At 66.9% G+C, this 56697-nt stretch carries 48 protein-coding genes and 1 pseudogene (2 of these 49 running past the window's edge); 22 read left to right on the forward strand and 27 right to left on the reverse strand.

Going from position 1 to position 56697, the window contains the following annotated elements; translation table 11 throughout:
* The 3 genes from JHD77_RS19855 to JHD77_RS19865 all read left to right on the forward strand — a co-directional run.
* Window positions 1-477: the 3' portion of a YdcF family protein gene (locus JHD77_RS19855; RefSeq protein ID WP_003088740.1), read on the forward strand. 162 nt of this gene lie to the left of the window's left edge; only the last 477 of its 639 coding nucleotides appear in the window; the start codon falls outside the window, past its left edge; the stop codon is at window positions 475-477.
* A gap of 148 nt (window positions 478-625) precedes the next feature.
* The gene (locus JHD77_RS19860) at window positions 626-2470 is read left to right on the forward strand and encodes a copper resistance system multicopper oxidase (RefSeq protein ID WP_031756582.1); all 1845 of its coding nucleotides are present in this window, start codon (window positions 626-628) and stop codon (window positions 2468-2470) included.
* Window positions 2467-3444, forward strand: coding sequence for a copper resistance protein B (locus JHD77_RS19865; protein WP_074231232.1), 978 nt, complete (start codon window positions 2467-2469; stop codon window positions 3442-3444). Before JHD77_RS19860 ends, JHD77_RS19865 begins: the two co-directional genes overlap by 4 nt.
* A 19-nt stretch (window positions 3445-3463) precedes the next feature.
* Here the strand turns inward: JHD77_RS19865 and JHD77_RS19870 are convergent, their stop codons facing one another.
* The 8 genes from JHD77_RS19870 to JHD77_RS19905 all read right to left on the reverse strand — a co-directional run bounded on the left by JHD77_RS19870 (window position 3464) and on the right by JHD77_RS19905 (window position 15856).
* On the reverse strand, window positions 3464-4687 hold the full coding sequence (locus JHD77_RS19870; RefSeq protein WP_003088736.1) for a DUF2235 domain-containing protein: 1224 nt from the start codon (window positions 4685-4687) through the stop codon (window positions 3464-3466).
* Window positions 4688-4889: 202 nt separating this feature from the next.
* The gene (locus JHD77_RS19875; protein WP_017002107.1) at window positions 4890-6071 is read right to left on the reverse strand and encodes an aminotransferase class V-fold PLP-dependent enzyme; all 1182 of its coding nucleotides are present in this window, start codon (window positions 6069-6071) and stop codon (window positions 4890-4892) included.
* A 145-nt stretch (window positions 6072-6216) separates the two neighbouring features.
* The gene (locus tag JHD77_RS19880) at window positions 6217-7827 is read right to left on the reverse strand and encodes an ABC transporter ATP-binding protein (RefSeq protein WP_031756579.1); all 1611 of its coding nucleotides are present in this window, start codon (window positions 7825-7827) and stop codon (window positions 6217-6219) included.
* Between the two features lies 1 nt (window position 7828).
* Window positions 7829-8845, reverse strand: coding sequence for an ABC transporter permease (locus JHD77_RS19885; protein ID WP_191519454.1), 1017 nt, complete (start codon window positions 8843-8845; stop codon window positions 7829-7831).
* Window position 8846: 1 nt separating this feature from the next.
* The gene (locus tag JHD77_RS19890) at window positions 8847-9920 is read right to left on the reverse strand and encodes a microcin C ABC transporter permease YejB (protein WP_003103638.1); all 1074 of its coding nucleotides are present in this window, start codon (window positions 9918-9920) and stop codon (window positions 8847-8849) included.
* A 1-nt stretch (window position 9921) separates the two neighbouring features.
* Window positions 9922-11730: an extracellular solute-binding protein gene (locus JHD77_RS19895; protein WP_003118735.1), complete on the reverse strand. Its 1809-nt coding sequence runs from the start codon at window positions 11728-11730 to the stop codon at window positions 9922-9924.
* A 3-nt stretch (window positions 11731-11733) separates the two neighbouring features.
* Window positions 11734-14691: a TonB-dependent receptor gene (locus JHD77_RS19900; protein WP_031689007.1), complete on the reverse strand. Its 2958-nt coding sequence runs from the start codon at window positions 14689-14691 to the stop codon at window positions 11734-11736.
* A gap of 262 nt (window positions 14692-14953) precedes the next feature.
* Entirely contained in the window at window positions 14954-15856 is a 903-nt protein-coding gene (locus JHD77_RS19905) for a LysR family transcriptional regulator (protein ID WP_003107805.1), read from the reverse strand.
* A gap of 140 nt (window positions 15857-15996) precedes the next feature.
* Between JHD77_RS19905 and JHD77_RS19910 the strand changes: the two genes are divergently transcribed.
* On the forward strand, window positions 15997-17382 hold the full coding sequence (locus JHD77_RS19910; protein ID WP_049876875.1) for an MFS transporter: 1386 nt from the start codon (window positions 15997-15999) through the stop codon (window positions 17380-17382).
* Window positions 17383-17388: 6 nt separating this feature from the next.
* On the opposite strand, the gene cynR is transcribed toward JHD77_RS19910, so the two are convergent.
* Window positions 17389-18276, reverse strand: a complete 888-nt coding sequence (gene cynR, locus JHD77_RS19915) for a transcriptional regulator CynR (RefSeq protein WP_003114874.1) — start codon at window positions 18274-18276, stop codon at window positions 17389-17391.
* Between the two features lie 114 nt (window positions 18277-18390).
* Between cynR and cynT the strand changes: the two genes are divergently transcribed.
* Window positions 18391-19053, forward strand: coding sequence for a carbonic anhydrase CynT (cynT, locus tag JHD77_RS19920; RefSeq protein WP_003107081.1), 663 nt, complete (start codon window positions 18391-18393; stop codon window positions 19051-19053).
* Window positions 19054-19092: 39 nt separating this feature from the next.
* A complete protein-coding gene (cynS, locus tag JHD77_RS19925) occupies window positions 19093-19563 on the forward strand; it encodes a cyanase (protein ID WP_003088707.1) in 471 nt (156 codons plus the stop codon).
* A gap of 37 nt (window positions 19564-19600) precedes the next feature.
* On the opposite strand, the gene JHD77_RS19930 is transcribed toward cynS, so the two are convergent.
* Complete coding sequence (locus JHD77_RS19930; RefSeq protein ID WP_003107078.1) at window positions 19601-20554, reverse strand: FecR family protein; 954 nt, start codon at window positions 20552-20554, stop codon at window positions 19601-19603.
* Window positions 20551-21057: a sigma-70 family RNA polymerase sigma factor gene (locus JHD77_RS19935; protein WP_003088700.1), complete on the reverse strand. Its 507-nt coding sequence runs from the start codon at window positions 21055-21057 to the stop codon at window positions 20551-20553. The genes JHD77_RS19930 and JHD77_RS19935 overlap by 4 nt, the downstream gene beginning before the upstream one ends.
* Window positions 21058-21384: 327 nt before the next feature.
* On the opposite strand from JHD77_RS19935, the gene JHD77_RS19940 reads away from it, so the two are divergent.
* Window positions 21385-23379, forward strand: a complete 1995-nt coding sequence (locus JHD77_RS19940) for an alkaline phosphatase D family protein (protein WP_003107076.1) — start codon at window positions 21385-21387, stop codon at window positions 23377-23379.
* Window positions 23380-23436: 57 nt separating this feature from the next.
* Here JHD77_RS19940 and JHD77_RS19945 read toward each other — a convergent pair whose 3' ends face one another.
* Window positions 23437-23733, reverse strand: a complete 297-nt coding sequence (locus JHD77_RS19945; protein WP_003118540.1) for an antibiotic biosynthesis monooxygenase family protein — start codon at window positions 23731-23733, stop codon at window positions 23437-23439.
* Between the two features lie 587 nt (window positions 23734-24320).
* On the opposite strand from JHD77_RS19945, the gene cmrA reads away from it, so the two are divergent.
* The 4 genes from cmrA to JHD77_RS19965 all read left to right on the forward strand — a co-directional run bounded on the left by cmrA (window position 24321) and on the right by JHD77_RS19965 (window position 29064).
* Window positions 24321-25253 carry an AraC family transcriptional regulator CmrA gene (cmrA, locus tag JHD77_RS19950; protein WP_003106506.1) on the forward strand — a complete coding sequence of 311 codons (933 nt, stop codon included), beginning with the start codon at window positions 24321-24323 and terminating at the stop codon, window positions 25251-25253.
* An 87-nt stretch (window positions 25254-25340) separates the two neighbouring features.
* Window positions 25341-26696: a hypothetical protein gene (locus JHD77_RS19955; protein WP_003106505.1), complete on the forward strand. Its 1356-nt coding sequence runs from the start codon at window positions 25341-25343 to the stop codon at window positions 26694-26696.
* 58 nt (window positions 26697-26754) lie between these two features.
* Complete coding sequence (gene yidD / locus JHD77_RS19960) at window positions 26755-27015, forward strand: membrane protein insertion efficiency factor YidD (RefSeq protein WP_003106504.1); 261 nt, start codon at window positions 26755-26757, stop codon at window positions 27013-27015.
* Between the two features lie 174 nt (window positions 27016-27189).
* Window positions 27190-29064 carry a DUF3857 domain-containing transglutaminase family protein gene (locus JHD77_RS19965; protein ID WP_003106503.1) on the forward strand — a complete coding sequence of 625 codons (1875 nt, stop codon included), beginning with the start codon at window positions 27190-27192 and terminating at the stop codon, window positions 29062-29064.
* Between the two features lie 159 nt (window positions 29065-29223).
* On the opposite strand, the gene JHD77_RS19970 is transcribed toward JHD77_RS19965, so the two are convergent.
* The 4 genes from JHD77_RS19970 to JHD77_RS19985 all read right to left on the reverse strand — a co-directional run bounded on the left by JHD77_RS19970 (window position 29224) and on the right by JHD77_RS19985 (window position 34867).
* On the reverse strand, window positions 29224-30126 hold the full coding sequence (locus tag JHD77_RS19970; RefSeq protein ID WP_003106501.1) for an RluA family pseudouridine synthase: 903 nt from the start codon (window positions 30124-30126) through the stop codon (window positions 29224-29226).
* A gap of 120 nt (window positions 30127-30246) precedes the next feature.
* Complete coding sequence (gene sstT / locus JHD77_RS19975) at window positions 30247-31476, reverse strand: serine/threonine transporter SstT (protein WP_003114881.1); 1230 nt, start codon at window positions 31474-31476, stop codon at window positions 30247-30249.
* 487 nt (window positions 31477-31963) lie between these two features.
* Window positions 31964-33334, reverse strand: coding sequence for an APC family permease (locus JHD77_RS19980; protein WP_003106497.1), 1371 nt, complete (start codon window positions 33332-33334; stop codon window positions 31964-31966).
* A 156-nt stretch (window positions 33335-33490) separates the two neighbouring features.
* The gene (locus JHD77_RS19985) at window positions 33491-34867 is read right to left on the reverse strand and encodes a glutamine synthetase family protein (protein WP_003118546.1); all 1377 of its coding nucleotides are present in this window, start codon (window positions 34865-34867) and stop codon (window positions 33491-33493) included.
* 553 nt (window positions 34868-35420) lie between these two features.
* On the opposite strand from JHD77_RS19985, the gene JHD77_RS19990 reads away from it, so the two are divergent.
* Window positions 35421-36131 (forward strand): AzlC family ABC transporter permease, encoded by a 711-nt coding sequence (locus JHD77_RS19990; protein ID WP_023102099.1) that lies wholly within the window; start codon window positions 35421-35423, stop codon window positions 36129-36131.
* Window positions 36116-36430, forward strand: coding sequence for an AzlD domain-containing protein (locus tag JHD77_RS19995; RefSeq protein WP_003088669.1), 315 nt, complete (start codon window positions 36116-36118; stop codon window positions 36428-36430). Before JHD77_RS19990 ends, JHD77_RS19995 begins: the two co-directional genes overlap by 16 nt.
* A gap of 124 nt (window positions 36431-36554) precedes the next feature.
* Here JHD77_RS19995 and JHD77_RS20000 read toward each other — a convergent pair whose 3' ends face one another.
* Both JHD77_RS20000 and JHD77_RS20005 read right to left on the reverse strand, forming a co-directional pair.
* Window positions 36555-38015: a hypothetical protein gene (locus tag JHD77_RS20000; protein WP_031756577.1), complete on the reverse strand. Its 1461-nt coding sequence runs from the start codon at window positions 38013-38015 to the stop codon at window positions 36555-36557.
* A gap of 140 nt (window positions 38016-38155) precedes the next feature.
* Window positions 38156-38677: a class I SAM-dependent methyltransferase gene (locus JHD77_RS20005; RefSeq protein ID WP_003113514.1), complete on the reverse strand. Its 522-nt coding sequence runs from the start codon at window positions 38675-38677 to the stop codon at window positions 38156-38158.
* 734 nt (window positions 38678-39411) lie between these two features.
* Here JHD77_RS20005 and JHD77_RS20010 point away from each other — a divergent pair.
* Entirely contained in the window at window positions 39412-41070 is a 1659-nt protein-coding gene (locus JHD77_RS20010) for a thiamine pyrophosphate-binding protein (RefSeq protein WP_031634576.1), read from the forward strand.
* 7 nt (window positions 41071-41077) lie between these two features.
* On the opposite strand, the gene JHD77_RS20015 is transcribed toward JHD77_RS20010, so the two are convergent.
* From JHD77_RS20015 to JHD77_RS20025, 3 genes are all read right to left on the reverse strand, one after another.
* Window positions 41078-41752, reverse strand: coding sequence for a class I SAM-dependent methyltransferase (locus JHD77_RS20015; protein ID WP_003100350.1), 675 nt, complete (start codon window positions 41750-41752; stop codon window positions 41078-41080).
* Complete coding sequence (locus JHD77_RS20020; protein WP_004349552.1) at window positions 41752-42660, reverse strand: siderophore-interacting protein; 909 nt, start codon at window positions 42658-42660, stop codon at window positions 41752-41754. The genes JHD77_RS20015 and JHD77_RS20020 overlap by 1 nt, the downstream gene beginning before the upstream one ends.
* 134 nt (window positions 42661-42794) lie before the next feature.
* A complete protein-coding gene (locus JHD77_RS20025) occupies window positions 42795-44219 on the reverse strand; it encodes an aminotransferase-like domain-containing protein (RefSeq protein WP_003100354.1) in 1425 nt (474 codons plus the stop codon).
* Window positions 44220-44398: 179 nt separating this feature from the next.
* Between JHD77_RS20025 and JHD77_RS20030 the strand changes: the two genes are divergently transcribed.
* On the forward strand, window positions 44399-44653 hold the full coding sequence (locus JHD77_RS20030) for a DUF1127 domain-containing protein (RefSeq protein WP_003100355.1): 255 nt from the start codon (window positions 44399-44401) through the stop codon (window positions 44651-44653).
* Window positions 44650-44907, forward strand: coding sequence for a hypothetical protein (locus JHD77_RS20035; RefSeq protein ID WP_003100357.1), 258 nt, complete (start codon window positions 44650-44652; stop codon window positions 44905-44907). The genes JHD77_RS20030 and JHD77_RS20035 overlap by 4 nt, the downstream gene beginning before the upstream one ends.
* Window positions 44908-44981: 74 nt before the next feature.
* Here JHD77_RS20035 and JHD77_RS20040 read toward each other — a convergent pair whose 3' ends face one another.
* Both JHD77_RS20040 and JHD77_RS20045 read right to left on the reverse strand, forming a co-directional pair.
* Window positions 44982-45281 (reverse strand): winged helix-turn-helix domain-containing protein, encoded by a 300-nt coding sequence (locus JHD77_RS20040; RefSeq protein WP_003118549.1) that lies wholly within the window; start codon window positions 45279-45281, stop codon window positions 44982-44984.
* A 23-nt stretch (window positions 45282-45304) separates the two neighbouring features.
* Window positions 45305-45778 (reverse strand): Lrp/AsnC family transcriptional regulator, encoded by a 474-nt coding sequence (locus tag JHD77_RS20045; protein WP_003100361.1) that lies wholly within the window; start codon window positions 45776-45778, stop codon window positions 45305-45307.
* A 132-nt stretch (window positions 45779-45910) separates the two neighbouring features.
* On the opposite strand from JHD77_RS20045, the gene JHD77_RS20050 reads away from it, so the two are divergent.
* Both JHD77_RS20050 and JHD77_RS20055 read left to right on the forward strand, forming a co-directional pair.
* Window positions 45911-46303, forward strand: a complete 393-nt coding sequence (locus JHD77_RS20050) for a hypothetical protein (protein WP_003088646.1) — start codon at window positions 45911-45913, stop codon at window positions 46301-46303.
* Window positions 46304-46456: 153 nt separating this feature from the next.
* Window positions 46457-47458, forward strand: a complete 1002-nt coding sequence (locus tag JHD77_RS20055; protein WP_031756576.1) for a bile acid:sodium symporter family protein — start codon at window positions 46457-46459, stop codon at window positions 47456-47458.
* Between the two features lie 54 nt (window positions 47459-47512).
* Here JHD77_RS20055 and gorA read toward each other — a convergent pair whose 3' ends face one another.
* The gene (gorA, locus tag JHD77_RS20060) at window positions 47513-48868 is read right to left on the reverse strand and encodes a glutathione-disulfide reductase (RefSeq protein WP_003100366.1); all 1356 of its coding nucleotides are present in this window, start codon (window positions 48866-48868) and stop codon (window positions 47513-47515) included.
* Between the two features lie 144 nt (window positions 48869-49012).
* Between gorA and JHD77_RS20065 the strand changes: the two genes are divergently transcribed.
* A complete protein-coding gene (locus tag JHD77_RS20065) occupies window positions 49013-49390 on the forward strand; it encodes a VOC family protein (protein ID WP_049950157.1) in 378 nt (125 codons plus the stop codon).
* 224 nt (window positions 49391-49614) lie between these two features.
* On the opposite strand, the gene galU is transcribed toward JHD77_RS20065, so the two are convergent.
* Both galU and JHD77_RS20075 read right to left on the reverse strand, forming a co-directional pair.
* Window positions 49615-50454: a UTP--glucose-1-phosphate uridylyltransferase GalU gene (galU, locus tag JHD77_RS20070; RefSeq protein ID WP_003088639.1), complete on the reverse strand. Its 840-nt coding sequence runs from the start codon at window positions 50452-50454 to the stop codon at window positions 49615-49617.
* Window positions 50455-50501: 47 nt separating this feature from the next.
* On the reverse strand, window positions 50502-51863 hold the full coding sequence (locus JHD77_RS20075; protein ID WP_003120202.1) for a UDP-glucose 6-dehydrogenase: 1362 nt from the start codon (window positions 51861-51863) through the stop codon (window positions 50502-50504).
* A 153-nt stretch (window positions 51864-52016) separates the two neighbouring features.
* Here JHD77_RS20075 and JHD77_RS20080 point away from each other — a divergent pair, with 153 nt between their 5' ends.
* On the forward strand, window positions 52017-52241 hold the full coding sequence (locus tag JHD77_RS20080; RefSeq protein WP_003120203.1) for a DUF3203 family protein: 225 nt from the start codon (window positions 52017-52019) through the stop codon (window positions 52239-52241).
* Between the two features lie 5 nt (window positions 52242-52246).
* Here the strand turns inward: JHD77_RS20080 and mexZ are convergent.
* Window positions 52247-52874, reverse strand: a pseudogene (gene mexZ / locus JHD77_RS20085) (efflux pump transcriptional repressor MexZ).
* Window positions 52875-53038: 164 nt separating this feature from the next.
* Between mexZ and mexX the strand changes: the two are divergent.
* Both mexX and mexY read left to right on the forward strand, forming a co-directional pair.
* The gene (gene mexX, locus JHD77_RS20090; protein ID WP_031756572.1) at window positions 53039-54226 is read left to right on the forward strand and encodes a multidrug efflux RND transporter periplasmic adaptor subunit MexX; all 1188 of its coding nucleotides are present in this window, start codon (window positions 53039-53041) and stop codon (window positions 54224-54226) included.
* A gap of 18 nt (window positions 54227-54244) precedes the next feature.
* Window positions 54245-56697 carry the 5' portion of a multidrug efflux RND transporter permease subunit MexY gene (gene mexY, locus JHD77_RS20095; RefSeq protein ID WP_003088621.1) on the forward strand. It continues 685 nt past the right edge of the window, so the window shows 2453 of its 3138 coding nt (coding positions 1-2453); its start codon is at window positions 54245-54247; the stop codon falls past the right edge of the window.

The following is a 56697-nucleotide window of genomic DNA, read 5'->3' on the forward strand; positions in this document are numbered from 1 at the left end:
TTCACCGGCAACACCGGGCACTGGACGCGCCATCTCTGGGTCGAGCCGGAAGCCGAGCTGTTCGCCCGCCATGCCAGGGCACGCGGGGTAAGCGACAGCCTCATCGTGATCGAGCCGCGGGCGACCAACTTCGCCGAGAACATCGCCTTCGCCCGCGAGCTGTTCCCCGACCTGCGCCGCGCGACCTTCGTCACCAAGCCCAACTCGATCCGCCGCGTGGCGCTGACCCTGCCGGTCCGCTGGCCGGGTCTGGAGGGACACGTGGATGCGCCCGACTACGCATTTCCCGACGGCATCTCGAACCTGGTCGGCGTACTCGGGGTGATCGACGAGATGGTCGGCGACCTTGACCGCATCATGCGTTACCCGGCGCTGGGCTTCCAGGTCGCCTGCCCGATCCCGGCGCAGGTCATGGACGCCTGGGAACGCCTGGTGGCGCGCGGTTTCGACCGCCACCTGGTGAACCCGCCGCGCTGAGCTGACAGCACTGTAATCTTCCCCACAGCTTGCCGACAGGCGCGCGCCGCTAGGGTGTCCGCATCGCCGCACCGCCCTGGCGGGGCCGCGACTTCCCGGCTGCGCAGGCTCGCGCAGTCCGTCCTGCCACCTGCGTGGAAACCAGCGGATGCACAGAACTTCGCGACGCACCTTCGTCAAAGGCCTCGCCGCCACCGGTCTGCTCGGCGGACTGGGTCTCTGGCGCGCCCCGGCCTGGGCCCTGGCCGGGCCGGGCCAGCAGAACCTGCTCGCCGGCGACAGTTTCGACCTGTTCATCGGCGAGACCCCGGTGAACCTCAGCGGCTCGCCGGCCACCGCCATGACCATCAACGGTTCGCTGCCCGGCCCGACCCTGCGCTGGCGCGAAGGCGACAACGTGACCCTGCGGGTGCGCAACCGCCTCGCCGAGGACACCTCGATCCACTGGCACGGCATCATCCTGCCGGCCAACATGGATGGCGTGCCGGGCCTCAGCTTCGAGGGCATCGCTCCCGGCGGTCTCTACGAATACCGCTTCAAGGTCCGGCAGAACGGCACCTACTGGTACCACAGCCACTCGGGGCTACAGGAGCAGGCCGGGGTCTACGGCGCCCTGGTGATCGACGCCCGCGAGCCGGAACCGTTCAGCTACGACCGCGACTACGTGGTGCTGCTCAGCGACTGGTCGGACGAGAAGCCGCAGCGCATCCTCGCCAAGCTGAAGAAGCAGTCCGACTACTACAACTTCCACAAGCGCACCGTCGGCGACTTCATCGACGACGTCAGCGCCAACGGCTGGGCCGCGACCCTGGCCGACCGCAAGATGTGGGCCGAGATGAAGATGAGTCCCACCGATCTCGCCGACGTCAGCGGCTACACCTATACCTACCTGCTCAACGGACAGCCGCCGGACGGCAACTGGACCGGCCTGTTCCGCCCCGGCGAAAAGCTCCGCCTGCGCTTCGTCAACGCCTCGGCGATGAGCTATTTCGACGTCCGCATTCCCGGCCTGAAGATGACCGTGGTGGCCGCCGACGGACAGCACGTCGAGCCGGTCAGCGTCGACGAGTTGCGCATCGCCGTGGCCGAGACCTACGACGTGATCGTCGAACCGGGCGGCGAGCGCGCCTATACCCTCTTCGCCCAGTCCATGGACCGCAGCGGCTACGCCCGCGGCACCCTGGCGCTGGCCGAAGGGCTTAGCGCGCCGGTGCCGACGCCCGATCCGCGCCCGCTGATCGGCATGGACGACATGGGCATGGGCGGCATGGACCACGGCGCCATGGGGCATGGCGCGGCGACGAGGCCCGCCAGCGAGATGGACCATTCGAAGATGTCGGGCATGGACATGAATGGCATGGACCATTCGAAGATGGCCGGCATGGACATGAACGGCATGGACCACTCCAAGATGGCCGACATGGACCACTCCAGGATGGGCATGGACACCATGCCGATGCAGTCCCATCCGGCTTCGGAGGACGGCAACCCGCTGGTCGACATGCAGACCATGACGCCGACACCGAAGCTCGCCGACCCCGGCCTCGGCCTGCGCGACAACGGGCGGCGGGTGCTGACCTACGCCGACCTGCGCAGCCGCTTCGCCGACCCGGACGGCCGCGAACCGGGGCGCACCATCGAGCTGCACCTGACCGGGCACATGGAGAAGTTCGCCTGGTCCTTCGACGGCATCAAGTTCTCCGACGCCGAGCCGCTGCGCCTGACCTACGGCGAGCGCCTGCGGATCGTCCTGGTCAACGACACCATGATGACCCACCCGATCCACCTGCACGGCATGTGGAGCGACCTGGAGGACGAGCAAGGCAACTTCCTGGTGCGCAAGCACACCATCGACATGCCGCCGGGCACCCGCCGCAGCTACCGGGTCACCGCCGACGCCCTGGGACGCTGGGCCTATCACTGCCACCTGCTGTTCCACATGGAGATGGGCATGTTCCGCGAAGTGCGGGTAGACGAAGGAGACAACGCATGAGCCGCCAGCCGAAACCCGCCCGCCTGGCCGGCGGTGCCCTCGCCCTGGGTCTGCTGCTGGGCCTGCCGAATCCCGTCGAGGCCGCGCAGGACAATGGCATGGACCACTCGGCCATGGACCACGGCGCGATGCCTGGCATGGACCACGGCCAGAGGACCTCCGCCCCGGCACAGCCCATGGAGCACCAGGGAATGGACCATGGCCGGATGCCGGGGATGAGCCGCGCTGCGCGGCAACCTCCGGCGCAGGCCGCGCCCAGCCAGAGCCGTACGCCGATCCCGGTGCCGACCGAGGCCGACCGCCGTGCCGCCTTTCCGCCGCTGGAGGGGCACAAGGTGCACGACAGCGCGCTGAACAGCTTCTTCCTGCTCGACCAGTTGGAATACCAGGACGCCGACGACGGCAGCGCGCTGGCCTGGGACGCCAGCGGCTGGATCGGCGGCGACATCAACCGCCTGTGGCTGCGCAGCGAAGGCGAACGGCTCGACGGCAAGACCGAGGACGCCGAGGTCCAGGCGCTGTTCGGGCACGCCATCGGTCCCTGGTGGGACCTGGTCGCCGGCGTGCGCCAGGATTTCAAGCCCGGCTCGCCGCAGACCTGGGCGGCGTTCGGCGTGCAGGGCCTGGCGCTCTACGACTTCGAGGCGGAAGTCACCGCCTTCCTCGGCGAGAACGGCCAGAGCGCGCTGCGCCTGGAGGGCGAGTACGACATCCTGTTGACCAACCGGCTGATCCTCCAGCCCAGCGCCGAGGTCAACCTGTACGGCAGGAACGATCCCGCCCGCGGCATCGGTTCGGGCCTTGCCGATAGCGAGCTGGGCCTGCGCCTGCGCTACGAGATCCGTCGCGAGTTCGCGCCCTACATCGGGGTGACCTGGAACCGCTCCTACGGCAACAGCGCCGACCTGGCCCGCGCCGAGGGCGAGGACGACGACGAGGCGCGCTTCGTCGCCGGTATCCGCATGTGGTTCTGAACGCGATCGCGGCCAGCCGCTAGCGGTAGCCGTCGAGCAACGGCGAATCGTCGATGAGGTCGCAGCGTTCCAGCGCTGGCAGGTTGCACGGCCGGTAGTCGGGGCATTCGTCCAGCCGCCGCTGCACCGAACGGTGCAGCTTGACCCGGGTTTCCTGCCCGACCGGTTCCAGCGGCCGCGAGCGCGGCCGGCCACGCGACCAGCGCCAGGCGCGGTTGCCGCTGCGGCGGTCCCAGACCAGCAGCGGCAGCCACTCGGCCAGGCGCCAGGGCCGGGTCATCACCGGCAGGATCGGCGCGGTCGGGTCCGGGCCCTGCTTCGAACGTGCGCGCAACTGGTCGCGGCTGCGCGCCGGGTCGACATGCAGGCCGGCCTCCAGCGCCTCGCCGAGCATCCAGGTAAAGGCCACCAGAGCCAGCCGCGAGTCCTTCGGCGCATAGCCACCGCCGACATCGGAGTGCATGCCGGGGAACCACACCTGCAACACGTCGGACTTGCGGTCCTTCTCGCCGAACCAGAGGTTCTGCCGGAAGAAGCAGCGGCATTCGTCGATGGCCAGGGCCTGGCGGACCACGTCGACCATTTCGTTGTTCGAGGAATACGGCACGGTCAGCGGGTCGTAGACCCAGCCCACCGAGGTCACGGTGTCGAACAGGCCGAGGAAGTGCACCTTCACCTGCCGGCCGAAGACCTTGCGGAAGCGTCCCAGCAGGCCGAAGTCCGGTCCGCGGCGACGCGTGCCGGCCCGCTTGTCTTCGTCGCGGGGCGGCATGCGGGTGGTGAGCAGGGTCCAGGCGTAGTCGAAGAGGTGCGGCTGGTGCGCATCGATCAGGCCCACCGCGCGCAGCATCGCGGCCAGCACGCGCACCGCGTAGGCCCCGCGGGAAAAGCCGAAGAGGAATATCTGGTCGCCGGGCCGGTAGTGCTCGGCGAGGAAGCGATAGGCGCCCTCGACGTTGCGCTTGAGCCCCCAGCCGAAGGCCAGGCCGGCGATCCGCGAGGGAAACTTCTGCCACTCGAACAGGGTTTCCTTCAGGCCGAAGGTGCCGACGCCTTGGTCGTAGTAGGCCAGCACCCTGCGCGGATCGCGCGACAGCGAGCGGTACAGGCGCACCACGTTGGTCGGCTGGTCGCCGAAGCGGTTCGAGGTTCCGTCGATGCAGACCACCAACTGGCGCGGCGCGTCGTTGTCCTGGGCGCTGCCGGCAGGCGGCAAGGCGGAATCGGGGGAGAGATCGTCCATTGGGCTCACGCAGGCAAAGCCTGACTTCCGTCGGCGGTGGATGGGAATGGCGACGCATGATACCCAACCTGGATGATCCGCCAAGCGCACATTGCCGGGAAATGGCGGCAAAGACGAAAAGCCCCTGGAGCCGCAGGGCGAATAACCGCTTCGCGGTTATCCGCAGCCCCTGGCTTCGGCGAGCGCGGGTCGAGCCGGCCGCTCAGCCTGCCCTGGATACCCCGAGGAACGGCTGCCACGCCGGCGCGCCACTATCCGCCGCGGCCTTGAGGGCGGCCACCGCCGCGTCGACGTCGGCCTCGCGGGTGTAGCGACCGAGGCTCAGGCGCACGCTGCGGCCAGCGCTGGCGGCATCGTGGCCGAGGGCGAGAAGCACGTGGGACGGCGCCGGCCGCGCCGAGTTGCAGGCCGAGGTGCTGGACACCGCCAGGCTGGACTCCAGTGCCTGGGGGACAAAGGCCGGGTTGTCGAAGGTCAGGTTCAGGGTATGCGCGATGCGTGCGTCGGCGCTGCCGTTCAGGCGCCAGCCGTCGATCTGCGCCAGCCCCTCCAGCAGACGCCGCTGGAGTCCGGCGATGCGCCTGCCCTCCTCCTCGAAAAGCTCGCCGGCGAGGGCGAAGGCCTCGCCCATACCGACGATCTGGTGGGTCGCCAGGGTCCCGGAACGCAGGCCCTGCTCGTGTCCGCCGCCGTGGATCTGCGCCTTCAGCCGCCGCTCGGCGCGCGGCCCGACGTACAACGCGCCGATGCCCTTGGGCCCGTAGGTCTTGTGTGCGGAGAACGACATCAGGTCCACCGCCAGGCTGCCCAGGTCGATCGCCACCTTGCCGCTGGCCTGCGCCGCGTCGACGTGGAACAGCGCGCCGCGCTCGCGCACCCGTTCGCCGATGGCGGCGATGTCGGTCAGGGTGCCGAGTTCGTTGTTGACCCGCATCAGCGACACCAGGCGGGTATCGGCGCGCCAGGCCGCCTCCACCTGTTCCGGCCGGATCAGGCCATCGGTGCCGGGCGCCAGCCAGGTCACGCTCCAGCCGTCATCGGCGAGTTGCTGCACGGTGTCCAGCACCGCCTTGTGCTCCAGGCGACTGGTGATCAGGTGGCCGGGTGCGTCCAGCGCCTGGGCCACGCCCTTGAGGGCCAGGTTGTTGGATTCGGTGGCGCCGGAAGTCCAGACGATCTGCCCGGCGCTGGCGCCGACCAGCGCGGCCACCTGCTCCCTGGCCCGCTCCACTGCCCGCCGCGCCTGGCGGCCGTAGGCATGGGAGTTCGACGCGGGATTGCCAAAACACGCCTGGTAGCCGAGACACTCCACCATGGCCCGGATCACGCGCTCGTCCACGGGCGTGGTGGCGGCGTAATCGAAGTACAACGGTAACGAACTCATCGCATTCCCCCAATCGATCGGACGGACCCGGAAGCCGACATGGCTCCTTGTCCCTGACGGGCCCGCAGGCCGATCTTAAGAAAAGCGCCGGGGCGTCTGGAAAGAACCTTTCGGAACATCCTTAGAGTCAGCATGGTTTCCCGCCTCAGATTCCCAGCCCGGCCACCCGCAGATGCTCTTCCAGGCGCAGCGCGGGTATCGCTCCGAGCAACTCGCGGGTATAGGGGTGGCGCGGCTGGCTGAACAGCGCAGCGGCGCTGCCCTGCTCCACCACCCGGCCGTCCTTGAGCACCAGGATGTCGTGGGCCAGGGCGCGTACCACGGCCAGGTCGTGGCTGATGAACAGGTAGCTCAGTCCGTGGCGACGCTGCAACCGACGCAGCAGCTCGACCACCTGGCACTGCACGCTGCGGTCGAGCGCCGAGGTCGGTTCGTCGAGCAGGATCAGCGCCGGCTTCAGCACCAGCGCGCGGGCGATGGCGATGCGCTGGCGCTGGCCGCCTGAAAACTCGTGGGGATAGCGTTCCAGGCAAGGCTCGTCGAGACCGACCTCGCGCAGTGCCTCCAGCACCCGCGCGCGGCGTTCGCCGGTATCGCCGATGCCATGGATACGCAGGCCTTCGCCGACGATCTGTTCCACGCTAAGGCGCGGGTTGAGGCTGCCGTAGGGGTCCTGGAACACCGCCTGGAACTGCCGGCGCAATGGCAACAGGCGCTTGCCGTGCAGCCGGTCGAGGCGCTCGCCCTGGAACAGGATCTGCCCTTCGGCCGGCAACAGGCGCAGCAGCGCCTGGCCGAGGGAGGACTTGCCCGAACCGCTTTCGCCGACGATCCCCAGGGTGCTGCCACGGCGCAGCCGCAGGCTGACCTCGTGCACCGCGCGCAGTCCCGCGCGCCGGCGCAGCCAGCCGCCGGGCGCGGGGTAGTCGAGGCTCAGCGCGCGCACCTCCAGGCAGGTCTCGCGGCACGCCACCGGCTCCGCCAGCCCACCCGGCTCGGCCTCGATCAGCAGGCGCGTGTAGGGATGCCGGGGCGAGCGGAACAGCGTCTCGCAGGCGTTCTCCTCGACGATCTGGCCATCGCGCATCACGCAGACCCGATCGGCGACCCGGCGCACCAGGTTGAGGTCGTGGCTGATCAGCAGGATCGCCATGCCCAGCCGTCGCTGCAAGCTTTGCAGCAGCTCCAGGAGGCGTTTCTGCACGGTGACGTCGAGAGCCGTGGTCGGTTCGTCGGCGATCAGCAGTTGCGGCTCGCAAGCCAGCGCCATGGCCAGCATCACTCGCTGTCGCTGGCCGCCGGAGAGCTGGTGCGGATAGGCCTCGAGCAGGCGTCGCGGCTGCTCGAGGCCGGCCAGTTCGAGCAGTTCCAGTACCCGCCCGCGCAGCGCGGCGCCACGCAGGCGGCGATGCAGGCGCAGGCCCTCGCCGACCTGGCGGCCGATGCGCTGCAATGGATTGAGCGAGGTCATCGGCTCCTGGAACACCATGCCGATGCGCTGCCCACGAATCGCCAGCAATGCCTGCGGCGACAGGGCGAGCAGTTCCTCGCCGTCCAGGCGCACGCTGCCGCCCAGGCGCGCCGCTCCCGGCAGCAGGCGCAGCAGGGCGTGGGCGGTCTGCGACTTGCCGGAGCCGGACTCGCCGACCAGGGCCAGGGTCTCGCCGGCGCGCAGGCTGAAGTCGATCCCCTTCACGACCTGCGTGTCGCCATAGGCGACGCTCAGGTTTTCCACTCGCAACAGTTCCCGGTTCATCTCATGTCCTCGGATCGAAGGCGTCGCGCACCGCTTCGCCGATGAACACCAGCAGGCTGAGCAAGGTCGCCAGGACCACGAACACGGTCAGCCCGAGCCAGGGCGCCTGGAGGTTGTCGCGGCCCTGCCCGACCAGTTCGCCAAGGCTCGGCGAGCCGGGCGGCAGGCCGAAACCGAGGAAGTCGAGGGCGGTCAGGGTGGTCACCGCGCCACAGAGCAGGAACGGCAGGAAGGTCAGGGTCGCGGCCATGGCGTTGGGCAGGATGTGCCGGAACATCACCCCGGCGTCGCCGAGGCCGAGGGTCCGCGCCGCCTTGACGTACTCCAGGTGACGACCGCGCAGGAACTCGGCGCGAACCACGTCGACCAGGCTGGTCCAGGAGAACAGCAGCATGATCGCCAGCAGCCAGCCGACCCCGGGCTGCACCAGGCTGGCGAGGATGATCAGCAGGTAAAGCATCGGCAGACCCGACCAGACCTCGATGAAGCGCTGGCCGAACAGGTCGATCCAGCCGCCGTAGTAGCCCTGCACCGCGCCTGCGCAGATTCCCAGCAACGACGAGGCCAGGGTCAAGCCGAGGGCGAAGAGGATCGACAGGCGCAGGCCGTAGATCACCCGCGCGAGCACGTCGCGGCCCTGGTCGTCGGTGCCCAGCCAGTTCTCCGCCGAGGGCGGCGCCGGCGCCGGGCGCGCGTAGTTGATGCTGCGCGCGTCGAAGCGGATCGGCGGCCACAGCGCCCAGCCGTCGCGGGCGATGCGTTCGCTCATGAAGCGGCCGCGGTAGTCCGGCGGGAACGGCAGCTCGCCGCCGAAGGCGGTTTCCGGATAGTCCCGCAGCACCGGCAGGAACCACTGGCCACGGTATTCCAGCAGCAGCGGGCGGTCGTTGGCGATCAGCTCGGCGAACAGGCAGGTGACGAACAGCGCGAGGAACAGCCGCAGCGCCAGGCGCCCGCGGCGGTTGGCGCGGAACGCGGCGAGGCGGCGGCGGTGCAGCGGGGAAAGGACGATGGCCATCTCACTGTTTCCTCGCGGCGAAGTCGATGCGCGGGTCGACCAGGCTGTAGGCCAGGTCGCCGGCCAGCTTCACCAGCAACCCGAGCAGGGTGAAGATGAACAGGCTGCCGAACACCACCGGGTAGTCGCGGCCGAGCGCCGCTTCGTAGCCCATCAGGCCGAGGCCGTCGAGGGAGAACAGCACCTCGATCAGCAGCGACCCGGTGAAGAACACCGAGACCAGCGCCGCCGGCAGCCCGGCCACCACCAGCAACATGGCGTTGCGGAACACATGGCCGTAGAGCACCCGGCGCTCGCTGAGCCCTTTGGCGCGAGCGGTGGCGACGTACTGCCTGGATATCTCGTCGAGGAAGCTGTTCTTGGTCAGCAGGGTCAGGCTGGCGAAACCGCCGACCACCAGCGAACCCACCGGCAGCGCCAGGTGCCAGAGGTAATCGGCGAAGCGCGCCAGCGGGCCGAGGCGCTCGGCGCCCTCGGAAGCCAGGCCGCGCAGGGGGAACCAGTCCAGGTAGCTGCCGCCGGCGAACAGCACGATCAGGACGATGGCGAAGAGGAAGCCGGGCACCGCATAGCCGATCACCACCAGCGCGCTGCTCCACAGGTCGAAGGCGCTGCCGTGGCGCACCGCCTTGGCCACCCCCAGGGGAATCGACACCAGGTAGGTGATCAGTGTCGCCCACAAGCCCAGGGACAGCGAGACCGGCAGCTTCTCGGCGATCAGGTCGATGACCCGCGCGTCGCGGTAGAAGCTCTCGCCGAAATCCAGCCGGGCGTAGCTCGACAGCATCAGCCAGAGCCGTTGCAGCGGCGGCTTGTCGAAGCCGTACTGGCGCTCCAGGGCGGCCACCAGCTGCGGATCGATGCCGGTCTCGCCGTGGCGCTGCGGTTCCAGAGCGCCATGCCCACCCTCCCCGCCACGCCCCAGCGGGCCGCCGCCGTCGACGCCCTGCAGGCGCGCGATGGCCTGATCCACCGGCCCGCCGGGTGCGGCCTGGACGATGGCGAAGTTGATCAGCAGGATGCCCAGCAGGGTCGGCAGGATCAGCGCCAGGCGGCGCAACAGGTAGCCGCCCATGTCACTGCGCCTCCCGGCTCGGCGCGGCCCGCTCGCGGACTTCCCACCAGGTGTTCAGCCCCAGGCTGTAGCGCGGCGCCTGCGGCGGTCGGCCGAAGCGATTCCAGCTGGCGATCCAGACCTCGTCGGAATACCAGGTCGGGATCAGGTAGTAGCCCCATTGCAGCACCCGGTCGAGGGCGCGCACGGCGGTTTCCAGGGCGGCCCGCGAGTCGGCCTCGACCACCGCCTGGACCAGCCGGTCGATGGCCGGGTCCTTCAGGCCGATGCGGTTGTAGCCGCCGGGATCGGCGTAGCTGGAGGAATGCCAGAAGCTGTACTGCTCGTTGCCCGGCGAATTGGACTGGGAGAAGCTCGAAACGATCATGTCGTAGTCCCGCGCACGTATGCGCTCGATGTATTGCGAAGCGTCCACCTGGCGCAGGCGCATATCGATGCCGATCCGCGCCAGGTTGCGCTGGAACGGCAGCAGCGCGCGCTCCAGGCCCTTGCCCTGGAGCAGGAGGTCGAAGCGCAGCGGCCGTCCGGCGGTATCCAGCAGGCGCCCGTCGACGGCATGCCAGCCGGCCTCGCCGAGCAGGCGGTAGGCCTGCACCAGGCGCTCGTGGATATCGCCGCTGCCGTCGTTCACCGGCGGAGCGTAGGCCTGGCCGAAGACCTCCTCGGGGATCTGCCCGCGCAGCGGCTCCAGCAAGGCCAGTTCGTCGGCGCCGGGCAGGCCGCGAGCGGCCATCTCCGAGTTGTCGAAATAGCTGCGCAGGCGCTTGTAGCGACCGCCGAAGAGCTGCCGGTTGGTCCATTCGAAGTCGAACAACAGGCTCAGCGCCTGGCGTACCCGGCGGTCCTCGAACAGCGGCCGGCGCAGGTTGAACACCAGGCCCTGGAGGCTGGCCGGGTACGGGTAGGGAAAGCTCTCCTGGCGCAACCGGCCATCGCGCAGGGCCGGCGAGTCGTAGCCGCTGCTCCAGGCCTTGACGCTGGTCTCGACATTGATGTCGGCCTGCCCGGCCTTGAACGCCTGCAAGGCCACGCCGCTGTCGCGGTAGTAGTCGAAACGGATCCGCTCGAAGTTGTACAGGCCACGCCCGACCGGCAGGTCGCGAGCCCACCAGTCGGGGTTGCGCCGGTAGCTCACCGAACGCCCCGCCTCGGCCTTCTCCAGCCGGTAAGGTCCGCTGCCCAGCGGCGGCTGCATGCTGCTGCGGTTGAAGTCGCGTCCCTGCCACCAATGCCTGGGCAGCACGTAGAGCTGGGCCAGCACCAGCGGCAGCTCGCGGTTGCCGGCATGACGGAAATCGAAGCGGATGCGCAGGCGATCCTCCACCACCGGCTCGCGGACCTCCTTGTAGTAGGCGCGCCAGAACGGGCTGCCCTGCTCGACCAGGCTATCGAAGGAAAACTTCACGTCCTCGGCGGTGACCGCCACGCCGTCGCTGAAGCGCGCCCGCGGATCGATATGGAAACGCACCCAGCTGTTGTCCGGGGCTTTCTCGATGTAGCGCGCCAGGTAGCCGTATTCGGTGAACGGCTCGTCCAGTGACTGGAAGCCGAGGGTTTCGTAGATCAGCGCGGCCTGGGTCATGCTGATCGGCGTGCCGCGGTTGGCGAAGGGGTTCAGCGTGTCGAAGCTGCCGCTTTCCATCCGCCGCAGGCTGCCGCCCTTGGGCGCCTGCGGGTCGACGAAGTCGAAGTGCTGGAAACCCGGCGGATATTTCGCCGGCTCGTCGTAGAGCGTGATGGCATGGCGCGGCTCGCTGCGGGCCAGGCTGGCGAGCAGGCAGCAGGCGAAGACCAGGATGCGTCCGGGCATGGCTCAACCACCGAAGTGATAGCTGAAGTCCAGCCACCATTGGCGGCCCATGGCGTCGTAGTTGCCGGTGGGATAGTACGGCCAGCCATCGGAGTCGTCCTCCTTGATCTGGTCGAGCAGGTTGTTCACCGTCAGGCCGACGCTGGCGCGTTCGTTGAGCCGGTAGCGGGCGCTGGCGTTGAACACCGTCCACGGGCTCAGGCGCCCGCTGCCAGCGGCGTTGGTAACGCTGCCGTAGCGCACCGCGAAGAGCGTCGAGGTGAACTGTGCGTAGTCCCAGGTCAGGCTGGCGTTGAGTTTGCTGCGCCAGTCGTGGGAGTCGAGGCTGTCGCGCTGGTTCTCGCTGGGGTAGTCGTCGGACTGCTTGTAGTCGTGGGACAACACCAGGGTGTAGCCGAGGGTCGAGGAGAAGGCGCCGTAGTCGCCGGCGCCCCAGCGGATGTTGCTGCGCAGGTCGATGCCGCTGGTGCGCTCCTTGGCCGCGTTGATGGCATTGACGTAGACCTTGTTCAGGCGATTCGGATCGACGCTGGCGTCGCCGGCGTTGCGTTCGACCCGCGCCAGGGTGTCGCGGCACTGCGCCGAGTCCGGATCGAGCCCGCCGCTGCGGCAGGCCGCCTCGTCGCGCAGCAGTTTGTCCGGATCGAGGGTGGTCAGCAGGTCATCGATCTGGATGTGGTAGTAGTCGGCGGAAAAGTCGAACCTGCTCGACGGCGACCAGACGAAGCCGTAGCTCCAGTAGCGCCCGCGCTCGGACTTCAGGTCGGGCGTGCCGCTCTGCACGTAGTCGACCCGGCCGTTCTTGCAGGCGCCGTCGACGCCTTTCTCGCAACCGTAGTAGTCCTTCTGCGCCGGGTAGTAGCCGTTGGCGTCAGCCTGGTAGATGTAGTTCAGGTCCGGCGCGCGGAAGCTGGTGCCGTAGCTGCCGCGTAGCAGCAGGCTGGTCAGCGGGCGCCACTCCAGCCCCAGGTTGTAGGTGGTCTGCTCCTCGGTGCGACCGCTGAACCTGTACTGGTCCCAGCGGCCGGCGGCGGACGCCAGCAGCGTGTCGTGCAGCGGGATGCTGAATTCGCCGCCGGCGGCGTAACGGTCGCGCGAGCCGCCGGAGCTGCTGGCCTTGGAGACGTTGTAGAGAGAGCCGTCGTTGTATTGCGAGTCGGGACGGATCCTGTAGCCCTGCTTGCCCACCTCCAGCACGCCGGCGAAGGCCACCGGGCCGGCCGGCAGGTCGAACAGCTCGCCGTTGCCGGTGAAGCTGTAGGTCTGCGAGTAGGACTCGCTGTGCTGGGTCACGTTGCGCCGCAGGCTGCGCCACTCTTCCTCGCTCAGCGGACGTCCGAGGCGCGCCGGATCGGGATCGTAGACCGGGTAGCCGTCGCGTTCGCCGAGCTTGCGGCCCAGGTACAGGTCGAGGATCCCGGCCGCCGGGGTGTAGCGGGTAGTGCGGTCGCTGCGGTACTCGGAGCGGGTCGCGGCCAGTTCGTATTCCCAGGAAGTATTGGCGACGCGGTCGCTGTAGCCGAGGGTGCCGGTCCAGGACACCTCGCGCCACTTGCTGTTGTTGCTGCTCTTGCCGCCGATCTCCTCGGGCGAGAACAGCCGGTACCAGCGCTCCAGGTCGCCGCTGGAGGCATTGATGAAGTCCGGCGAGGTGAAGGACGGCCCGCGGGTATTGTTCTGCAGGTGGTCGAAGCCGAACAGCAGGTCGGCGAACAGCTTGCCGCTGTCGCTCAGGTGCCAGGTGCCGCCGGCGTAGCCGTCGTAGTTTTCCTTCTTGGTCTGTAGGGTCCAGTAGTTGTTGTAGTACTGGTCGGTCATGCAGCGATAGCCACCCCTGGCGCCCGGCACCGGCGCCACGTTGCCGCCGAACAGGCCGCCGAGGCCGGCGCAGGAGGCGTCGCCGAGGTAGCGTCCGCTCTGCGGGTTCAGCCGGTAGCCGACGTTGTTGCCGTCCGGGTAGCTGTCCATGAAACCGCGCTGGTTGGCCCAGACCGGCTGGCGCTGCTCGACCTGCAGGCCGAACAGGCCTTCGAAGTCGCCCGTCGCGCCGCCGCCGACCAGTTGCAGGCGCTGGTTGTCGCCGCCGCCGCGCTCGGTGGTGCCGGCGCGCAGGTTGACGTCGACGCCATCGAATTTCTTCTTCAGGACGATATTGACCACCCCGGCGATGGCATCCGAGCCGTAGATCGCCGAGGCGCCGCCGCTGAGGATCTCGATGCGGTCGATCATGACCGCCGGGATGTTCGCCAGGTTGGTGAAGTTCACCGAACCGCCATAGGCGGTCGGGTAGTCGGCGACGCGCCGGCCGTTGATCAGCACCAGCGTGTGGTTGGGGCCGAGATCGCGCAGGTTGAGGGCGTTGGCCGCCGGTTGCCAGGTGTTGCCGTAGTCCTCGCCCTGGGTCATGCCGGTGTTCTGGGTCTGCGTCTGCAAGGCCTCGAAGACGTTGCGGTAGCCACGGTTCTGGATTTCCTCGCTGCTGATCACCGTGACCGGCGACGGCCCTTCCTGCTGGGCGCGGGGAATCCGCGAGCCGGTCACCACCACCCGCTCCAGGGTCTGCTCCGCTTTCGCCGCCAGCGACTGCACCTTCGCCGCCGGTACGGCCGCGCGCAGCGGCGCGGCGGAAATCACCGCGCCGCGCTCGGAACGGCGGAACTGCAGGCCGCTACCGCGCAGGGCCTGTTCCAGGGCCTGGTCGACACTCAGCGGACCGCGCACCGCCGGCGCCTGCCGGCCGCGCACCAGCGACTGCTCGAAGGAGATCAGCAAGCCGCTCTGTCGCGAGATGCCCAGCAGCACCTGGTCCAGCGGGCCGGCGGCGACGTCGAAGGTGAGCGCCTTGGCGGCGGGCGCGGGCGTCTCCGCACGTGCCTCCGGCGGCGCGGCCAGGGCCGCCGCGAGCAGCGCGGCCAGGGCCAGGCTGGAAGGCAGGCGTGTGGATGGAGCATGGTGCGGCATCGTTCGGTTCCCCCCGAAAACATGGTTTCCAGGGGATGAGCGATGAGCGCGGGAGATTTGCAGGGCAGGCTTGGAACGCTTTGTTCTGAGCTTATAAGCGCGGGCGAATAGGCATAGCGGCGGATAACGCCTCCGGCGTTATTCGCCCCACCCGACAATCTTCCCCCAGCTCCGCTACCGGCCTTGCCCCGCGTAGGGCGAATAGCCGCTTGCGGCTATCCGCCGGTCCGAACACGGCGTTATCCGCCCTGCCGCCCTCGGGTCAGTATGTCAGCGCCCCGCACCAGTGCGCGCTCTTCAGTTCCTCGTAGAGCGCGCCGATCTTCAGCGAGCACTGCCGCGACGGCGGGTAGATCAGCGACACCGGGCACAGCGGCGGTTCGAACGGCTGGAGGATGCGTACCAGTCGACGCCGGCGGATCGCCTCCTCGGCCATGAAGCCCATCACCTGGACGATGCCCTGGCCGACCAGCGCCGCGTCGACCAGCGCGTCGGCCACGTCCAGCACCAGGTCGCCGCGCACCGCCAGGCTCAGCGGCTGGCCGTCGCGCTGGAACTGCCATTCCAGCAGCTTGCCGGTATGCAGGTCGCGCACCGTCGGGCAGTTGTGCCCGGCGAGTTGCTCCAGGCGCTCCGGCGTGCCGTGGCTACGCAGGTATTCCGGCGACGCCACCGTGACCCAGCGCAACGCCGCCAATGGCCGGGCGATCAGGCGCACGTCGCCGACCCGACCGAGACGCACGGCGGCGTCGAAGCCTTCCTCGGTGAGGTCGACCAGGCGATCGGTCATCGCCGCCTCGATCTGCAATTGCGGGTAGCGCCGCGTCAGTTCGCGCAGCACCGGCATGATCACGATCCGCCCGAGCGCCTGCGGGGTGGTGATCTTCAGCGGACCGCTCGGCGCGCACTGGCGGTCCACCAGCAACTTCTCGACTTCCTCCAGTTCCGCCAGCAAGGGTGCGCAGCGCTCGTAGAACAGCTGGCCGTCCGGGGTCAGGCTAACGCTGCGGGTGGTGCGGTGCAGCAGACGCACGCCGAGTTCGGCTTCCAGCCGGCCGATGGCGCGCGACAGGCCGGACTGGGTCAGACCGAGGGAAACGGCGGCCTGGGTGAAGCTACGGGTCTCGGCCACGCGGGCGAGCAACTTGACGGCATTCAGGTCCATGGCGATCTCATCGATGATTATTTTCATCAGTGAAAGGACGGAGAGGCTATTTATCACGATTCCAGCATGAGAAACACTGGCCGCGCCCAACCCAGACCAGGAGTCCCGCCGTGACGGACCGTGCCGCCCCTTCCAACTGGATGCTCGCCCTGCTCGCCTGCGCGCAACTGATCATCGCCCTCGACGCCACCATCGTGTTCGTCGCTCTGCCGGAAATCAGCCGGGCGCTGGATTTTTCGGCGCAACGCCTGCAATGGGTGGTGAGCGCCTATACGGTGGCCTTCGGCGGCTTCCTCCTGCTCGGCGGGCGCGCCACCGACCTGCTCGGCCGGCGCCGCATGTACGTCCTCGGGCAAAGCCTGTACGCCCTCGCCTCCCTCGCGGGCGGCCTGGCCCAGAGCGAGTTGCCGTTGATCCTCGCCCGCGCCGTGCAGGGCCTGGGTGGCGCGCTGCTGTTCCCGGCGACCCTGGCGCTGATCGGCAATCACTTCGCCGAGGGCCCGGCGCGTAATCGTGCCCTGGCGATCTGGAGCATCGCCTCGGCGTTCGGCCTGGCCCTCGGCTCGGCGCTCGGCGGCGCGCTCACCGAGCTGTTCGGCTGGGCCTCGATCTTCCTGGTCAACGTGCCGCTGGCCGGCGCCGCGGCGCTGCTCGCCCTGCGCCTGATCCCGGCCGACGCCCGGCGCCAGCGCGGTCGGCGCTTCGACCTGGCCGGCGCGCTGACGGTCACCGCCGGCGCCACCCTGCTGGTCTTCGCCCTGGTCCAGGGCCCCGAGTCGGGCTGGGATGCGCCCTCGGTACGTTTCGGACTTTACCTTTCCGTCCCGCTGCTACTGGCGTTCCTCGCCATCGAACACTACAGCCGCGACCCGCTGATGCCGCTGCGCCTGCTGGGCAACCGCAACCTGCAGGTGGCGATGCTGCTGACCGCGATCTTCATGAGCAGCTACGGCGTGCAGTACTACTTCCTGGCCATCTACTTCCAGTCGGTGTACGGCTACAGCGTGTTGCAGACCGGCCTGGCGTTCCTCCCGGCGACTCTGCTCTGCACCCTCGGTATCCGCGTCGCCGAGCGCCTGCTGGCCCGCCACGGGGCACGCGCGACGCTGGTCGCCGGCCTGCTGCTGGGCGCACTCGGGCTCGGCCTGCTGGCAGCGTGCCTGCCGCTGGGGCGCGGCTTCCTGGCGCTGCTGCCGGCCATCATGATCCTCAGCGTCGGCCAGGGCATGACCTGGACCGCCATGTGGGTGAGCGCCGCCAGCGGCGTCGATCCCGCCGAACAGGGCGTCGCCTCGGGGATGGCCTCGATGACCCAGCAGATCGGCGGCGCGCTCGGCCTGGCCCTGCTGGTGGCGCTGGCCAACGCCCAGGTACGCGGCGCCGATGCCGCCAGCCTGCTGGCCAGCCAGGCGCGCGGCATCGAATGGGTGACCGCGCTCAGCGCCCTGCTCGCCCTGTTCGGCGCCGCCCTGGCCCTGCGCCTGCGCCGCGAGGAGCCCGCGGCGTTGCAGCCGAGTCGCGGCTGATCCCGCTCAGGCGTCGCCCAGCTCGGCGCCGAGCTCCAGCGCCAGGGCCTGGAAGGCCAGGCGCGCGGCACCGGGGTGGCTGCCCTGGCGCCAGAACAGCGCCACCTGACGGGTCGGCAGCGCCGGCCGCAGCGCCACACAGCGCAACCCGGCCTGCTGGCGCGCCACCGCCTCCGGCAGGATGCTGGCCAGTCTTCCGCGGCGAACCACGTCGACGATGGCGCTGATCGAGTTCGCCTCCAGCGCAACCCGCGCCGTCACCCCTTGCTGGCGCAGGTAAGCGTCGATATGCCGACGCGTGGCGAAGTCGTCGCGCAACAACGCCAACGGCAACTCCGCCAGCGCTGCGGCGGCCAGCGGCGCGTCCGCCGCCGGGTGTTCCGCCCCCAGCACCAGGCCCAGACGCTCCAGGTAGAGCGGCTGGCTGTCGATCTCCACCGAACCCGGCTCGCTGAAGGCCACGCCAAGGTCCAGGCGATCGTCGATCAGCGCCGCCTCCAGGGCGTCCTGGGGCAACTCCTCGAGGCTCAACTCGATGCCCGGATAGCGCTGATTGAACGGATCCACCAGGGCGCCCACCAGATAGCAGGTGAAGGTCGGCGTCATGCCCAGGCGCAGGCGGCCGCGACTGAGGTCGCGCACCTCGTGGATCGCCCGTTGCGCCGCTTCCAGCTCGCGCAAGGCACGCCGCGCATGAAGCAGGTACAGCTCGCCGGCATCGGTGGGACGCACGCTCCTGCCGGAGCGGTCGAGCAATTGCACGCGCAGTTGCTCTTCCAGTTGCCGCACCTGCTGCGACAGGGTCGGCTGCGAAACGTGCAGCGCCTCGGCGGCGCGGGTGAAGTTGCGATGCTCGGCAACAGCGAGCAGGTAGCGCAGGTGGCGAAGCAGCATGGAAACATCCAACTATAGACCAGACCAATGACTGGAATAATAAACCGGTCTTGGACCCTATGGCTCAATCCGCGCATCCTGGCCCCACCATTCGACGGCCAGGAGCCCAGCGCCATGCGTGACATCATCGACGGCTTTCTCCGCTTCCAGCGCGACGCCTACCCGGCGCGCTCGCAACTGTTCAAGTCCCTGGCCACCCGGCAAGCCCCCAAGGCACTGTTCATCGCCTGCTCGGACAGCCGGGTGGTCCCCGAACTGCTGACCCAGCGCGAGCCCGGCGAACTCTTCGTGATCCGTAATGCCGGCAACATCGTCCCCGGCTACGGGCCGCAGCCCGGCGGGGTCAGCGCCTCGGTGGAATACGCGGTGGCGGTGCTCGGGGTCGGCGACATCGTGGTCTGCGGCCACTCGGACTGCGGCGCGATGGGCGCCATCGCTTCCTGCGCCTGTCTCGACCAGCTGCCGGCGGTGGCCGGCTGGTTGCACCACGCCGAGGCCGCACGGGCGATGAACAGCGCCCACGAACACGCCTCCGAGGCGGCGCGGCTGGACGCCCTGGTGCGGCACAACGTGATCGCCCAACTGGCCAACCTGCGCACCCACCCCTGCGTCGCCCGCGCCCTGGAGCAGGGTCGGCTGAACCTGCACGGCTGGGTCTACGACATCGAAAGCGGCCGCATCGACGCCCTCGACGGCGCTAGCCGGCGCTTCGTCTCCCTCGCCGAGCATCCCGAAGTGCGCGCGGTAGGCGGCGAACCCGGGCAGGCGGTCGCCTGAATCCCTTCCCTCACAACCACCCGCAAGGAGAGTCATCTCATGCAACACAGCCAAGTGTCCCCCAACGCGCGCCAGCAACTGGCCGAGACCGTGGTCCTGAACAAGGCCCGCCTGGGCCTGTCCTGGCAGGACCTGGCCGACGGCACCGGTCTCGCCCTGACCTTCGTCACCGCCGCCCTGCTCGGCCAGCATGCCCTGCCAGAGGCGGCGGCGCGCAAGGTCGCCGCCCAACTCGGCCTGGACGACGACGCGGTGCTCCTGCTGCAAAGCATCCCGCTGCGCGGCAGCATTCCCGGCGGCATTCCCAGCGACCCGACCATCTATCGCTTCTACGAGATGCTGCAAGTCTACGGCAGCACCCTGAAGGCGCTGGTCCACGAACAGTTCGGCGACGGCATCATCAGCGCGATCAACTTCAAGCTGGACATCAAGAAGGTCGAGGACCCGGAAGGCGGCTCGCGGGCGGTGATCACCCTCGACGGCAAGTACCTGCCGACCAAGCCGTTCTGAAGCGTCGCGCCGCCCGGCTCGCCGCCGGGCGCGCGCCTCAGCGGCTGGCGATGCTGACCCAGTAGGGCCCGTGGTAGTCGAGCCGGATCGGTAGGCTCTGCTCCAGCAATGCCAGCGCCGCGCCGCTGTCGTCCAGCGGGTAGATGCCACTGACGCGCAGCGCCGCCGCGTCGTCGGCGACGCTGATGATGCCGCGGCGATAGGCGCGCAACGCTTCCAGCACCTCCCCCAGCGGGCGGTCGCGGACCTCCAGCCGGCCATCCAGCCAGGCGCTCTCGCCGCCTTCGGCAGGACCTCGGGCGAGAATCGCCGAGGCGTCGAAACGGGCGCTCTGGCCGCGCTCCAACAGGCATTGCCGTCCGTCGGCAGTGGTGATCCGCACCCGCGACTCGAGCACCACCACTCGCGAGCTGGCGCCGTCATCGCTGACCTGGAAGCGGGTTCCCTGCGCCTCGACCTGGCCACGCCCGGTGTCGACGACGAAAGGCCGCGCCGGATCCCGTGCCACGTCAACCAGCAGGCGGCCCTCGCGTAAGCGCAGGCGACGCCGGTAGCCATCGAATTCGGGGCGTACCCGGCTGCGCGCGTCCAGCACCAGTTGGCTGCCATCCTCCAGGCGGAAGCTCTGGCGTTGTCCGGTGCCGGTGTACAGGTCGCCGGGCCAGGGGAAGCCGACGATGCCGATCCGCCCCAGCGCCAGCGTCGCCACGCCGAACGCCGCCAGGGCGAGGCTGCGCTGGAGAAACCGGCGACGGGCGGACGGCGCCTCGAGGGCTCCGATCAATTGCTCGGCGCGCAAGCCGTGCAGGGGCTCGTCGCGAAACGACTGCAAGCCCAGGCTGAGCCGGTCGAACACCGCACCGTGCTCGGCATCGGCCTGGCGCCACTGCTGGAACGCCAGGCGCTCCTCGGCGCCGGCATGGCCGGATTGCAGCAGCGCCATCCACTGCGCCGCTTCGTCGAGGATGCGTTCTCGCCTTCCCTGGCTCATTCGGCAAGCACCTGGTAGCACTGCTTGAAGCCCTCGACCATGTACTGGTGGATGCGGCTGACGGAAACCTCCAGCAAGCCGGCGATCTCCACGTAGGTCAGTCCGCCGATCTGGCTATGGATGAAGGCGGCGCGGGCCTTCGGCGACAGCCCGGCGAGCATGCGCTCCAGGCGCAGCAGGGTTTCCACCACCTGGGCCTGCTCCTCGGCGGACGGCGCGAGGGCCTCCGGAAGCCCGGCCAGGCTTTCCAGGTAGGCGCGTTCCAGGTCCTGGCGCCGCCAGCCGTCGTACATCAGCCGGCGAGCGATGGTGGTGAGCAGCGCGCGCGGCTCGCGGATGCTTGCCGGATCCGGCAGGGCAAGGACCTTGAGGAAGGTTTCCGAGGCGATGTCCTCGGCGCTGTGGGGGCAGCCGAGGTAGCGCCGCAGGCGCCCGCTCAGCCAGGAATAGTCGTTCTGGAACATCAGGCCGACGAGGCGATTGCGTGTCTGATCCATGCCCATTCCGCACTCTCGTGCTACGGGCCTGCGCCACCGGGCGTCGGGGTGGCAGGCGAAACCTTGATCGGCGGGAGGCGGCGCCGACGTCGGATTGCACGTGTCCCTCCCGCAAACAGCGATGGCAGGCCGCCGGGCCTGCGCGGAAGGCAATATGCCGCAGAAGCTCGAACGCAAAAAAGAATATTAATTAAGGTGTACTTAACTTTTTGGCATTAGAAGATCGCCATCCCGCGACGACTGTCGTCATTCCTTACGAAATGGCAACGCCGCGATCCGCCGAAAGCGGCATACTCGTCAGCTTGTTTCGCCGCGTCGACAACGCCCGTACCAATGTCCGCCTCGCTCCCCAACGACACCCCGCCTGACGAAGCCCTGCCCCTGGTCCTGGCCGGTCCCCTGCTGCGCCGCGCAGAGCCCGGACGCCTGGTGTTCTGGCTGGCCACGTCATGCCCGACGACCATCGAACTGATCCTCGCCAGCGAAGGCGAGGCGGAGCGTCGGGTCCGCCTCGCGGAAGGAACCCACTCGGCCATCCGCATCGGCACCCATGCCTGGCTGCACCTGCTGGATGTCGCGCTCGACCCGCCGTTGCCCTGCGCCCGCCTGGTCGACTACGACCTGCGCCTCGCCGCCGACGGCCGGGAGCCTGCGGGAATCGCCGAATGGGCACCGCATCTGCTCTACCCCGGTCGCCAGCGCGCCAGCCTGGTGCTCAAGCCACGTCTCGACCAGTTGCTCCACGGCTCCTGCCGCAAGCCGCATCACCCAGCGGCCGATGGCCTACTGCAGGTCGACCGGCTGCTGGAGGAAAACCTGCTGCAGGCCGAAAGCCGCCCGGCGTTGCTGATGATGAGCGGCGACCAGGTCTACGCCGACGACGTCGCCGGGCCGATGCTGGTGGCCATCCATGGGTTGATCCACCGCCTCGGCCTGTACGGCGAACACCTGGAAGGCGCACTGGTGAACGACAGCGAGGCACTCTACGCGCACCCGGCCACCTACTACCGGCGCGAGGACTTGCTGCCCGCCTTCGAGTCCAACGAAGCCCTGCGCGAGCGCTTCTTCGGCGGGGTGAAGAAGCCGATCTTCACCTCGGCCAACGCCCACAACCATCTGGTCGGCCTGGCCGAGGTGCTGGCGATGTACCTGCTGGTCTGGTCGCCGGCGCCCTGGCGCCTGGTCAGGCTGGAACCGCCGCCGGGGCTGGATGCGCGGCACGCGCAGCGCTTCGCCGGCGAGCGCCGGCACATCGAAGCCTTCCGCGATGGCCTGCCCCGCGTGGCGCGGGCGCTGGCGCATATCTCGTCGCTGATGATCTTCGACGACCACGACATCACCGACGACTGGAACCTTTCAGCACGCTGGGAGCTGACCGCCTACGGCCATCCGTTCTCCCGGCGGATCATCGGCAACGCCCTGCTCGCCTACCTGCTCTGCCAGGGCTGGGGCAACGACCCGCAGCATTGCGGCGAATGGCTGGCGCCGGTCGCGGCCCTGATGGAGGGTGCCGCGGCAGACGGCCGGCTGCCCTGCGCCGAGCAGGACCGCCTGCTCGATGCCCTGCTCGACTTCCAGCACTGGCACTACCGGTTGCCTGGCAGCCCGACCCTGATCGTCCTCGACACGCGCACCCGCCGCTGGCGTAGCGAGCGCAACCTGGGCCGGCCCTCCGGGCTGATGGACTGGGAGGCACTGAGTGAATTCCAGCAGGACCTGCTCGGCGAAAAGGCGGCGATCATCGTGTCGCCGGCGCCGATGTTCGGGGTCAAGCTGATCGAGGGCGTACAGAAGCTCTTCAGTTGGATCGGCCAGCCGCTGCTGGTCGATGCGGAAAACTGGATGGCCCATCGCGGCGCGGCCTCGGTGATGATGAACATCTTCCGCCACTCGCGTACGCCGGGTAACTACCTGATCCTTTCCGGCGACGTGCATTACTCCTTCGTCTACGACATCCGGATTCGCCATCGCGAGCGCGGGCCCCGGCTCTGGCAGATCACCAGCAGCGGGATCAAGAACGAATTCCCGCGACGCCTGCTGGACTGGTTCGACCGCCTCAATCGCTGGCTCTATGCGCCCTGGTCGCCGCTGAACTGGCTGACCCAGCGGCGCAGTCTGGAAATCCGCCCGCGCGTTCCGCAGCACAGCCAGGCCGGCGAGCGCCTGTGGAACAGCGCCGGGATCGGCCAGGTATTCATTGGCGAGGACGGCCGTCCGCGCGCGGTGTTGCAGGTCAATGCCGATGGCTCGCCGGCGACCGCCTTCGAGCGACATCGCGACATCGAAGACGAACGAGCGGACCAGTCGCCGGTCACGCCGGGTCGCTGAGAGGCCAGAACAAGGGGGACGGGCGGACGCCGCGCCGCATCATCCGCCCGCCCGGTTTCAGAACGGCCGCTCCTGCACGTCCAGGGTCGCCGCCAGCGCTTGCCAGAGCACCTCGGCGAAGACCCGCTGGGCGTCGCCGGCCAGGTACGCCTGCATGGCCGCGTCATCGCTCCACTCGCTGTGCAACAACCACAGGTCGGAGTCCCCGTCCGCCTGGCGCAGTTCGTAGCGCAGGCAACCGGGCGCGGCCTGGCCCGCCTGCGCCAGCTCTTGCAGGCGCAGGCCGAGGCGGTGCGACTGGCCGCTGCGGGCGCGAATGCTGACCAGGTGACTGGCCCGATTGAACGCTGGCATGCTCTCTGCCTCCTCGACATGGATTCGCCGCTGCGCAAGCGGCACCAGAAGTGGAAGGGCCGGCGGCGCCAAGACGCCGGCCGGCCGCTGTGGGGTGTAAGGGTGACGCATGTGCCCTGCCTCCGATTACCAGTTGCCGGGATGGGTCCGCCGCGCCAGCGTGCCGCCCGCGGCGGGGCCGGAAGGCGAACGGGAAGGCGCCTCGGGGACCAGCGCGCCGTCGCGCACCGGCCGCGAACGGAAGGCACCCGGCGCGCGCTCCGGCGACATGCCGCCCGATGACAGTCTGGCCTGTTGATTTGACATAGGTGTGTCCCCCTGCATGTGTTTCCCATCGGCATGACGGAGATTCCGCCATGCCAGCCAGATTAGGGGGATGGCGCGGGGAATCGGTAGACGGATACTGTCGGGTTCTTGCCTGAAACTGCCGCGCTCCGGTTTTTTCTCATCCGCTTGCACCCCGTGCGACGAGCCGGCTTGCCTGTTCCTGGCGAATGCTTGCCTGATCCTGCCAACGCGCATCGCGATGAGTGCCTGCCGCCGCGGCGCGCGCTAGTCTTGGGAAGGTTTCCCCCGCGAGTCCCCGCATGAGCGAAAACACCCCGCTTCTTTCCGTCGATCTCCCCGCCGAACTGCGCCAGCGCCAGAGCGAACTGGCGCAGTTGCTGCTCGAGCACTGTCCCAGCGACGGTGTCTACGGCACCGCCGTCGACCCCCTCGCCCTGATTCGCGCCGACGGCCCCACCCTGCCGGCGCGCGGCATGCACAAACCTGCCCTGTGCATCATCGCCCAGGGCCGCAAGGAGGTGCAGTTGGCCGAGGAACGCTATATCTACGATCCGCTGCACTACCTGGTGGTCTCGGTCACCCTGCCGCTGGCCGGCCAGGTGATCGACGCCTCGCCGGACGCGCCCTACCTCTGCGTCCGGCTGGATATCGACCCTGCGGAAATCACCCAGCTGATCTCCGACGCCGGGCCCATGGAAGTGGCCAGCCGGCGCGGCGACCGTGGCCTCTACGTCGACCGTATCGACGCCAGCCTGCTGGATGCGGTGCTGCGCCTGATCCATCTGCTGGACAGCCCGCGCGACATCCCGATGCTGGCGCCGCTGATCCTCCGCGAGATTTTCTACCGGCTGCTGCGCAGCGGCCAGGGCCAGCGCCTGCACGAGATCGCCATCGCCGACAGCCAGGCCCACCGCATCACCCGCGCCATCGACTGGATCAACCAGAACTACGGCAAGCCGCTGCGCATCGAGCAACTGGCCCAGGTGGTCAACCTCAGCCCCTCGACCCTGCACCACCGCTTCAAGGCCGTGACCGCGATGAGCCCGTTGCAGTACCAGAAGCAGCTGCGCTTGCAGGAAGCGCGCCGGCTGATCTTCAGCGAGGGCCTGGAAGTGGCCGCCGCCGGCTACCGGGTCGGCTACGAAAGCCCGTCGCAGTTCAGCCGCGAGTACAGCCGGCTGTTCGGCGCCCCGCCGCTGCGCGACCTGGCGCGGGCGCGCAACACCGCCTAGGGGAACGCGGCAGCGGCCGCGACGGTCAATCGGGAAGCGGCGGCATACCTTCGTCGCCCCGACCGACCTTGCGCAACCGTACCCGCCATGACCCGAGCCCTGCCCCTGCTCCTGCTTGCCCTGTCCCTTCCCGCCGCGGCGACGGACAGCGAGTCGTTCGCCCGCCGCTACCTGGCCTATGTCCATGCCGTCGGCCAGCACAGCGAACGACTCTGGCCCGGCTGGCGGATGGCCGACAAGGCCTTCCTCTACAGCGATGGCCGCAGTACCTGGGTCGCCGATGCCGAAGGCCGCGCGCAGCGCACCACGGCGGCGGACGACAGCGACCCGGATCTCGACCTGAGCTATGCCTTTCCGCGTTACCGGGGCCGTCCGGCGGTGCTGCTGCAGATCAGCGCCGCGCACCTGCGGAGCAATACCGGCAATAGCGAGACGCTGGCCGCCATCGGCCCGCACGAAGCCTTCCATCGCTACGCCCAGGAAGACTGGCCGGGCCTGCGCAAGCCCGGTGGCTATCGCGGCGACCTGGCCACGCTCGACCCGCGCCCGCGGGAATACCGCTATGCCCTGTTCCAGTCGCTGCTCCAGGCCCTGCGCACGCCCGGGCAGCGCGACAGCTACCTGAGCGACGCCCAGGGCTGGCTGCGCCGCTGGCGCGAAGCGGCTCCCGAGGAAAGCCGGCTGGCGGCGCAGGTCGATCTCAGCGAAGGCACCGCGCGCTACATCGAGATGGCCGCCGCCGCGCGCTACCGCACCGATTTCGCCGAGGATCCGCAACGCTATCGGCAGGCGCTGCGGGAGTACGCCCTGGCCTTCTACGATGCCAACGAGATCGGCGTCGGCGTCGACAGCGAAGCCTACGAGATCGGCGCGCTGGCCGGAGTGCTGCTGGACCTGCGCGACGACGACGCGGACTGGAAGGAAGCCGCGACGGCCGGCACCTGGCCGCTGGACTACCTGCTGCGCGACCAGCCTCCGGCCTGGAGCGAACTTCCCGACGACGCGCGGGCGCGCGGCGAGCGCTACCGGCGCGAGATGGGCGCCACCCGCCAGCGCCTGGTCGAGTTGCAGGAGGCCTTCGCCGACCCACGGCGACCGCTACTGGTGATCCCGCAACCGCGACGCACCATCGGCTTCGCCACGGCGGCCAGCGAGGTGCGCGGGGGCTTCTACGTCCTTGCCGACGGGCCGTTCCGCCAGGCCTACCTCGGCGCGCGCTGGAATGTCGGCGAGCTGACCCTGGACGGCGTCGACTACCTGGAGGGCGACGCCGAGGCGTACTGCCCGGGCTACGGCCGTTCGGCGCTGATTCCGTTGCGCGGAGGCGATTGGCGCGAAGGCACGCTGGCGCCGGAAGAACCCGGCCTGCGCGGCCGCCTGGCGACTGCTCGCAGCCTCGTCGACGGGCGGACCCTTTATTGCGCGGCGGAGAATGCTCCTTGAGGACCGACAACGGCGCTACAATGCCCGCTCGCCGCCGCAACCCCGCCGAGGGCTCGCCATGAAGTTCCTGCTGATCGGGCTGATCCGCTTCTACCAGTACGCAATCAGCCCGCTGATCGGTCCCCGCTGCCGCTTCTACCCCAGTTGCTCGCACTACACCCTGGAAGCCATCCGCGTGCATGGCGCGCTGCGAGGCGGCTACCTCGGCGCGCGCCGGCTGCTGCGCTGCCACCCCTGGCACCCGGGCGGCTACGACCCGGTTCCGGAGCGCCAGGAACAGGCGTGCGCCTGCCACAGAACGGCAAAGCCCGGCAAATGAAGCCGGCGAAAAGATCGCAACGGCGACATCCCGCACATAACCGGACCCGCCGGTCGACATGCGGAATTGATAAAACATATCATTCAGGGTCCATCTCCCCGGCTATCGCCCGGCGTCCCCATGCGCCAGGCGACGCCTGGGAGCTCCGCTCAAACGTTTCATCCTGAGGCACCGATGCCCCGTCATCCCTTCTCCCCTTCCTTCCTCGCCGCCAGCGTCTTCTGCGCCGCCACCCCGGCCCTCGCCGCGCTGCAACCGATCGCCGAGGCGCCGCTGGCCGGCGAAACCGAGTTCCGCTGCCAGTTCAACGCCGACAACAGCACCGATTGCGTGAGCACCTACAGCTTCACCATCCTCAAGCCGAGCGGCCGCGAGATGCTCTCGCGCATCGATCGCAGCTACGCGGAGACCGACAGCCTGATCGTGGAGAAGGCCGAGCTGACCCAGCCCGGCGGCAAGCCGGTGCCGCTGGACCAGTCGCAGATCGATACGCGCACCGCGCCGAACCCGGACCAGGGCTTCCTGCGCGAACGTCAGACCTCCCTGGCGTTCCCCAACCTGCGCGTCGGCACCCGCATCAGCTACACCCTGCGCGAGCATTTCACCGCTAAGCCGCTGAGCACCCAGTTCCACTACATTCTCAGCCGCCCACCGATGCCGGTGCGCGACGACCGCTTCGTCGCCGAGTTCAAGGCCGAGCGGCCGATCTTCGTGCGCAGCGAGCTGATGGACGCCTATCGCATCGAACAGAGCGCCGACAAGAAGACCCTCAAGGTCAGCCTGAAAAAGCCGCAATACACCAACTACATCAACGAAGCCGGCAACGCCTACCTGCGCCATACCCCGCGCCTGGAGCTGGGCAGTTCGCTGGACCTGCAGGACAACTTCGGCCCGTTCGCCGCGCGCTACAACGAGATCCTCGCCGCGGAGCTGCCCAAGGGCGCCGCGGCGGCCGTCACCGCGGTGAAGGGCAAGCCGGCTCGCGAGCAGGTCGCCGGCCTGATGCAGTACATCAACGACACCTACCGCTACCTGGGCGACTGGCGCGCCAGCGAGCGCGGCTACGTGCCCTTCTCCCTCGCGGAGATCGAGCGCAATGGCTACGGCGACTGCAAGGACCTGGCGATCCTCCTCGGCGCCATGCTCAAGGCCGCCGGGATCAAGGCCGAACCGACCCTGGTCAGCCGCGGCGACGTGGTCTGGGACCTGCTGGTGCCCGGCATGTACGCGCCGAACCATGCCATCGTCCGCGCCGAGGTGGACGGCAAGACCTGGTGGCTGGACCCGACCAACCCGGTGTTCGCTCCCGGCCGCATCATGCCCGACATCCAGCAGCGCTGGGCGCTGGTGCTGGGCGCCGACGGCAAGGTGCGGCGCGACGAGATTCCCCTGGAAGCGCCCGGCGACACCCTGCGCGTGACCCGCAGCGAGCATTACACCCATGACGGCGAAGCCCGGGTCGAGTCGCGCGTGGAGCTTTCCAATGCGCCGCTGATGCAGCTCAGCGTCGCCGACCGCCAGCGCGGCCGCACCAGCACCGACCAGGACCTGTGCCGCAACTTCGCCAAGGAAGGCAGCGACTGCGTGCTGGAGCGCGACGACAGCCAGTTCGTGCTGCCGCCCAGCTATACGATCAGTGCCAGGCTTACCGACCGCCGCGCCCTCGACCGGCTCGGCGGAGAGTATTTCTACAACCGCCAGGACCTGGCCAGCCAGTGGGATGCCTTCGCCAAGTACCGTAGCGAAGGCCAGTTGGCCGAGCTGTACCTGGGCGAACCGCAGATCACGTCCTACGACATCAGCCTGTCCGGCGGCAAGACTGACGAGCCGGCGCACAGTTGCGAGATCCGCAGTCCCTGGTTCGACATCGACCTGCAGGCCGAACCGGCCAAGGATGGCGGCTACCACTATCGTTATCGGGAAGTGCAGAAGACCAGTTGGCTCAACCACGACGAGATCAACAGCGCCGAGTTCGGCAAGCTGATCGAGCAGAGCCGCGGTTGCGTCGAGCAACTGCGCCTGGTGGTCAAGCTGGACAAGCGTCCCTGAGCGACCCGCGCCCGCTCCGGCGGGCGCGTCCAGCCGCACCAGCGGGCGATTCTTCTACTCGCCCGCGCAGCCCCTCCAGGCCGAGCGCCTGTTCATAGAAACGCGCCATGCGCTCCGGGTCGGCGACGTACGCCAGCATTCCGCTGGCGAGCCTGTCGCCTACACCTGCCAATCGAGCCGCAGCCCGGATTCGAACGTACGCCTCTCCCCGCTCAGCGGGTCGTCGAAGCGCAGCCCCCTGGCCAGCAGCTTGAGCGGCCGCAGGTAGTCGTCGGGGCTGCCCTCGGCGTCCAGCAGCTCGGGATAGAACCCATCGTTCTGGATACCCGCGCCGAGTGCCGCAAGGTGCACGCGCAGCTGGTGCTTCTTGCCGGTCACCGGATACAGCCGGTAGCGCCACCAGCGGCCGTTGCGCTCGACGACCTCGATGCGCGTCTCGCTGTTCGGCTCGCCCTCGCCTTCGCGCATGCGGAAGAACGGCTCGCCGGGCACCAGGCGGGTCCTGCGCAGCAACGGGAAGTCCAGTTGCGGCAAGGCCGGAGCGATCGCTTCGTAGCACTTGTCGATGCGCCGCTCGCGGAACAGCGCCTGGTAGCGCCCGCGGCTGCCGGGATTGGTCGAGAACAGCACCAGCCCGGCGGTATGCCGGTCGATCCGGTGCAGCGGCACCAGGTCGCGATTGCCGGTGCTGCGGGCCAGCCGCGCCAGGAGCGTCTGCTCGACGTAGCCGCCGGCCGGCATCACCGGCAGGAAGTGCGGCTTGTCCGCCACCAGCAGATGCTCGTCGCGGTACAGGATGCGCGCCTCGAAAGGAATCGGTGCCTCCACCGGCAACTCGCGGAAGTAGTGCACACGCAGGCCTTCGCGATATGCCGCCTGCGGGCCCAGCGCACGCCCCTCGGCGTCCAGCACCCGGCCCCGCTGCATGCGCGCCAGCCAGGTGTCGCGGTCGATTGCCGGGAAACGCGCGCAGAGACAGTCGAGCACGGTGCTCCAGGGACCGGCCGGCAGATGCAGGGTGCTGGCGCGGAGACTGGCATCGGGCAAGGAAGGAGACGACATGCGGCAACTCGGGAAGGACGGGCGACCATTAGGCCGCAGCGCGGCGCACAGGTCAAAGCACGCCGGGGCGAAACGAAGAAACCGCCCGAAGGCGGTTTCTTCCGTGACCCAGGGATCGAATCAGGCGGCGCTCGCCTTGCGCTCTTCCGCCTCGCAGGCGGCTGCGGTGAACAGCACGTCGGTCGAGGAGTTCAGCGCGGTCTCCGCGGAGTCCTGGAGGATCGCGATGATGAAGCCTACCGCCACCACCTGCATCGCCACCTCGCTGGGAATCCCGAACAGGCTGCAGGCCAGCGGGATCAGCAGCAGCGAACCGCCGGCCACGCCGGACGCGCCGCAGGCGCAGATCGACGCCACCACGCTGAGCAGGATCGCGGTCGGTACGTCCACGGCGATGCCCAGGGTATGCACCGCTGCCAGGGTCAGCACGGTGATGGTGATCGCCGCGCCAGCCATGTTGATGGTCGCGCCCAGCGGGATCGATACCGAATAGGTGTCTTCGTGCAGGCCAAGGCGCTCGCAGAGCTGCAGGTTGACCGGGATATTGGCTGCCGAGCTGCGGGTGAAGAACGCGGTCATGCCGCTTTCGCGCAGGCAGGTCAGCACCAGCGGATAGGGATTGCGGCGGATCTTCAGGAACACGATCAGCGGGTTGACCACGAAGGCCACGAACAGCATGCAGCCGAGCAACACCACCAGCAGGTGGGCATAGCCTTTCAGGGCCTCGACGCCGGACTCGGCGAAGGTCGAGGCGACCAGGCCGAAGATGCCCAGCGGGGCGAAGCGAATCACCACCTTGACGATCAGCGAGACGCCGTTGGACAGCTCGGAGAGCAGGTTGCGGGTGGTGTCGCTGGCGTGGCGGAAGGCGATGCCGAGGCCGATGGCCCAGGCCAGGATGCCGATGAAGTTGGCCGAGATCAGGGCGTTGACCGGGTTGTCCACCACGCTCAGCAGCAGGGACTGGAGCACCTCGGCGATGCCGCCCGGAGGCGACATCTCGCCCGGATGGCTGGCCAGCACCAGGCTCGAGGGGAAGGCGAAGCTGGCGATCACCGCCACCACCGCGGCGCTGAAGGTGCCGACCAGGTACAGCAGCAGGATCGGCCGGATATGGGTCTGCTGGCCTTGCTTGTGGTTGGCGATGGATGCCATCACCAGGACGAACACCAGTACCGGCGCGACGGCCTTCAGCGCGGAAACGAAGACCTTGCCGATGAAGCCGACCTTGAGCGCGGCGGCCGGGAAGAAGCTGGCGAGCAGCAGGCCGGCGATCAGGCCGACGATGATCTGGCCCACCAGGCTGGTACGCGTCAGCAGATGAAGCAGGGGACGTTCAGGGTATGTCATGCAGATTTCTACTCTTATAGGTGTGTCGAAGGCCGGCCCAGGCAGCTTCCATGCCGAACGACCCTGTGCCGTTCCACCCCCGCGAAGGGATGGTTCGAGCGAGCCGGGTAGTCTAGGGAAGGACGCGCAGCACCACAGGAAACACCGACCAGCGGATACCGGGCTCCCCCGCCACGGCCATCGAACCGGATCGGGACGGCGTGGATTCTAGCCGTGTCTGCGCTTTTTGGGGGCGTCCAATTCTGTCTGGATTCGGACATGTCGTCGCAGGCGCATTGCCAGCCGGGAGGCCGGAAACCCCTGTGAAAAGGAGGGAAAACGCGAAATTCGCTGTCTGCAGATAGCCAAAGCCCGCCATGAGGCGGGCTTCAGATGGGGGGCTAGTCCGTTAGCCATGGGTCTATGATTGACCCGTCACCGTGAAAATTTCGTGAAGATTACCAATCTTTTTCCTTCACATTTCCGCTGAATCCATTCACCGCTCGCCTCACTGGGTCGGGCTCAGCTCGCTCTCCTGGAAGCGCGGCGGCGGACGGCTGAAGCTGCGAGTCAGGTAGAACAGGTAGCCGAAGCCCAGTCCGGCCCAGATCAGCCCCATCACCAGCGAGGTGCTTTCCAGGTTGAGCCAGAGCACCGCGACGATGGCCGCGCCGAGCAATGGCAGGACCAGGTAGTGGAAATGCTCCTTGAGGCTGCGGTTGCGCCCGCCGCGCACATAGAAATGCACGATCACCGAGAGATTGACGAAGGTGAAGGCCACCAGGGCGCCGAAATTGATCAGCGCGGTCGCGGTCACCAGGTCGAAGGAGATCGCCGAGAGCGCCACCATGCCCACGATGAGCACGTTGATCGACGGCGTACGCCATTTCGGATGGACGAAGCCGAAGATCCGCTCCGGCAGCACGTTGTCCCGCCCCATCACGTACAGCAGGCGCGACACGCTGGCCTGGGAGGCCAGGCCCGACGCCAGGGTATTGATGAAGGTGGCGCAGAGGAAGATCGACTGGAACAGCTTGCCGCCGACGTACAGGGCGATTTCCGGCAGCGCCGCGTCGGGTTCCTTGAAGCGTACGTTGGTCGGGAAATAGGACTGCAGGAAATACGACACGGTGATGAAGATCACCCCGCCGTACAGCGCGGTGAGGAAGATCGCCCGCGGGATCACCCTGCCGGCGTCGCGGGTTTCCTCGGACAGCGTAGTCACCGCGTCGAAACCGAGGAAGGAAAAGCAGAGGATCGTCGCCCCCGCCACCATCGCCGAGAGATGCGCGTGCTCGGAGAAGAACGGCTGGGTACTGAGCACCGTGGCGGTCCCCTCCCCGTTGTTCAGGCCGTGAATCACCAGGCCGATGAAGACCACGATGATCGCCAGTTGGACCAGCACGAAGACGGTGTTGAAATTGGCGACCAGGTTCACGCTCTTGATGTTGATGAGGGTCATGATCAGCACGAACATCACCACCCAGATCCACGGGGCGACCTCGGGGAACAATGCGGTCAGGTATATCTTCGCCAGCAGTGCGTTGATCATCGGCAGGAACAGGTAGTCCAGCAGCGACGACCAGCCGACCATGAAGCCGACATGGGGATTGATCGCTCGTTGCGCGTAGGTATAGGCCGAGCCTGCGGTGGGGAACTGGCGGACCAGCTTGCCGTAGCTGATCGCGGTGAACAGCACGCCGGCGAGGGCCAGCAGGTAGGCGGTGGGCACGTGTCCCTGGGAAATCCCGGATACGATGCCGAAGGTGTCGAAGACGGTCATCGGGGTCAGGTAGGCCAACCCGATCATGACGATCTGCCACAGCTTGAGGGACTTGCGAAGCTGGGTTCGTTCTGCGGTGGGGGGAGGATTCGACATGGGTATGCTTGCCTCGATTTCTTCTTTTTCTAATGCACAGCAAAGGAAGGCGGACGGGCGGAAACCGCAGGCTTGCCGCCGTCTACCTTCAGCAAGGGTGGGAACCTCGACGGAAGAACGGGCGGGCGGCGCCGGACCGGAGCCGCCCGCCCATGCTCACACGGTGTGCAGGTACCAGTTGTACTCGAGGTCGGAGATCGAGTACTCGAACTCCTCCAGCTCGCTTTCCTTGCAGGCGACGAAGATGTCGATGTACTTCGGATCGATGTACTTCGCCAGGATCTCGCTGTCGTCCAGTTCGCGCAGGGCGTCGCGCAGGTTGTTCGGCAGGCTCGGCTCCAACTGCTCGTAGGAGTTGCCTTCGATCGGGGCACCCGGCTCGACCTTGTTGGTCAGCCCGTGGTGCACCCCGGCAAGCACCGAGGCCAGCAGCAGGTAGGGGTTGGCGTCGGCGCCGGCGACGCGATGTTCCAGGCGTACCGCGTCCGGGCTGCCGGTGGGCACGCGCAGGGCCACGGTGCGGTTGTCCAGGCCCCAGCTCGGCGCGTTCGGCACGTAGAACTGCGAACCGAAGCGGCGGTAGGAGTTGACGTTCGGGCAGAGGAAGGCCATGGAGGCCGGCAGGGTCTCGAGCACGCCGCCGATCGCATGGCGCAATGCGGCGTTCTGCTCGGGATCCTCGCTGGTGAAGATGTTGTTGCCGTGCTTGTCGAGCAGCGAGATGTGTACGTGCAGTCCGTTCCCGGCCTGGCCCGGATAGGGCTTGGCCATGAAGGTGGTGTCCATCTCGTGGTCGTAGGCGATGTTCTTGATCAGGCGCTTGAGCAGCACCGCATAGTCGCAGGCCTTCATCGGGTCGGCGACGTGATGCAGGTTGACCTCGAACTGCGCCGGTGCGGATTCGGCGACGATGGCGTCGGCCGGGATGCCCTGGGCGCGGGCGCCGTCGATGATGTCCTGGAGGCACTCGACGTATTCGTCGAGGTCGTCGATGGAGTACACCTGCACCGACTGCGGACGCTTGCCGGAGATCGGCGAGCGCGGCGGCTGCGGCCGGCCGTTCACGTTCTCCTGGTCGATCAGGTAGAACTCCAGCTCGAAGGCGGCGACGATGGTCAGTTCCATCTCGGTGAACCTGGCCACCACCTGGCGCAGGACTTCGCGGGGGTCGGCGAAGAAGGGATCACCTTCCAGCTCATGCATGGTCATCAGCAGTTGCGCGGTCGGGCGCTTCTGCCAGGGTTCCATGGAGAGGGTGCCGGGGATCGGGTAGCAGATCCGGTCGGCGTCGCCGATGTCGAGACCCAGGCCGGTACTCTCTACGGTGGAGCCGGTGATATCGAGGGCGAACAGGGAAGCGGGAAGGTTGATACCTTTTTCGAAGACTTTGGGCAGACTGTTGCGTTCGATTCGCTTGCCGCGAACCACGCCATTCATGTCTGAAATCAGAAGGTCGACGAACTGGACCTCGGGATGTTCCTGAAGGAACAGGCTCGGCTCAGTGAGCTGAACGGCACGCAGGGGTACCGACATGATGCAACACCTTTTTTGTTAAAAATTTCAATCATGCGGGGGCTGGAGCCAGAGTCAATCGGAAAGCCAATTTGTTGTCAATAGCCCTCTCGTCGCCCTCGCGGACGGCGAAATGGCCGTAGACAGGGCCTTCCAGCGCATCGCGAAAGCGGCCAAAGCCAGGCCAGGCAAGGTGTTCAACCTGGTGCAGCAGATATTTTACAGGCTCCGTTGTACGAAAAATTGAACAAGGCTAAGCTGTGCCAACCCTACAACAGCAATAAACCGGGTGTTCCATGTCCTACCAGCCGTCCCTCGGCGCCAAGTTCCGCGGCCACAAGATCGGTCAGCATCCGCGTTAGCTCCGCTCCGGTTCTTCTCTCCCTCGATTCTTCGCAGCGCCCTCGAGCGGCCCTCGCTCGTCCGCCGCCTGCCCTGCCCGTCCTCCTTATATAAGGAAGGACACCGGCCGCTTTCGCCTGCGTGGATAACGGATACGAAGAGCAAGATCGTTCAAGCCAGCCCGATGCGCCTGCTGGCATGCTGGACCGACGTTCACCACCGCCATGCCCCCATGACTGCCCACGACCTGCCCCGCCAAGCCTTTCTCCGCGGCGCCGTCGCCATCCTCCCATTGTCCCTGGCCGTCGCGCCCTGGGGGCTGCTGGCGGGATCGATGGCCATCGAAGCCAACCTCACCCCGGCCGAGGGCCAGGGCCTGTCCGCCATCGTCTTCGCCGGCGCCGCCCAGTTGGTGGCGATCGGCATGCTCAAGGGCGGTGCCGGGTTCTTTTCGGTCATCTTCACCACCCTCCTCCTGACCTCGCAGCACCTGCTCTACGGCATGAGCTTGCGGCCGGTCCTGTCACCTCTGCCGGGACGCTGGCGGATCGGCCTGGGCTTCCTGCTCACCGACGAGTTCTTCGCCCTCGCCAGCCAGCACGACCGGCGCAACTTCAACCGCTGGTACGCCCTCGGCGTCGGCCTGACCTTCTATATCGCCTGGAACCTGTTCACCCTCGCCGGCATCCTGCTTGGCCGCAGCATTCCCGGTCTCGAACACCTGGGCCTGGATTTCTCCATCGCCGCCACCTTCATCGCGCTGGTCGCGCCGCTGGTGCGCAACGTACCGACACTGGTCTGCGTGGCCACCTCGCTGTTCTGCTCGGTGCTGTTCAGCCACTGGCAATGGAGTTCGGCGCTGGTCCTCGCCGGTCTCGCCGGGATGGCCGCCGGTTTCATCTGCAACAAGCTGTATCGGGAGGCGCCATGGTCTGGGCAGTGATCTTCGGGATGGGCGCGATCGTCTTCCTCAACCGCTACCTGTTCCTCGAACCGCGCCTGCCGATCCGTCTCGGCAGCAACCTGCGGCAGTTCCTCGGTTTCGCCGTGCCGGGAATGCTCACGGCGATCTGCGGCCCCATCGTGTTCATGCCCGAGGGCCGCATCGACCTCGGCTACGACAATCCCTACCTGGTCAGCGGCGCAGTCACCGTGGCGCTGGTGCTCTATACCCGCAATACCCTGGCGAGCATGCTGCTGGGCATGGCGTTCTTCTTCCTGTTCAAGTGGTGGCTGATTTGATCGATGTCAGTCGCTGCACGTCGGACGGCATGATTTCGGCAGACAGCCTCTTGCAGGGGGCTACAAACCAATAGCCCGTAAGAACACGTGGAAACAACTGAAGCGGCAATCGAAAATTTTTGCCTTACTTCAAACCATATCCAAGCTTCCATTCCAAGCTTCCCAAATCATCACACCTTGCATTCGATGATAGAAAATGATTTTCGCCAAGCGGAGAGTAACAGCGATAAATAGGGACCGTATTTTTTTGTGGATATTTATACACCCAACCGATAGTAGCGATTCGATCATGTCCGCTCCCGTCACATCCTCCTGCATCAGTCACGAGATAATCATCGGGATCCTGTCTATTCACACACTCCTCCACCTCAAGCGTTTCAATACCAACGACAGGACGAGTCAGGAGATATGCGATACGATTACGCTCGGTGTACTCGGATTGTCTCACCACAGGCAGAGTAGTAACTCTGTATTTCCCACTCCTGTGCTCCCAGCGGGTAAGAGCCAAACCTACGGAAGCCTGTTTAGGTTCACTAACCACCTTCATGTTAACCCCTTGAAAGACGAGATACTTTTCCTTTAGCGTTCCTCCATGCGGTATATAAGTATAGGTGATACCCCAGCCGGAATTATCAACTCGATTCCCGCCACCAAATAGATTCACGACCCCCACATATGCGATTAAGTCAGTTGACTTCCCAATTAAATTTCGATCCCAATCATTTTTAACAAACGGAACAAGAGGATCCTTAAGAGTAAAAAAATTCTTATAATCCGAGGACAATGACAGCTTTATCCCGCCAAACCATGGATCGAGATCAAGCGCAATAACTTTACGTCCAGCCCGCCAATACCCAACACTACTCCCTATAGCACCCAAACTATCTGCCATACCACCAATCGCAGGCTCACTCCAATTTCCTTTATATAATTTCCTCCAGCTTGACGGGAACATATAAGATGCCTCCGGAGCACGCGCCACGATATTATCCCATCGCCCCGGCCTGAAACAATACATATAGAGGTAGCCTTCATCGGGGGCCCGAACCAGTGAACAGTCACCCTCCCCAGATTGGGTCCCCATCTTCGGTGCCTCAGGGCTGGTCAACACAGTAATTGGATTAACCCAAGATAGACCGTCATAAGAAAACGATACTCCCATTGACTTGTGCGCCTGCCCACCATTGATGTAGTCGCACTTTTGCTCCTGATGCACGGCTGCAACATAGACATCTCCGATCTTAACCGGAGAATTTATCCATACTCCACACTCGCTGTAGGACCCTGCGGCACCTTTACTTAACACCTTATTGGCAGGCCAGCCCATAGACCAGGCCTCCGGCCCGGTTATTGCGTAAGCATCACCACCTCCGGAACTGTAGCCTCTGAATAAATTTTCAGAGAGCTTTATTACATAAAACTTAGTATCCAGGCCAGGCTCGTGAGACCCACCCCTAACTACTAGCGGGCGCTCCACCCGCACCTGTAGACAAGACTCACAAAAGACTTCCGCCGCAACTTTCGAAACCAATAAAAAGTGCAGAAGAAGCACAAAACACAAACAAGAAATCATAGACTTCTTCATGAAAATCCCTTTCATAATATTTTATTTTTCAATCAAAACCATCCAACCACTGGCCACCAACACAATATTTCCGGCTCCAGCCCCGAAATGCCGATACCAATCTAGCGCCCGTCCAGGCAGAGCAATTGACACGGAGAAATTCAGAAAACCACCCGAAAATAATGACGATAGTCACAGTGAACGCCATCCTCCCGCTCGACGGCTTTCACCTTGAACTGCTTTGCTCCCAGCAACTCCAAGACACGAACCAGTTGATCATGACTGAATATCTGTGTATGCCCGATTGCTGGAACTCCGCGAGAGTCAGTCACCAACAGTAGCTCACCGCCCGTCCTCAACCTGCCCACACAGTCAACCAGGAACTGGATCCAGTCGGCCGTATGGTCAAGCACATTTGAGCAAACGACGAAATCGAACGCACTCTCTATATCGGCAACACCATCCCTTATATAACAAGAAGAACCTCTTTCCCCGAGAATCGAGAATGGAAGATTCTCTGCATACAGCCCCATCAATGAGTCCTGGGCAGTCACTGTCACGCCTTCGACCTTCTCGAAAAAGCCGATCGGCCCACTACCTACTTCCAAAACCTTACCTTCAAAACCTTCGTAGCGATAATGCGAGGAGCCGTACGTGAACCCCATCTTCCCAAGAAACCACATTGCATCCTTATGCCGGGCCTCTTGTAGTTCCTCGACAGACAGATGGCGATAGGGCCATTTATCCTTCCAGAAAGAAAGCTCGTACTCCTGGGAATGTATCCACTGCTCCGAATCTGCAGACGCAACGCTACGTACGTCAGGAGCAGTTTCAACCCTACGGGACACCGACGAGAATTCGCCTGCACCACTGCCACGCTCTTCGATACACACTAGAGGAGTGCCATTCGCACGACGGCGCTCCCAGAAACCGGATAAAAATTTCACCCTAAAAACCTCCCTGCTCATTGGTACCCTTGCCCATCGGACTAAAAGACAAAAAGCCGAAACTTACCGACGACCAAACAAAAACTCGTCCTTTATCTCAGCGCCCCAGCAAAAATCTTCCCCTCAGGAAGCCGCCAAACAGCACTGCTCGAGGAAAAACTAACAAAGAAAATTTATAAATAATGTAAGAACAATCCTTTTTGCTAGAGGAAATAGTTACATAGACATAATTGAGGAGAAGATGGAGAAACGAGCGGAAAACCGCGCTCTCCGATCCGCCTAGAGGAGACCCGTTGCGATGACGCTCCAGTCCCCTTCTCGTCCAGATGAAGCGCTGAAAGGGGCCTCCTCCGCAACGAAGAACGAGGGTTCATGCGCCACGGGAATGAACTCGCGAAGAAAGGTCGCTTGGCGCTGGCGCGCTTTGGGCCGAAGATCGGGGCAACCACAACGTGCGCAGCGAGGCCCTCATGTCCGACTCCCTTCCCCAGCGCAACGGCGGGCAGATCCTGGTAGAGGCATTGCGGCGCAATGCCGTCGATACCGTCTACTGCATCCCCGGGGAAAGCTACCTGCCGGTGCTCGATGCGCTGCACGACGCCAACGGCATCCGCACCATCGTCACCCGCCACGAGGGTGCCGCCTCGAACATGGCCGATGCCTACGGCAAGCTGACCGGCCGACCAGGCATCTGCTTCGTCACCCGCGGCCCCGGTGCCACCCATGCGGCGAATGGCGTGCACACGGCGCAGCAGGACTCGACGCCGATGATCCTGTTCGTCGGCCAGGTGGAAAGCGCCTTCAAGGGCCGCGAGGCGTTCCAGGAAGTCGACTACGTGCAGATGTTCTCGGGCCTGGCCAAGTGGGCCGTGGAAATCGACCGTATCGAACGCATCCCAGAGATCGTCGGCCGCGCCTTCAGCGTCGCCACCTCGGGCCGACCGGGCCCGGTCGTGGTCGCCCTGCCCGAGGAAATCCTCTTCGGTTCCGCGCAGGTCGCCGATGCGCCGGAGCCAAGGGTGCTTCCGGGGCGGCCGGGCGCCACGGCGATGGCGGAACTGCGCGAACTGCTGGCGAACGCCAGGCGCCCCCTGCTGGTACTTGGCGGCAGCGGCTGGGACAGTGCCGCCAGGAAACGGCTAGGCGCCTTCGTCGAGGCCAATGGCCTGCCGGTGGCCACCTCGTTCCGTCGCCAGGACCTGTTCGACAACCGTGACCCGCACTACGCCGGACAACTGGGCTTCGGCGCGGCGCCGGCGCTATTGGAGCGGCTGCGCCAGGCCGACCTGCTGCTGGTGGTCGGGGCGCGCCTGGGCGAAACGCCGAGCGCTGGCTACAGCCTGGTGCGTAGTCCGGCCCCCGCGCAGACGCTGATCCACGTGCATCCGGACAGCGCGGAACTGAACCGCGTCTACCTGGCGCGATTGCCGATCCAGGCCACCCCGTGTGCCTTCGCCGAGGCCCTGGCCGACCTCGCGCCGTTGCCCTCGAGCACCTGGCAGGACTGGCGCGAAGCCGCCCATGCCGATTACCTGGCCTACTCGACCCCGGCCGCGAGCGACCCCGCCGTCCAGGGCGTCGACCTGGCGTCCGTGGTCGCGTACCTCAGCGAAAACCTGCCGGACGACGCGGTGATCGCCAACGGTGCCGGCAACTATGCCGTCTGGGTGCATCGCTTCTACCGCTATCGCCAGGCCCGCACGCAGTTGGCGCCGACCAACGGCGCCATGGGCTACGGCCTGCCCGCCGCGATCGCCGCCAGCCTGCGCGATCCGCAGCGCAGCGTGGTGTGCTTCGCCGGCGACGGCTGTTTCATGATGTATCCGCAGGAGCTGGCGACCGCCGCGCAGTTCGGCGCGACGCCGGTGGTGATCGTGGTCAACAACGGCATGCTCGGCACCATCCGCATGCATCAGGAGCGCGAATATCCCGGGCGGGTATCCGCCACCCGCCTGGACAACCCCGACTTCGTCGCCCTGGCGCGAGCCTTCGGCGCCCACGCCGAACGAGTGGAATGCAGCGCCGACTTCCCCGCCGCGTTCCGCCGCGCCCGCGAAAGCGGACGCCCGGCGCTGCTGGAGCTGCTGACCGACCCACGCCAGATCACGCCGCAGGCGCGCCTCGCCTGAGGCATCCTCAGCCGGCGCGGAAGGCGATCCAGGCCTGGTAGCCCACGGCCTGGAAATAGCGGCTGGGCAGGACGAAGCCGGTGTCTTCCAGCAGTTCGCCGAGGCGCTGCTCGGACAACGGATCGAAATCCTCGCGCAAGCGTTGCAGCATGCCGTCGCTGTCCTCCGGGGAAAGCCCGGCCAAGCGGCAGGCTTCGGCCTGCACCGGACGTTCGAAGGCGTCCCGGGCTTCCATCAGGTTGGCCAGCAGCAACGGCGCCGCTGGCGCCAGACGCTCGGCGACCGCCTCGAGAAAGCGCCGCTTGGCCTGGTCGCCGCGCAGGAAATGCAGCACCAGCAGGACCAGCGCCGCATCGCAAGGCGGCGCAGGCGGTAGCCCGGCGACGTCGCCGCAGTGCAGCTCGATCCGCTCCAGCAGGCCGAGCCTGGCGCAGCGCTGGCGGGCCAGGGCGAGCATGTCGGCCGACAGGTCCGCCGCGACGAAACGCCAGCCTGGACGCAACCCGGCCAGCTCCGCCAGTTCGCCGCCGGCGCCGCAGCCGACGCTGAGCAGGCGCGCCCGTTCCGGCAGACGGGCCAGCAACTGCGCGCGACTGAGCAGGTGCAGCAACTCGTAGCCCGGCAACAGGCGGCCGATCCGCGTCTCGTAGCCGTCCGCCTGTTTCCCGACGAAGCGGCCCATCAGTCGAACACCTTGCCCAGGCGCCAATAGCCCATCAGGGTCAGATGACGCTTGTCGATACCGCGCTCCTGCACCAGGTAGCGCCGGATCGCCATCACCGCCGCCGACTCGCCGGCGACCCAGGCGTAGAAACTGCCGCTCTCGGGGCTCGCCAGTTCCCAGAGGATCTCCTCGTCGATATCGATGTCCTCCAGCTCCTGGGCCGCACCCCCCGCCACCTCGCGCTCCGGCAGCCGCGCCTGGCGCGCCGCCTCGATCATCCGCTCGCCGTTGCGCGAATGGATGCCGGCCTGGTGGCGCGGCAGCCAGTGCAGGCGCGCAGCGGGAATCGCCGGCAGGTCGAGGATGTCGGCTTCTCCCGGCACTTCGAGAAAGGCCTCGACCACCGGCGGCTCGGCTTCGCCGGCCAGCTCCTCGAGAATTCCCGCCACCGCGGGCAAGGCGGTTTCGTCGGCGATCAGCAGGATATGGCGGACGCCAGCCGGCGGCTTCCATTCGTAGCCGCCGGGGTCATCGCCGTATTGCCGGTTGGGCGCGGCCAGTTGCAGGCGGTCGCCGATCCGCGCGTGGGTCGCCCAGGCCGAGGCCGGGCCGTTCTCGCCGTGGAGGACGAACTCCACGTCGACCTCCTCCTGCTCGGCGCGCAGCGCACGGATGGTGTAGGTACGCATCGGCGGCCGGCGAGCCGGCTCGACGCTGCGATAGGCCTGGTACCACTCGCTGCCACCGGGCAGGCTGGGCGGCTGGCCGCTGGCATCGGGGAAGAAGATCTTGATCCGCTGGTCGGCGGCCAGGGTCTTCATCTCGGCGACCTCCGGGCCGCCGAAGACGAAGCGGGTCAGCGCCGGGCTGAGTTGCTCGCGGCGCTTGAGTTCGACATTGAACAGACGATAGGCGGGTTGCGACATGACGATGGTCTCCTGGTGACCGGCGCCCAGCGGCGCCGGCGGATGCATGCATCAGGCAACTCTAGCAAACAATGCGAATGATTAGCATTTGCTATTTGTGCAATCGTCGACTGCGTCGAAAGCACGACTGCCGCTCAGGCCTCGCAAGGCTCCAGCAGCTCGCAAGCGCTCTCCCCTACTCGCCTGACCGCCTGCTCGATGGCCGGGGTCGGCAACGCCGCGTAGTTCATCCGCAGGCAGTTCCGGTACTTGCCGGAAGCGGAGAAGATGCAGCCCACCGCGACTTGTACGCCGCGGTTGCGCAAGGCCTTGTCCAGGCGCAGGGTGTCGAACGCCTCGTCCAGTTCGACCCAGAGCAGGAAACCGCCCTGGGGCCGGCTGGCGCGGGTGCCCTCCGGGAAATAGCGCGCCACCCAGTCGATCATCAGGTCGCGTCCGCGCTGGTACTGGGCGCGCATGCGCCGCAAGTGCGGCTCGTAGTGGCCGTTGCCGATGAATTCGGCGATCGCCAGTTGCGGTTGCAGGGCGCTGGCGCCGGTACTGATGTACTTCATGTGCAGCACGCGGTCGGCGTAGCGCCCGGGTACCATCCAGCCGATCCGCAGGCCCGGCGCCAGGACCTTGGAGAACGACCCGCAGAGCAGCACCCGGCCATCGTCGTCGTACGACTTGATGGTGCGCGGGCGCGGATAGGTGTAGGCCAGGTCGCCATAGACATCGTCCTCGATGATCGCCACGTCGTAGCGCTGGGCCAGGGCCAGCAGCGCCCGCTTGCGCGACTCGGGCATGATGTAGCCGAGCGGGTTGTTGCAGTTCGGGGTCACCTGGATGGCCTTGATCGGCCACTGTTCCAGCGCCAGTTCGAGGGCTTCCAGGCTGATGCCGTTGACCGGATCGGTGGGGATCTCCAGGGCCTTCATGCCGAGGCCTTTCAGCGATTGCATGGCGCCATGGAAGCTCGGCGATTCCACCGCGACGATGTCGCCCGGTTCGCACACCGCGCGGATGCTCACCGACAGGGCCTCGTGGCAGCCGGTGGTGATCACCACGTCGCTGGCGGTGGCTCGACAGCCGGAGTCCACCAACAGGCGGGCGACTTCCTCGCGCAGCAACGGCGAGCCGTGGATCCCGTCGTAGGCCAGCGCACGGGCGTCGGCGTGGCGGTTGAGCCGGGCCAGGCTGCGGGTCAGCGGTTTCAGCGAAGGGCTGGAGATGTCCGGCATGCCGCGGCCGAGCTGGACCACGTCCGGCCGCGGTACCGTGCTGACCAGGGCCAGCACCTGCTCCCATTGCGAGATTTCCACCGGCCGCTGGGCCAGGCGGGCGATCGCCGGCAGCGGCGGCATCTGTCGCGCGACCGGTACGAAATAGCCGGACTTCGGCCGCGGCTCGGCCAGCCCGCGATCTTCCAGCAGCCTGTATGCCTGTTGCACGGTGCTCAGGCTGACGCCGTGCTCGATGCTCATGGCCCGCACCGAGGGCAGCCGGTCGCCCGGACGGTAGAGGCCCTGTTCGATGCGCGAACCGAGGGTCTCGGCGAGTTGCAGATAAAGGGTCATGAGCGGGACTCCAGGGTGAGCGAAAGCGGGACCGGTACAGATGGTGGCGAAATCCACCATTCAGGCCGGGGAGCGCTTGATCTGTATGCAGTCAACCCACCTTTTCTGGACCTGTACGGAACAGCGCGCGATGGCCATTCTATCTCCGTCGTCCAGCCGATCAATATGGAGTACGCAGCATGACGCGACTCAGTGCGAAATCCGAGCGCCGCCAACGCCTCGATGGCCCCTTCCCACTCGCCGCGATGGACAACCTGGCGCAGGCCCTGCGTCGCGGCTATCGCCTGGCCCGGCAACGCCAGCTGACCCGGCGCGCGCTGCTGGACCTGGAAGCGGCGGAACTGAAGGATATCGGCCTGAGCGCCGAGCAGGCCCGCGAGGAAGCCTCGCTGGCGTTCTGGCAGGCAGGAAAATCCGGCGGGAGGAAGGCATGATCCGCTGTCGCAACTGTGGCGAACGCCCAGCCAGCGAAGGGCATATCTGTATGGTCTGCAAGCGCCGATCCGACATCGACCCATACAAGGCGCTGATCGCCATGGCCCTGCTGGTCTACTGCGGCGTCAGCCTGGCGGCCTACCTCAAGCCGCATATGCCGGCACCGCCGCCTACCGCCGGCAGCAGCGTCCAGCCCGCCGAGGAGCTGGCCCAGCGCGCCCGCCAGGCCACCCTGGAACAGCGCGGCATCTGAAGAACGCATGCTCGGGAGGGGAGGCAGTTTGAGCCCCTCCTTCTTTTATATGCCTGTGGCCGCCAGCGCGTGGCTCATTCCGCCGGATACTCCAGCGCCGCCGCGATTCGCCGATGCTGCTCGACCACCCACTCCCGCCGTACCGCCCCCCAGTCGCGGATGACATAGCCGCCCTGGTGGTTGCGCGCACCCTCCCGCTGCTCGAACTCGCAGACGATGTCCAGTTCCTCCAGCGCGGCGATGGTGTCCTGTGCGGTACGCCGGGGCATGCCGGTGGCGGCCATGATCTCCGGCACGCTGGCGGTGCCGCTGTCGATCAGGTAGGCGACGTAGAGGCGGCGGTAGAAGCTGGACTTGGTCTTGCTGATGGTCATGGGCAGGCGTTCTCCGGGAAGGCTCAGGGAGCGAGCAGGGGCAAGGTAGTGGTGGATTTGATTTCCGACAAGGCGACGATGGAGTTCACTTCCTGGATGCCCGGCACCGCCGACAGTTTCTCGAAGAAAAAGCGTTCGTAGGATTCGATATCGCGGGTGACGATACGCAGCATGAAGTCCACCGCGCCCATCAGTACGTGGCACTCCAGCACCTCGGGAAACTGGTGCATCGCCTCGGCGAAATCGGTGAGGTTCTTGCGCCCATGGGCGTTGAGCTTGATCTGGGCGAATACCTGGGTATTCAGGCCGATCTTCTTGCGGTCGAGCAGGGTCACCTGCTTGCGGATCACCCCCTCCTCCTTCAGGCGCTGGATGCGCCGCCAGCAGGGCGACTGGGAAAGTCCGATGCGCTCGGCAATCTCGGCGGTGGAAAGCGAGGATTCCTCCTGCAGCAACGCAAGAATACGCTGATCGTAGATATCCAATGGAATGGACATAAATATTCCCTACAAAGAAAAATATAGGAATCAAGTATGCACATATAGCGCAAAATCACGCAAAAACAGGAGAAAAAATCCGGCACGCCTCTGGGAGAATTTCTCTCGTCGAAACACTGCCTGGAGCGTCACATGTCAACCCTCGCCCCCCTTTTCCTGGCCAAACACCCTGACGGCGAAGAACGCCAGGTGATCCGCCCGAACGTCTGGGAAACCTCCTGCGCAGATACCGAGACCCTGTCGATCTTCCATATCGAGGGCATGGCCGATCCGGACCTGCTGTGCCGGGTGCTCAACCTGTTCGCCGTGCAATCCTTCACCCCGGAGCGGGTTCGCGCCGACCGCGAGGACCACAAGATCCGCCTGCTGCTGACCTTCCCCGGCCTCAGCCAGCACCGCGCCAGCGTGATCGCGGAGAAGCTGCGCTCGCTGGTCACCGTGCTCGCCGTCCGCCTGGAGTTCTCTCCCCATGCCGGCAAGGTCCGTCCCAGCGTCAGCGAGCCGCTGCTGGCCAGCGTCGTCTGAGCCCCTCGGGGCGGCGCGGCGGCCGCCCTGTCCATTCGGCGTCATCGGCTGGCCTTCTGGCGTTAGCCGGTCGCCCAGCCCATGGCTACAGTGCAGGTTCGCCAGGCAGCCAGAAGACTGCCATGTGTTCCCCCGATCCTGCAGAGCGTGCCCATGTCCCGACCGCGTTTCCTTCCGGATAACTTCACCCTGGCGCTGATCGCCACCGTCCTTCTCGCCACTTTCCTGCCCTGCAGCGGCCAGACCGCCGTGGTCTTCGAATGGGTGACCAACATCGGCATCGGCCTGCTGTTCTTCCTCCACGGCGCCAAGCTGTCGCGCCAGGCGATCATCGCCGGCATGACCCACTGGCGCCTGCACCTGCTGGTGTTCGCCTGCACCTTCGTGATGTTCCCGCTGCTCGGCCTGGCGCTGAAACCGGCACTGTCGCCGATGGTCACCCCGGAGCTGTACCTCGGCATCCTGTTCCTCTGCGCCCTGCCGGCCACGGTGCAATCCTCCATCGCCTTCACCTCGCTGGCGCGCGGCAACGTGCCGGCAGCGGTATGCAGCGCTTCCGTGTCGAGCCTGCTCGGCGTATTCCTTACCCCGCTGCTGGTCAAGCTGCTGCTCGGCGCCGAAGGCGAGACCGGCAACGCGCTGGACGCCATCGGCAAGATCACCCTGCAACTGCTGGTACCCTTCATCGCTGGCCAGGTCCTGCGGCGCTGGATCGGCACCTGGGTGGAGCGCAACAAGCCGGTGCTGCGCTATGTCGACCAGGGCTCGATCCTGCTGGTGGTCTACACCGCCTTCAGCGCCGCGGTGATCCAGGGCCTGTGGCACGAAGTACCCTGGCTGGCGCTGCTCGGCCTGACCGTCGCCTGCTGCGTGATCCTCGCCCTGGCCCTGGTGCTGACCACGGTGCTGGCGCGACACCTGGGCTTCAGCAAGGAAGACGAGATCACCATCGTCTTCTGCGGTTCGAAGAAGAGCCTGGCCACCGGCGTGCCCATGGCCAAGGTGCTGTTCGCCACCAGTGCGGTGGGACCGATGGTGTTGCCGCTGATGCTGTTCCACCAGATCCAGCTGATGGTCTGCGCGGTGCTCGCGCAACGCTACGCCAGGCGCCGCGACGACGCAGCGGCGGCGCTGGCCGAGGCCCCCTCGCGCTGAGCGCGAAAATGAAAGAAGCCGGCCCAGGGGCCGGCTTCTTCGTTCAGACGCGGCTCAGCGCGTCGGCGTGCGCAGGGTGACGAACTCTTCCGCCGCGGTCGGGTGGATGCCGATGGTCTCGTCGAACGCCTGCTTGGTCGCCCCGGCCTTCATCGCCACCGCGATACCCTGGAGGATCTCGCCGGCCTCGGCGCCGACCATGTGGCAGCCCAGCACCCTGTCGTCGTGGGCATCCACGACCAGCTTCATCAGGGTCTTTTCCTGGTCGTCGGTAAGGGTCAGCTTCATCGGCCGGAAGCGGCTCTCGAAGATCTTCACCTTGTGCCCGGCGCTCAGCGCCTCCTCCTCGGTCAGGCCGACGGTGCCGATGTTGGGCAGGCTGAACACCGCGGTGGGAATCAACTTGTAGTCCACCGGGCGATACTCCTCCGGCTTGAACAATCGCCGTGCCACCGCCATGCCCTCGGCCAGCGCCACGGGGGTCAACTGGACGCGACCGATCACGTCACCGAGGGCGAGGATCGACGGCTCGCTGGTCTGGTAGTGCTCGTCGACCGCGATGAAGCCCTTGTCGGTCAGCTTCACAGCTGTGTTTTCCAGGCCCAGGTCGTCCAGCATCGGCCGCCGCCCGGTGGCGTAGAACACGCAGTCCGCCTCCAGCACCCGGCCGTCCTTGAGGGTCGCGGCCAGGCTGCCATCGGCCTGTTTGTCGATACGGGCGATGTCGCTGTTGAACTGCAGGTCCAGGCCCTTCTTGCCCAATTCGTCGCGCAGATGCTCGCGGACGCTGCGGTCGAAGCCGCGCAGGAACAGGTCGCGACGGTAGAGCAAGGTGGTCTCGGCGCCGAGCCCGTTGAAGATCGAGGCGAACTCGACGGCGATGTAGCCGCCGCCGACCACCAGCACGCGGCGCGGCAGGCGCTCGAGGAAGAACGCTTCGTTGGAGGTGATCGCGTGTTCCTTGCCGGGAATGTCCGGCACCTGCGGCCAGCCACCGGTGGCAACGAGAATGTGCTTGGCGCTGAAGCGCTGGCCGTCCACCTCGACGCTGTGCGCATCGAGCAGACGGGCGTGACCTTCGAGCAAGGTCACCCCGCTGTTCACCAGCAGGTTGCGGTAGATCCCGTTGAGCCGCTGGATCTCGCGGTTCTTGTTGCCGATCAGGGTCGCCCAGTCGAACTGCGCCTCGCCGGCGCTCCAGCCATAGGCCCGGGCCTGCTCGAAGTCCTCGCTGAAATGCGCGCCATAGACCAGCAGCTTCTTCGGCACGCAGCCGACGTTGACGCAGGTGCCACCCAGGTAGCGACTCTCCGCCACCGCGACACGGGCACCGAAGCCGGCGGCGAAGCGGGCGGCGCGTACGCCCCCTGAGCCGGCGCCGATGACGAACAGATCGAAATCGAAAGACATGTTCCTACTCCTGGATCAGATGCGTTCCAGCATAACCCATTCACCAGCGTCGGCTCCCGCCGGATCGACGCAGAAACCTGTCGAAACGGCTCAGCACAGGGCCTGGCAGGCGATGGGCTATGCTTGTCCGTGGAGGTAAGCGCGATGTCCCCCACCCTCACCCACCTGGCGCTGCACGTCCCCGACCTCGACGCCTGCATCGCCTTCTACGAAACCTTCTGCGGCATGCGGGTGATCCACCGGCGCCCCGGCAAAGGCTCGCAGATCGTCTGGATGGCCGAACCCGGCCAGGAACAACGCTTCATCTTCGTCATCATGCCCGGCGGCCAGCCGCGCAACCTGGCCAGCGACGATTACAGTCATTTCGGCTTCGCCCTCTCCAGCCGCGCCGCGGTAGACGATCTGGCGCGCCGCGCCGAGGCCGCCGGCTGCCTGGTCTGGGCGCCGCGCGACGAGCCCTATCCGGTCGGCTACTACTGCGGCCTGCGCGATCCCGCGGGCAACTATGTGGAGTTCAGCTAAGGCCAGCCGCTGGGGCCGGGTTCCGAGGCACTGCCGATTCCCTGACCGGGCGCGGAGACGCCGCGTGGCCCGGGCCAGGCTGGCGGGGTTATTCGCCCGACGCCAACAACGCCACGCCCGCCGACAGCTCAGGTAGGGCGGATACCCCCATGGCCGTTCGCCCCATACGAAAAACGCCGCGCCCCCATCGGGGACGCGGCGTTCTTCATCGAGAACGGCGAGGCTCAGTGAGCCTTGCCGGTCTTGTAGAGGTTTTCGTAGCAGAAGTTGGTCGCCTCGATGTAACCCTCGGCGCTGCCGCAGTCGAAACGCTTGCCCTTGAACTTGTAGGCCAGCACGCAGCCGTCCTGGGCCTGCTTCATCAGGGCATCGGTGATCTGGATCTCGCCGCCCTTGCCCGGTTCAGTCTGCTCGATCAGGTCGAAGATGTCCGGGGTCAGGATGTAGCGGCCGATGATCGCCAGGTTCGACGGCGCCTCTTCCGGCTTCGGCTTCTCGACCATGGTGTTCACCCGGAAGATATCGTCGCGGATCATCTCGCCGGCGATCACGCCGTACTTGTTGGTCTCTTCCGGCGGCACTTCCTGGATCGCCACGATGGAGCAGCGGAACTGGTTGTACAGCTTGACCATCTGCTTCAGCACGCTGTCGCCTTCGAGGTTCAGGCACAGGTCGTCGGCCAGGACCACGGCGAACGGCTCGTCGCCGATCAGCGGACGACCGGTGAGGATGGCGTGGCCGAGGCCCTTCATCTCCACCTGGCGGGTGTAGGCGAAGGTGCACTCGTCGATCAGCCGACGGATGCCGACCAGGTACTTTTCCTTGTCGGTGTTGCGGATCTGGTGTTCCAGCTCGTAGCTGATGTCGAAGTGGTCTTCCAGCGAACGCTTGCCGCGGCCGGTGACGATGCCGATCTCGGAAAGGCCGGCTTCCAGCGCCTCCTCCACCGCGTACTGGATCAGCGGCTTGTTCACCACCGGCAGCATTTCCTTGGGCATGGCCTTGGTGGCCGGGAGGAAACGAGTGCCGTAACCGGCGGCCGGGAAAAGACATTTCTTGATCATGAGAATCCTTCGACATGGACGAAGTATGCGGATGGCGCGCAGTCTAATCAGGCTGCGCTCGCCTTACAATGCCCGGCCCTTGGACGTCCTATGCCCTGGTAGATGAAGCCCAGTTCCGCCATCCGCGCCGGTGCGTAGAGATTCCGACCGTCGACCAACAGGGGAGTTCGCATGGATCCACGGATTTTCTGGAAGTCCGGCTGGCGGAACTGTTTCCACTCGGTCACCAGCACCAGGGCATCGGCGCCCTCGACGGCGGCGTAGGGCGAGTCGTGGAGCGTCAATCGGGCGCAGGCCACAGCTTCCGGATAGCGTGCCGCGACCCCGGCGTTGGCCACCGGATCATGGGCCCTGACCCGCACCCCGTGGCGCAGCAGCGCCTCCAGCAGGACCAGGCTCGGCGCCTCGCGCAGGTCGTCGGTACCCGGCTTGAAGGCCAGCCCCCAGAGCGCCACCGTGCGCCCTTGCCAGCGTCCCTGGAACAGCTCGCCGAGGGTCTCGAAGAGCAGCTCCTTCTGCCGCGCGTTGCGCGCTTCCACCGCGCGCAGTATCTGGCTGTCGTAGCCCTGCTGCTCGGCGCTGCGGATCAGCGCGCGGACGTCCTTGGGAAAGCACGAGCCGCCGTAGCCGCAGCCGGCGTAGATGAAATGGGTGCCGATGCGCTTGTCGCTACCCATGCCGCGGCGCACGTCCTCGATGTCGACGCCGGTGAGGGCGCACAGCCCGGCCATCTCGTTCATGAAGGAAATCTTGGTGGCGAGGAAGGCATTGGCCGCGTACTTGCTGAACTCGGCCTCGCGACGCCCCATCAGCAGGACCCGCTCGTGATTGCGCAGGAACGGCGCGTAGAGCTGGCGCAGGGTTTCCCCGGCCTGCGCCTCGGCGCTGCCGATGATGACCCGGTCCGGGCGCCTGAAATCGTCCACCGCCGAGCCTTCCTTGAGGAACTCCGGATTGCTCGCCACCGCTACCCGGAAGCGCTTGCGCCGGCGCGCCAGGCCCAGGCGGATGATCTCTTCGACCCGTTCGGCGGTGCCCACCGGCACGGTCGACTTGTTGACCACGATGCAGGCCTGGCGCAGTTGCGCGCCAAGTTGCTCGGCGACCGCCAGCACGTGGCTGAGGTCGGCCGAGCCGTCCTCGCCGCACGGCGTGCCGACGGCGATGAACACCACTTCGGCGTCGGCCAGGCCTTCCGCCAGGCTGGCGGTGAAGGTCAGGCGGGCGGCGTCCAGCTGATCGCGCAGGATGCTTTCCAGGCCCGGTTCGTAGATCGGCATCTCGCCGCGTCTCAGCCGCGCGACCCGCTCGCGGTCACGCTCCACGCAACGCACCTGGTTGCCCATCTCGGCGAAACAGGCCGCCGTCACCAGTCCCACATAGCCCGCACCAATCACGCATAGCCGCATGGCGTCGTCCTCCGCTGGCCTCGCCCTCTCTCTGCGGACGATTGCAGCCAAGCGCGGTGGCAGGCGCGTGACGCTGGCGTGAAGCTACCGTGACAGAACCCGCGCGGATGCCCGGGGTCCACCCAAGGTAGGCGGAAAAAACAGGAGGCTCCCATGTCCATCGACATCGATTCGGAACAAGGCGTCTGCAGCGTGGAGATCGAAGGCAGCCGGCATCGCGCGCCGGTCGACAGCCTGCGCATCGGTACCGACGCCGAGGCGCGCCTGTCGGTGCTCTACATCGACGGCAAGCGCCTGCACATCAGCGAGGAAGACGCCCAGCGGCTGGTGGTCGCCGGCGCCGAGGACCAGCGCAGGCACCTGATGGCGGACGATTGACGCCCTCAGGCGTCCGCCAGCAACAGGTAGGGAGAACTGCGCAGGCTGTCGAGGCCGGCGCGGAACATGCGTTCGGCGCGGTTCCAGGGATCGTCGCGCAGGCGCTCGGTCCAGGCCAGGGTGCCGCAGATGCCGTCCCAGAGCGATTGCAGATAGATGCTGGCCAGCTCGACGTCCAGCCGCGCCGGCAGTTCGCCGCGCTCCACCGCCCGGCGGATCTGCCGGAGGCCGAAGCGTTGCCCCTGCTTCTCGAGCAGCTCGCGGCGGCGCAACAGCGGCTCGTTCTCGTCGCTGCGTTCGCACTTGAGGTAGAGGATCTCCAGCACCCGCTGCACCGAACCGGGCTCGCAGCACTGACGGAGAAAGCCCATGCCGGCGCGCAGGAGGATATCCAGCGCCGGCACCCTGGCGTTTTCGTCGGGTACCTCGATCTGGCCGAAGGCGCCACATCGCCAGGCAGACCTCGATCTTGTTCTTGTAGTGGCCGTAGACCGCACCGCGAGAAACCCCGGCGGCGTCCGCCAGGTCGGCCATGGCAGTAGTGCCCACGCCCTTTTCCAGGAAAACCCGCTCGGCGGCATCGAGTATGCCGTCGCGGGTTTTCTGGGATTCCTCTTTGGTTTTCCTGGCCACTGAACGTCCTCACAAGGGAAAGGCGCCGCAGATCATAAGGATATGTTACAGAAACGCCAATTAATTAATCACTCATGATTGATTATATGCTACTGTCGCGCCGCTCGTGAGTTGCGGTGCCCTTTCCCGGGCAAGCTCGCGAGTTCACGAATCGAGGGACACCCATGCACATCCAATGGACCGGCTCGCTGCGCGGGCTGCTGGCGGCCCTGGTCGCCCTATTCCTGCTGGGCTGCGAAGAAGCAGCGGACGCCGGGAAGACTGCGGAGGCCCCCGCCGAGGTCGGCGTGATCGTCGCCAGGCCGGCGCCTATCGGCATCACCAGCGAGCTGCCCGGACGCCTGGAAGCGTACCGCCAGGCTGAAGTGCGGGCGCGCGTCGCCGGCATCGTCACCCGTCGCCTGTACGAGGAAGGCCAGGACGTCCGCGCCGGCACCGTGCTGTTCCAGATCGACCCTGCGCCCTTGAAGGCGGCCCTGGACATCAGCCGCGGCGCCCTGGCCCGGGCCGAGGCCAGCCACGCGGCGGCGGCCGACAAGCTCAAGCGCTACGCCGACCTGATCAAGGACCGCGCCATCAGCGAACGCGAGTACACCGAAGCGCAGACCGACGCGCGCCAGGCCCTGGCGCAGATCGCCTCGGCCAAGGCCGAACTGGAGCAGGCCCGCCTGCGCCTGGGCTACGCCACGGTCACCGCGCCGATCGACGGCCGCGCGCGGCGCGCGCTGGTCACCGAAGGCGCGCTGGTCGGCGAGGACTCGCCGACACCGCTGACCCGCGTCGAGCAGATCGATCCGATCTACGTGAACTTCTCCCAGCCGGCCGGCGAAGTCGCCGCCATGCAGCGGGCGATCCGCGAAGGCCAGGTGAAGGGTGTCGCCGACAAGGACATCGCCGTGCGCCTGGTCCTGGCCGACGGCAGCGAGTACCCGCTGGCCGGCGAGCTGCTGTTCTCCGACCTGGCGGTCGACCCCGGCACCGACACCATCGCCATGCGTGCCCTGTTCCGCAATCCGCATCGCGAATTGCTGCCCGGCGGCTACGTGCAGGTGCGCCTGCAGCGCGCGGTGAACCCGCAGGCGATCACCGTCCCGCGCGACGCGCTGATCCGTACCGCCCAGTCCGCCGTGGTCAAGGTGGTCAACCCAAAGGGCTTGGTGGAAGACGTGGAGGTCCGCGCCGACACCCTGCAGGGCCGCGACTGGATCATCAGCCGCGGGCTCAAGGGCGGCGAGTGGGTGATCGTCGAGAACGCCGCCCAGCATGCCGCCGGCTCCAGCGTCCAGGCGGTGGTCCGCCAGCCGGCCAGCGCCGACGCCCCCTCACCGCTGGCCGCCTCGCCGGCGGGCTAGTGACGGAGAACGCTACGAATGGCTCGTTTCTTCATTGACCGGCCGGTCTTCGCCTGGGTGATCTCCCTGCTGATCGTGCTCGCCGGGGTCCTGGCGATCCGCTTCCTGCCGGTCGCCCAGTACCCGGACATCGCGCCGCCGGTGGTCAACGTCAGCGCCAGCTATCCCGGCGCCTCGGCCAAGGTGGTCGAGGAAGCGGTGACCGCGATCATCGAGCGCGAGATGAACGGCGCGCCCGGCCTGCTCTACACCAAGGCCACCAGCAGCACCGGCCAGGCCTCGCTGACCCTGACCTTCCGCCAGGGCGTGAACGCCGACCTCGCCGCGGTGGAAGTGCAGAACCGCCTGAAGATCGTCGAGTCGCGCCTGCCCGAATCGGTGCGGCGCGACGGCATCTACGTGGAGAAGGCGGCGGACAGCATCCAGCTGATCGTTACCCTTACCTCCTCCAGCGGCCGCTACGACGCCATGGAGCTGGGCGAGATCGCCTCGTCCAACGTGTTGCAGGCGCTGCGCCGGGTGGAGGGCGTGGGCAAGGTCGAGACCTGGGGCGCCGAGTACGCCATGCGCATCTGGCCCGACCCGGCCAAGCTGACCTCGATGAACCTCAGCGCCAGCGACCTGGTCAACGCCGTGCGCCGGCACAACGCCCGCCTCACCGTGGGCGACATCGGCAACCTCGGGGTCCCCGACTCGGCGCCGATCAGCGCCACGGTGAAGGTCGACGACACCCTGGTGACGCCCGAGCAGTTCGGCGAAATTCCGCTGCGCATCCGCGCCGACGGCGGCGCGATCCGCCTGCGCGACGTGGCCCGCGTCGAGTTCGGCCAGAGCGAGTACGGCTTCGTCTCGCGGGTCAACCAAATGACCGCCACCGGCCTGGCGGTGAAGATGGCGCCCGGCTCCAACGCGGTGGCCACCGCCAAGCGCATCCGCGCCACCCTCGACGAGCTGTCGCGCTACTTCCCGGAGGGCGTGAGCTACAACATCCCCTATGACACCTCGGCGTTCGTCGAGATCTCGATCAGGAAGGTGGTCAGCACCCTGCTCGAGGCGATGCTGCTGGTGTTCGCCGTGATGTACCTGTTCATGCAGAACTTCCGCGCCACCCTGATCCCGACACTGGTGGTGCCGGTGGCCCTGCTGGGCACCTTCACGGTGATGCTCGGCCTGGGCTTCTCGATCAACGTGCTGACCATGTTCGGCATGGTCCTGGCGATCGGCATCCTGGTGGACGACGCGATCATCGTGGTGGAGAACGTCGAGCGGCTGATGGCCGAGGAAGGCCTGTCGCCGCACGACGCCACGGTCAAGGCGATGCGCCAGATCAGCGGGGCCATCGTCGGCATCACCGTGGTGCTGGTCTCGGTGTTCGTGCCGATGGCGTTCTTCAGCGGCGCGGTGGGCAACATCTACCGCCAGTTCGCGGTGACCCTGGCGGTCTCCATCGGCTTCTCGGCGTTCCTCGCGCTGTCGCTGACCCCGGCCCTGTGCGCCACCCTGCTGCGCCCGATCGACGCCGACCACCATGAGAAGCGCGGCTTCTTCGGCTGGTTCAACCGCGCCTTCCTGCGCCTGACCGGACGCTACCGCAACGCGGTGGCCGGCATCCTCGCCCGGCCGATCCGCTGGATGCTGGTCTACGCCCTGGTCATCGGCGTGGTCGCCCTGCTCTTCGTGCGCCTGCCGCAGGCGTTCCTGCCGGAAGAGGACCAGGGCGACTTCATGATCATGGTGATGCAGCCCGAAGGCACGCCGATGGCGGAGACCATGGCCAACGTCGGCGACGTCGAGCGCTACCTGGCGGAGCACGAACCGGTGGCCTACGCCTATGCGGTCGGCGGCTTCAGCCTGTACGGCGACGGCACCAGCTCGGCGATGATCTTCGCCACCCTGAAGGACTGGTCGGAACGCCGGGAGGCCAGCCAGCACGTCGGCGCCATCGTCGAGCGCATCAACCAGCGCTTCGCCGGCCTGCCCAACCGTACGGTGTATGCGATGAACTCGCCGCCGCTGCCGGACCTGGGTTCCACCAGCGGCTTCGACTTCCGCCTGCAGGACCGTGGCGGGGTTGGCTACGAGGCCCTGGTCAAGGCCCGCGACCAGTTGCTGGCGCGCGCCGCCGAGGACCCGCGTCTGGCCAACGTGATGTTCGCCGGCCAGGGCGAGGCGCCGCAGATCCGCCTGGACATCGACCGGCGCAAGGCGGAGACCCTCGGCGTGAGCATGGACGAGATCAACACCACCCTGGCGGTGATGTTCGGCTCGGACTACATCGGCGACTTCATGCACGGCAGCCAGGTGCGCAAGGTGGTGGTCCAGGCCGACGGCGCCAAGCGCCTGGGCATCGACGACATCGGCCGGCTTCACGTGCGCAACGAGCAGGGCGAGATGGTGCCGCTGGCGACGTTCGCCAAGGCCGCCTGGACCCTCGGCCCGCCGCAACTGACCCGCTACAACGGCTATCCCTC

The sequence above is a fragment of the Pseudomonas sp. P20 genome (assembly GCF_016463925.1).
Taxonomy (GTDB): domain Bacteria; phylum Pseudomonadota; class Gammaproteobacteria; order Pseudomonadales; family Pseudomonadaceae; genus Pseudomonas; species Pseudomonas aeruginosa.

Bases quoted from the DNA above. Each gene is read 5' to 3' on its own strand.
- JHD77_RS19885 (WP_191519454.1), bottom strand. From the start codon at position 8,845: ATGGCCATCGTCCTTTCCCCGCTGCACCGCCGCCGCCTCGCCGCGTTC.
- galU (WP_003088639.1), bottom strand. From the start codon at position 50,454: ATGATCAAGAAATGTCTTTTCCCGGCCGCCGGTTACGGCACTCGTTTC.
- JHD77_RS19895 (WP_003118735.1), bottom strand. From the start codon at position 11,730: ATGCCCGGACGCATCCTGGTCTTCGCCTGCTGCCTGCTCGCCAGCCTG.
- JHD77_RS20025 (WP_003100354.1), bottom strand. From the start codon at position 44,219: ATGACCCTTTATCTGCAACTCGCCGAGACCCTCGGTTCGCGCATCGAA.
- JHD77_RS20000 (WP_031756577.1), bottom strand. From the start codon at position 38,015: ATGAAGAAGTCTATGATTTCTTGTTTGTGTTTTGTGCTTCTTCTGCAC.
- JHD77_RS19940 (WP_003107076.1), top strand. From the start codon at position 21,385: ATGTCCGCCTCGCTCCCCAACGACACCCCGCCTGACGAAGCCCTGCCC.
- JHD77_RS19995 (WP_003088669.1), top strand. From the start codon at position 36,116: ATGGTCTGGGCAGTGATCTTCGGGATGGGCGCGATCGTCTTCCTCAAC.
- JHD77_RS19930 (WP_003107078.1), bottom strand. From the start codon at position 20,554: ATGAGCCAGGGAAGGCGAGAACGCATCCTCGACGAAGCGGCGCAGTGG.
- JHD77_RS19955 (WP_003106505.1), top strand. From the start codon at position 25,341: ATGACCCGAGCCCTGCCCCTGCTCCTGCTTGCCCTGTCCCTTCCCGCC.
- cmrA (WP_003106506.1), top strand. From the start codon at position 24,321: ATGAGCGAAAACACCCCGCTTCTTTCCGTCGATCTCCCCGCCGAACTG.
- JHD77_RS20050 (WP_003088646.1), top strand. From the start codon at position 45,911: ATGTCAACCCTCGCCCCCCTTTTCCTGGCCAAACACCCTGACGGCGAA.
- JHD77_RS19980 (WP_003106497.1), bottom strand. From the start codon at position 33,334: ATGTCGAATCCTCCCCCCACCGCAGAACGAACCCAGCTTCGCAAGTCC.
- JHD77_RS19945 (WP_003118540.1), bottom strand. From the start codon at position 23,733: ATGCCAGCGTTCAATCGGGCCAGTCACCTGGTCAGCATTCGCGCCCGC.
- JHD77_RS19990 (WP_023102099.1), top strand. From the start codon at position 35,421: ATGACTGCCCACGACCTGCCCCGCCAAGCCTTTCTCCGCGGCGCCGTC.
- gorA (WP_003100366.1), bottom strand. From the start codon at position 48,868: ATGTCTTTCGATTTCGATCTGTTCGTCATCGGCGCCGGCTCAGGGGGC.
- JHD77_RS19870 (WP_003088736.1), bottom strand. From the start codon at position 4,687: ATGGACGATCTCTCCCCCGATTCCGCCTTGCCGCCTGCCGGCAGCGCC.
- JHD77_RS20015 (WP_003100350.1), bottom strand. From the start codon at position 41,752: ATGGGCCGCTTCGTCGGGAAACAGGCGGACGGCTACGAGACGCGGATC.
- JHD77_RS19860 (WP_031756582.1), top strand. From the start codon at position 626: ATGCACAGAACTTCGCGACGCACCTTCGTCAAAGGCCTCGCCGCCACC.
- mexX (WP_031756572.1), top strand. From the start codon at position 53,039: ATGCACATCCAATGGACCGGCTCGCTGCGCGGGCTGCTGGCGGCCCTG.
- JHD77_RS19875 (WP_017002107.1), bottom strand. From the start codon at position 6,071: ATGAGTTCGTTACCGTTGTACTTCGATTACGCCGCCACCACGCCCGTG.
- JHD77_RS19900 (WP_031689007.1), bottom strand. From the start codon at position 14,691: ATGCCGCACCATGCTCCATCCACACGCCTGCCTTCCAGCCTGGCCCTG.
- JHD77_RS19905 (WP_003107805.1), bottom strand. From the start codon at position 15,856: ATGGACCTGAATGCCGTCAAGTTGCTCGCCCGCGTGGCCGAGACCCGT.
- JHD77_RS20005 (WP_003113514.1), bottom strand. From the start codon at position 38,677: ATGTGGTTTCTTGGGAAGATGGGGTTCACGTACGGCTCCTCGCATTAT.
- cynT (WP_003107081.1), top strand. From the start codon at position 18,391: ATGCGTGACATCATCGACGGCTTTCTCCGCTTCCAGCGCGACGCCTAC.
- JHD77_RS20020 (WP_004349552.1), bottom strand. From the start codon at position 42,660: ATGTCGCAACCCGCCTATCGTCTGTTCAATGTCGAACTCAAGCGCCGC.
- cynS (WP_003088707.1), top strand. From the start codon at position 19,093: ATGCAACACAGCCAAGTGTCCCCCAACGCGCGCCAGCAACTGGCCGAG.
- JHD77_RS20010 (WP_031634576.1), top strand. From the start codon at position 39,412: ATGTCCGACTCCCTTCCCCAGCGCAACGGCGGGCAGATCCTGGTAGAG.
- JHD77_RS20030 (WP_003100355.1), top strand. From the start codon at position 44,399: ATGACGCGACTCAGTGCGAAATCCGAGCGCCGCCAACGCCTCGATGGC.
- JHD77_RS19910 (WP_049876875.1), top strand. From the start codon at position 15,997: ATGCTCGCCCTGCTCGCCTGCGCGCAACTGATCATCGCCCTCGACGCC.
- JHD77_RS19890 (WP_003103638.1), bottom strand. From the start codon at position 9,920: ATGGGCGGCTACCTGTTGCGCCGCCTGGCGCTGATCCTGCCGACCCTG.
- JHD77_RS20080 (WP_003120203.1), top strand. From the start codon at position 52,017: ATGTCCATCGACATCGATTCGGAACAAGGCGTCTGCAGCGTGGAGATC.
- JHD77_RS20065 (WP_049950157.1), top strand. From the start codon at position 49,013: ATGTCCCCCACCCTCACCCACCTGGCGCTGCACGTCCCCGACCTCGAC.
- JHD77_RS20055 (WP_031756576.1), top strand. From the start codon at position 46,457: ATGTCCCGACCGCGTTTCCTTCCGGATAACTTCACCCTGGCGCTGATC.
- yidD (WP_003106504.1), top strand. From the start codon at position 26,755: ATGAAGTTCCTGCTGATCGGGCTGATCCGCTTCTACCAGTACGCAATC.
- cynR (WP_003114874.1), bottom strand. From the start codon at position 18,276: ATGCTGCTTCGCCACCTGCGCTACCTGCTCGCTGTTGCCGAGCATCGC.
- JHD77_RS19865 (WP_074231232.1), top strand. From the start codon at position 2,467: ATGAGCCGCCAGCCGAAACCCGCCCGCCTGGCCGGCGGTGCCCTCGCC.
- JHD77_RS20075 (WP_003120202.1), bottom strand. From the start codon at position 51,863: ATGCGGCTATGCGTGATTGGTGCGGGCTATGTGGGACTGGTGACGGCG.
- sstT (WP_003114881.1), bottom strand. From the start codon at position 31,476: ATGACATACCCTGAACGTCCCCTGCTTCATCTGCTGACGCGTACCAGC.
- JHD77_RS20040 (WP_003118549.1), bottom strand. From the start codon at position 45,281: ATGACCATCAGCAAGACCAAGTCCAGCTTCTACCGCCGCCTCTACGTC.
- JHD77_RS19985 (WP_003118546.1), bottom strand. From the start codon at position 34,867: ATGTCGGTACCCCTGCGTGCCGTTCAGCTCACTGAGCCGAGCCTGTTC.
- JHD77_RS19970 (WP_003106501.1), bottom strand. From the start codon at position 30,126: ATGTCGTCTCCTTCCTTGCCCGATGCCAGTCTCCGCGCCAGCACCCTG.
- JHD77_RS19880 (WP_031756579.1), bottom strand. From the start codon at position 7,827: ATGAACCGGGAACTGTTGCGAGTGGAAAACCTGAGCGTCGCCTATGGC.
- JHD77_RS19965 (WP_003106503.1), top strand. From the start codon at position 27,190: ATGCCCCGTCATCCCTTCTCCCCTTCCTTCCTCGCCGCCAGCGTCTTC.
- JHD77_RS19935 (WP_003088700.1), bottom strand. From the start codon at position 21,057: ATGGGCATGGATCAGACACGCAATCGCCTCGTCGGCCTGATGTTCCAG.
- JHD77_RS20045 (WP_003100361.1), bottom strand. From the start codon at position 45,778: ATGTCCATTCCATTGGATATCTACGATCAGCGTATTCTTGCGTTGCTG.
- JHD77_RS20035 (WP_003100357.1), top strand. From the start codon at position 44,650: ATGATCCGCTGTCGCAACTGTGGCGAACGCCCAGCCAGCGAAGGGCAT.